The sequence below is a fragment of the Trinickia sp. genome, from assembly GCF_051954495.1.
Lineage (GTDB): Bacteria > Pseudomonadota > Gammaproteobacteria > Burkholderiales > Burkholderiaceae > Trinickia.
This window is the reverse complement of record NZ_JBQCHR010000162.1, coordinates 57,672-105,516: the sequence shown is the minus strand read 5'-3', so window position 1 is coordinate 105,516 and position 47,845 is coordinate 57,672. Positions and strand designations below refer to the sequence as shown.

Below are 47,845 nucleotides of genomic sequence, written 5' to 3'. Positions count from 1 at the left end.
CCCGATCGTATGACGTGCGGCCACGCGGACCGGATGTGTCCCAGGACGCAGTCAACGGCGTCGACATCGTCTATACAGATACTTTGACGCTGGCAGTCCAAGGCCATGGCGACAGCCCAGCCGTATCGCCCACTCGTCTCGCGGGGCGCGCCCATCACCGCAGGAGGAATCGAAAGATGCGTATCGTGATCGCGTTGGCGGACGACGCCATGCAGAAGCGGGGTGCAGACGCAGGTACGAGCAAGGAAGCGGAGATCTTGCGAGCCGCGGCGGAGCAGTTGGCGCGGGTGGCGGACGGCAACGATCTCGTCGTCGTGCAAGCACAAGGACATTCATTGTGGCCGGCGCCTGAGTACGATCACGGCGCCTATGCGATGAACGGCTTTGCCCACGACTTGCTGGCGATCGACGCCGGTCAGACGATTGCGTGCCGGCTGGATCTGGAGTTGCGTCATCGTCTGCCGAGCACGCGCGCGTGTTCGACGTTGTTCAGCATGGTCGAGGTCGACATGGCCGACCCTGCGTTCGACCACCCCGACATGCCCATCGGTGCGGTCTTTACCGGTCCGCGCGCATTGGCCCGCGCGCAGCAGAAGCAATGGCATATTGCGCACGACGGTGTGGGATACCGACGAGTCGTACCGAGTCCTAGGCCCAAGCGGCTGCTGCAGCTGGCCGCGTTGCGTGGGCTCGTCGATGAAGGGGCGGTCGTCATGTGCACCGTTGGCTCGATTCCTGTCGTTTCATCGGCGGCCGATGGGGGATGGCATGGCGTGGAAGCTGTCATCGATCCGTACGTCGGGGCGGCGTTCGTTGCGCAAGAGATCGGCGCCGACCGGTTCGTGATCGCGACCGATGTAGCCGGTGTCTTCCTCGACTGGGGGACGGCCAATTCGAAGTTGCTGCGCCACGGTCATCCCAGCGCGGTGCGCGAGTTCGCGGCCGAAACCGGCTCGATGGGGCCTAAGCTGCAAGCGGCTTCCGGGTTCGCGGAGCGCACGGGCGCTCGCGCCGCGATCGGCGCGCTGGCGGACGTGGCGCGGCTCGTCGACGGCACGGCCGGCACGACAATTTCTTGCGAACGCGTCGACCCGCGCCGCTTCGCGGGCGGCGCGGTCGCTCGTTGAACGGGGCCGCGAACGCCCTTGGGTCAACGCGTCAGCTTGCGGTCAACACGATGCGTCCGTCGACTTCGCCGTTTTTCAATGCGGCGAAGATCGCATTGATGTTCTCCAGCCGGTCGCGATGAATATGCGCACGCACCTTGCCCTGCACCGCGAAATCGAGCGATTCCTGCAGATCGCGCCGCGTGCCGACGATCGAGCCGCGCACCGTAATACCGTTGAGCACGGTCGAGAAAATCGGCAGCGGAAAATCGCCGGGCGGCAGGCCGTTCAGCGAAATCGTGCCGCCGCGTCGCACCATGCCGAGCGCTTGAGCGAAGGCGCTGCGCGAGACGGCCGTAACGAGTACGCCGTGCGCGCCGCCGGTTTCCTTCTGAATCACGTCGGCGGGATCTTGTGCCGTCGCATTGACGGTCAGCGCCGCGCCAAGCTTGCGGGCGAGATCGAGTTTGGCCTCGGAGATATCGACGGCCACGACGTGCAGGCCCATTGCGACGGCGTATTGCACGGCCACGTGACCGAGCCCGCCGATGCCCGAAATGGCGATCCATTGCCCGGGGCGCGTATCCGTGACGCGAATGCCCTTATAGACGGTCACGCCGGCGCAAAGAATCGGCGCAATTTCGTCGAACGCCACGCTATCGGGTAGACGCCCGACGTAGTTCGGATCGGCCACGACATATTCGGCGTAGCTGCCGTTGATCGAATAGCCGGTGTTCTGCTGCTCGTGGCACAGCGTTTCCCAACCGGTTTGGCAGTACTCGCAGTGGCCGCAGGCGGTGTAGAGCCAAGGCACGCCGACCCGGTCGCCTTCCTTGACGTGCTTCACGCGCGAACCCACCGCGGCGACATACCCCACGCCTTCATGGCCCGGAATGAACGGTAGCGAGGGCTTGACGGGCCAATCGCCGTCGGCCGCGTGCAAATCCGTATGACACACGCCTGATGCCTCGATTTTCACGAGAATCCGATCAGGGTCCGGCACGGGCACGGGCACTTCCTCGATGCGCAGCGGCTCGCCGAATGCGTGGACCACGGCGGCCTTCATGAATGTCGCCATCGATGGCTCCTATTCGCTTGACGGAAGGACCCAGTATCGATGCGACGCGCAGGGTGGCGATTGAGGTAAATCAACGGAGGCGGCGGAACCGGACTGCCGCGCCCGTTTCAACTCGCATTCGAGCCGCGCACACCGATTGTGCTCCAGCGCGCGTGCTTGTCGGATGTCGTCGGCGCACGTGCGCCGTTGCGCGTAAGCCGCGCCAACACCTCGGCGCCCTGCGGCGTCACGCGAAGTTCGATGCGTTCGCCGCCGCGGGCGACACATCGCACGAGATCCTGTTCGACCAGCGCTTCGGTCTCGGGGCTCACGACAGCCTCTGCATGGGGCGTGTGGACGATGACGAAGAGTCGAGCGAGTTCGTGCGGTGTCAACATGGGGAGTGTCTCCTGATAGCTAAGGGCCGCGAGGTGTCGGCGAATAGAAACCTTGCAAAACGCCTTCGTTCAAGTGTGATTGCAGTGTCTCCGAAAGGTGGACGCCGGGCCATCGGTTAGGCGACCGACTTTGCGTCGGCAAACGCTGGCTTGCCGTAGGAATCATTCGAGTTCTCATACGATTGGACGCGAGTCGCGCCGCACGACAAAATGTCGCGCCTAGGCTCGCCAATCTCGCTGCTGCCTTCCACGAAAACTAAAATGAAGCCGACAGCCGAGCGGCGTTTGACAGGAATGCTCAGATGATTCGCGTGCTTTTAGCCGATGACCATGCCCTGATGCGCGAGTGCCTGCTGCATATCCTCGAAGCCGCGGGGTGTTTCACCGTGGAGGGGCAAGCTCACGATGGCGCATCGACGCTCTCGCTCGTGCGCAGCACCGACGCTGACGTGCTGGTGATGGACCTGACGATGCCGGCGGGCGGCGGCATCGGGCTGATCGAGCGCGTTCGCGCGGCTAACGAGCAACTTCGCGTGCTCGTCTTGAGTATGCACACCGAGGCGCACGTCATGGAGCGCGCATTCAAGGCCGGTGCGTCCGGCTATTTGACGAAAGAGAGCGCCGGTACGGAACTCGTAAACGCGGTAGGCAAGGTGGCGCACGGTGAGTTGTACGCGGGGCTCGGCGAAGCGGAGCGACAGCCGGCTCGCTTGGCCCGACTGACGGAGCCACGCCCGCACGAGGCGCTCACGAATCGGGAGCGGGAGGTGTTCCTGCGCCTCGCAGCCGGCGAAACGAGCCGGCGCATCGCGGACGAGCTGGACCTGACGCCGCAGACGGTCAGTACGCACAAAAAGAATATTTTGGAGAAACTCGCGCTGGACAACGATGCCGCGCTGATTCGCTATGCGTTGCGCCACGGGCTGTTGGATGCCGGCGATGCGGACACGGGCTGGCAACCCTCGGCGCGCAGATAGGTATTTCCCCGCACTTAAAGTAAAAGGGCCTGACGCCGTAAACCCATGAAGCGATGGTGTCGCCTGCCTGCAGTTACGCCATCGCGCCAACGTTTGCGAGACCGACGCGTGCTCCGCTTTCGGAGGTGCATCGATGCCGATCGTCGTCGTGGTGCGCTGGGCCTTCGTGTTCACGATGGCCGCCTTTATCGGCTGGCTGTTCGTGAACTATTGGTGACATCCGGGCCAGTCCGTCTCAATCCGTCTCATCTACGCGCTTCTCGTGCATTTCGCGACTTCGTCTATGCAATCGACTCCGACTGATCGGGACGTGGCTGTCGCCGCGCACACACGCTCGGCTTTCAAGGAGCTCTATCTCGTATCGGGGGCGGCCGCGCAACTGGGCGCCTACGGCCTTCAGGTGCAAGAGGTTCAGTGGCAGGCGCTCGCGCGCGCGTCGAACAACGCGAGCGCAGTGCTCGGCGCTCGCCATGAACACGAGAGCGAGACTGCCGCGGCGTTTCGGCAACTTGCTGCGCTATGCGACGATTTGCTCGATCGCCGTGCGCTGGGGCATGCTTGCCCGTCGGCGATATGGCGCGATCTTGCCCGAGCGGGACGCGACGCTTACGAGCGAATGGACACGTGACGCACGAGGGCTGGCCGTCGAGATCAGAGCCCGGCGTTGAACGCCCGTTGACGCAGTAGGCCCAGCACCGCATCGCAAAAGGGCGTCGGCACGTCGAAACGGCGCCCCAGTTCCGGGAACACGCCCAGGATCGGATCGATCTCGAGCGCGCGTCCCGCTTCCATATCCTGCAGCATGGAAGTCTTGAACGCGCCCAATTGGCGCGTGACGGCCACGCGCTCCGGCGGCGACATGCCTGTCGAGAGCCCTAGCCGGCGGCCGATCGCATCGGCTTCTTCCATCATCCGAAGCACGAGGGCATGCGTTAGCGGATCGTCGAGCAGGCGGTCCGCCGTCGAACCCGTCAGCGCGCTGAGCGGATTCATGTTCATGTTGCCCCAAAGCTTGGCCCAGATATCCGTTCGGATGTCGTCGGTCGATTCGACATCGAAGCCCCCAGCATTCAGTGCATCGGCCAGTGTCTGCGCAGCGGCGGCGCAATCGGCTCGCGCAGGGCCGACGATGAGGCGATTGCCGCGCCCGCGTTTGACTACGCCGGGGGCCTGCGTAGCCGACGACAAATGCACGACGCACCCGATCGCACGCTCAGCCGGCAGCACCGCCGATACGCGGCCTCCGGGGTCGATGGCGTCAAGCGGCGCACAGTGCTCGGGCGCTGCGAGGCCATGCAGAAACCACCACGGTAGGCCGTTCATGGCGCTCACGACGAGCGTCGCGGGCCCGATCATCGGGCGCAGCGATTCTGCGAGCGCGGGCAGCGCCTGCGCCTTCAGCGCGAGCACGACGACGTCTTGCTCGCCAAGCGCCGCGGCATCGTCGCTGGCGGCTACGCGCACGGCGCCGGCCGAGGCGTCGTCCGCGAGGATGCGAATGCCGTTGTCTCGGATGGCGGCAAGCGTCGCGCCGCGTGCGAGAACGGATACGCGCTGGCCGCCGCGGGCGAGGGCGGCGGCGATCAGGCCGCCGATGGCGCCGGCGCCGACCACCGTGGCCCGCATGCCTTTGTCATCGCGTCGAGCTTCGATATTCATCAGGTCACGCTCCCGGTTCCATTCAACATTACGTCTTGTACGACGGATCGATCTTATCGACTTGACGCAACAGCGCGTCGAGCACGTCCTGCCCCGCGCCAAACGCAGGATCGAATTGCAGCGCATCGCGCGTGCAACGCGCAGCGACCTCGGACGAAACAAGGCGCGCGGGGCCGAGCGCAGCCGTCGCCACTTGGATCTCGCAAGCGCGATTGAGCGTCCACAAGCGCGCGAATGCTTGAGCGATCGTCGAACCGACCGACAGCAGGCCATGATTGCGCAGGATCAAGAGCCGCTTTTCGCCCAAATCGGCCACGAGCCTCGGCCCTTCGTCGGCGTGCACGGTGATCCCTTCGAAGTCGTGATAGGCGACCATGCCGTCGATCTGCGCGGAATAGAAATTCGAGTTTTCGAGGCCGACCTGCGAGCAGGCGACCGCGAGACCGGCGCTCGTGTGCGTGTGCATCACGCAGTGCGCATCCGGCACGGCGCGATGGAGCGCGGCATGGACCACGAAGCCGGCCGGGTTGACGCGATGTTCGGTCGGCTCCACCGCGCGGCCGTCCAAATCGACCTTGACGAGATTGGACGCCGTGACCTCGGAGTAGTGCAGGCCGAACGGATTGATGAGGAAATGCGTGTGCGGACCGGGCACCCGCAACGTGATGTGGTTGTAGATGAGCTCGGTCCAGCCGAGCATTGCGAACACGCGATAGGTGCCCGCCAATTGCACGCGCAGTGCGCGTTCGATCTCGTGCATCACTGTCTCCCGACGCCTCTTGGGCACTCGTCGATGCGAGTCAGCATAGTGCAAACTAGTTGTGTGCACAACCAATTTTACGGGCGTGTGGGCGCGCGCATGCATCCGATTGAAGTGCGCGATGTCGAGGAATAAATCTGTGGGGACGAATGGAGAGCGCGCTGCTTTTCAGCAGCGCGCGACTCGAATCGATACCATGAAACCATGGAATAGATTGTGCGAGGAGCGGGACTCGAACCCGCACACCATTGCTGGCGTCAGGACCTAAACCTGGTGCGTCTACCAATTTCGCCATCCTCGCGCCGAAGTCGCGCTGGCCGCGCGCTTCGATGTCTGGCTCGCTTTCCCGGCGCCGGGGCGTGGCGCGCGATCGTGGTGCGATCAAAAGCGTAAGCGCGAGATTCTAACCTATTCGCTTGCCGTTGTGTCGACGATCGTAGGGACTGGTGCGGTAATGAGGCCGACGGTACGCGCGTACGCGCTCGGGGCGGCAAATTCGCGGGGCTGGCTACGCGCGCCCGCACGGCTCGCTAGTCCCCAGCGAGCGCGTTGGCGATGACTTTGTCGAGGGCGCGCCCGAGCGCTTCCCGCTCCGCTTCGTCGAGACAATCGAATAGATCGGCGTTCCACTTGCGCGCGATCGGCATCACCTTGCGAAAGAGCGCGCGGCCCTCCTGCGTCAGCGAAATCAACACGACGCGCCCGTCGTCGCTGCTGGGCGCGCGCTCGATCAGCCCGCGTTTGATCAAGGCTTCGGCGGCGCGGCTCGCCTGACTCTTGTCGAGGTTCGCGTGCTTGGCCAAGTCCATGATCGAAAAGGGGCCGAACGAACCGACCACGGCGATGACGCGCGCCTCGGGCAGCGTGATCTCCAGCTTGGTTTGATAGCGCTCGCTGATCCCGCGATCCGAGAGCTTGTTCAGCACGTGCATGCGGTAGGTCAGGAATTGCTCGAGCCCGGCTTTGGCTGCGGCCTTCATGGGGTATGGTCGTTCCTGTCGAGAGAGGGCGGGAAAGAAGCACTCGCCGATTGTTGCCGCAACCGGCGCGTTGGTCAACGCGGTATTTCGCGCGTGTCCACCCGCCGGTCGGCGCTCCCTCACGCGCCGAATTTCAGCCGCGCGAGTTGTTCGGCTTCGTTGGTCAAGAGCCGAGCGGCGTCGCGAATCGCCACGTCGAGCGTGATCGGGCCGGGCGCCGGCGAAAAGCATCCGGTGAAATGCGCGCCGAGCCGGGCGAGCGCGCTCGAATCGATGCCGCCCGAGAGCAGGGTGGCCGGCACGCCGGCGGCCCGCGCGTGCCGGCATGCGATGAAGGGCGCCTTGCCGTGCAGCGTCTGCGCGTCGGAGCGGCCTTCGCCCGTGATAAGCCAATCGGCGCCCGCGAGCGCCGCGTCGAGCTCCACCTGCGACGCCACCACTTCCGCGCCCGCCTCGAATCGCGCACCGAGCAGATGCAGTGCGAACCCGAGCCCGCCGGCGGCCCCCGCGCCAGGTAGGTCGCGCGCGCGCCGCCCGAGCGCCGCCTCGGCGAGTTCGGCGAAATGCGCGAGCACTGCATCGATTGCATCGATGCGATCGGCGCTCACGCCTTTTTGCGGCCCGAAGACGGCCGTCGCGCCATGTTCGCCCGTGAGCGGATTGTCGACATCGGACATGGCGACGAACGAGGCCTGCGCGACACGCGGATCGAGGCCAAGGACGTCGACGCGCGCGAGCGCGCCCAGTGCTTCCGGCGTCGGATCGAGTTCGCGCCCGGACGCGTCGTACAATTTCGCGCCGAGCCCGACGAGCAGCCCCGCGCCGCCATCGTTCGTGCTGCTGCCGCCGAGGGCGACGAAGAATCGCCGCGCCCCGGCATCCAGCAGCATGCGCACGGCCTCGCCCATGCCGCGCGTGTCGCGCGCCTCGACATCCGAGCTCATCGCGACGGCATCGGTGATACCGACGATCTCCGCCGTTTCGATCACCGCGCTGCCGTCGGGCAACAGGCCCACGGCTGCCTCGCGCTGCGCTTGCGCCGCGCCGCGTACGCGCAAGACGCGCCGCTCGCCGCCGCGCGCGAGCATCGCGTCGAGCGTGCCTTCGCCGCCGTCGGCCATCGGACACAGGCGCACCGTTGCGTCGGGCAGCGCACGCCGCACGCCGTCGGCTATGGCTTGCGCGACTGCCTGCGCGCTGAGCGAGCCTTTGAATGAATCGGGAGCGATGACGACGATGGGCGTGCTGCCTGGCATGGTGTCTCCGTATTGGCATGCGCCGGGCGACGGAAAGTCGCGCCGCGGCGCCGGGTGAGTCGTGTGTTCGACCTCGGTTCGGAATGCGAGCTTATCAGTGTGCGCATGCGGTTGGATACGGGTCGCGGCATGACGAGGATCGCTCGGAATCGATGCGGCGAAGCGGGGCGCTCGAAACGGGGGCGAATAGTTTGCTAGAATAATTGATTCTTCCGATCCAACCCGTGCCGTCGGCGGCAAGACGTACGCAGCCTTGGGCGGTGATTGCGGCACCGTCGAGGCAAGGCGCAACACGTGGGCACGGAGAAGATAACCCGATTCGCTTGAACAATTTAGGACGATTGAAAGCCATGGCTAACGTTGTTGAAAACCTCGGCAAGCTCGAACGCCGCGTGACGATCTCCCTGCCGAAGGACAGCGTGCAGAAGGAGATCGATTCGCGTATCCGCCAACTCGCGAAGAACGTCCGCATGCCGGGCTTCCGTCCGGGCAAGGTGCCGCTCAAGATGGTGACGCAGCAGTACGCGGGGCAGGTCGAGGCCGAAGTGCTGAGCGACAAGGTCGGCAAGCAATTCTTCGACATCAGCCGCGCTGAAAATCTGCGCGTCGCGGGTCAGCCCAGCTTCAGCCCGAAGGAAGGCGCCGGTGAAGACACGTATGCGTTCGACGCCACGTTCGAGGTCTACCCGGAAGTGAAGCTCGGCGATCTGGCGAGCGCCGAAGTCGAGCGCGCGGTGACGCAAATCTCCGAAGGCGAAGTCGACCGCACGCTCGACATCCTGCGCAAGCAGCGCGTGCACTACCACGCACGCGGTGAAGCCGGCGAGCATGGCGACGGCGGCGCGGATGCGTCGGCCAAGAGCGGCGACCGCGTCACGGTCGATTTCGTCGGCAAGCTCGACGGCGTGGCGTTCGAAGGCGGCAGCGCCGAAGATTTCGCATTCGTGCTCGGCGAAGGCCGCATGCTGCCCGAATTCGAGCAGGCCGCGACGGGCCTTACGGTCGGCGAGGCGCGCGAGTTCGACCTCAAGTTCCCCGACGATTACCACGGCAAGGAAGTCGCCGGCAAGACGGCCCAGTTCACGATCACGATGAAGAAGATCGAATGGCCGCACCTGCCCGAAGTCGACGCCGAATTCGCGAAGTCGCTTGGCATCGCCGACGGCGATTTGGCTAAGATGCGCGCGGAGATCAAGGAAAACCTCGAGCGCGAAGCCAAGCGCCGCACGCAGTCGCTGGTGAAGAACCAAGTGATGGACGCGCTGCTCAAGGTCGCCGAACTCGAAGTGCCGAACGCGCTGATCGAACAAGATCAACAGCGCCTCGTCGAAATGGCGCGCCAAGATCTCGTGCAACGCGGTGTGCCGAACGCGGCCAACGCGCCGATCCCCGCCGAGATGTTCAAGGAGCAGGCGGAACGTCGCGTGAAGCTGGGTCTCGTGCTGGCCGAAGTCGTGAAGGAACACGGTCTCGAGGCGAAGCCCGAGCAAATTCGCGCGGAAGTCGAGGAATTCGCTAAGAGCTACGAAGACCCGAAGGAAGTGATCCGCTGGTATTATTCGAACAAGCAACGCCTGTCGGAAATGGAAGCGTACGTCGTTGAAAGCAACGTCGTCGAATTCGTCCTCGGCAAGGCGAAGGTGACGGACAAGGAAGTCAGCTTCGAAGCATTGGCGAGCGCCTCGGCGCAAGCGTAAGGCATCGCGTCGAACGGCGTGCGGGCTGTCGAGCGACGGCCGCACGCCGTTTTTTATGCACGAACCGTATTGCTGCGTCGCAGCGGCTCGCGAAGTGCATGGAAGCGGCATGCGTAGGGCGTCTTCCTGCCGTTTCAAGACCCATTCCGAACAAGGATCCATTGCATGATCTCTCGCGCTCAACTGTTGGACACGTTGGCCTCCCATGCACCGCGCGATTTCGAAACGCAGGCGCTGGGGCTCGTTCCGATCGTCGTCGAAACGAGCGGCCGCGGCGAGCGTTCGTACGATATCTATTCGCGCCTGCTCAAAGAGCGGGTCGTGTTCATGGTCGGCGAAGTCAACGACCAGACGGCCAACCTCGTAGTGGCGCAGATGCTGTTCCTAGAGAGTGAGAATCCCGACAAGGACATCAGCCTCTACATCAACAGCCCTGGCGGTTCGGTCTCGGCGGGCATGGCGATCTACGACACCATGCAGTTCATCAAGCCCGACGTCTCCACGCTGTGCATGGGTCTTGCGGCCAGCATGGGCGCGTTCCTGCTCGCGTCCGGCGCGAAGGGCAAGCGCTTCGCGTTGCCCAACGCCCGGGTGATGATTCACCAGCCGCTCGGCGGAGCGCGCGGCCAGGCATCTGACATCGAGATCCAAGCACGCGAAATCCTGTATCTGAAGGAGCGGCTCAACAACCTGCTCGCGCACCATACCGGTCAGCCGGTCGAGCGCATCGCGCGCGACACCGACCGCGACAACTTCATGTCGGGCGAGGATGCGCAGGCGTACGGCCTCATCGATCAGGTCCTACATAAGCGTCCGTAACGCGTCGAAAAGGGCGGCGTTTCGCGCCATGCGTGCGACGGCCGCCTCAAGCGATGCTATAAATGGTCGATAATAGTTCTGAGCGCCGACGGCGGACACGCCACGATACGTTTCCCGTCGCGCCGGCCAGCCGGTTCGATCCGACCCTGCGTTAGGGCGGCGGACGGCGCGCCTGTCATTCGAGTGTCCGGAGGCTCGTATATCCATGGCGGACAAAAAAGGTTCGAACAGCGAAAAGCTGTTGTATTGCTCGTTTTGCGGCAAGAGTCAGCATGAGGTGAAGAAGCTGATTGCCGGCCCGTCGGTGTTCATCTGCGATGAATGCATCGACTTGTGCAACGAGATCATTCGCGACGAAGCCGCGGGAGCCGGCACGGACGTAGGCCTGTCGAAATCCGACCTGCCGAGCCCGCAGGAGATCCGCGACATCCTCGATCAGTACGTGATCGGGCAGGAGCGCGCGAAGAAGATTCTCGCGGTCGCCGTATACAACCACTACAAGCGTCTCAAGCACCTCGACAAGAAAGACGAAGTCGAGCTGTCCAAGAGCAATATTCTGCTGATCGGCCCGACCGGTTCGGGCAAAACATTGCTTGCGCAGACGCTTGCCCGGCTTTTGAACGTTCCGTTCGTGATCGCCGACGCAACGACGTTAACCGAGGCCGGCTACGTCGGCGAGGACGTCGAGAACATTATTCAAAAGCTGCTGCAAAACTGTAACTACGAAGTCGAAAAGGCGCAGCGCGGCATCGTCTACATCGACGAAATCGACAAGATCAGCCGTAAGTCGGACAACCCGTCGATCACGCGCGACGTGTCCGGCGAGGGCGTCCAACAGGCGCTGCTCAAGCTCGTGGAAGGCACGATGGCGTCGGTGCCTCCGCAGGGCGGCCGCAAGCACCCCAACCAGGATTTCATCCAGGTCGACACGACGAACATCCTGTTCATCTGCGGCGGCGCGTTCGACGGGCTGGAAAAGGTCATTACCGATCGTACGGAAAAGACCGGCATCGGCTTTGGCGCGAGCGTGAAGAGCAAGCAGGAGCGCGACGCGGGCGAGGTGCTGCGCGAAGTCGAACCCGAAGATCTGATCAAATTCGGGTTGATCCCCGAATTGATCGGTCGTCTGCCCGTCGTGGCCACGCTCGGCAAACTCGACGAAGCTGCTCTGATGAAAATCCTCGTCGAGCCGAAGAACGCGCTCGTGAAGCAGTACAACAAGCTGTTCGCGATGGAGCGCGTCGAGCTCGAGATCCGTCCCACCGCGCTGCAGGCCGTGGCGCGCAAGGCCATCCGCCGCAAGACCGGCGCGCGCGGCCTGCGCTCGATCTTGGAACAGGCGTTGCTCGACGTCATGTACGAATTGCCTGCGATGAAAGGGGTCAGCAAAGTCATCATTGACGATAACGTAATCGATGGCGACGGCAAGCCTCTGCTCATCTATGAGGAAGCGCCGAAGGTCTCGGGATCGAATTGATTGGCCCCGAAGCCTAAAGCTTTCGCAGGAACGGCCGTTCATGGAGACGTGAACGGCTTTTTTCGTTTATCTTGTGGGTAACACTGACCGCTTCTCTGAATACATCGAACTTTTCCCACACGCGCAGGCTTGCAATTCGTACCGCGGGCCTCAACTACCGAACGAACTGATTCCACTCATGGGGAAATGAAATGTCAGGAACCCAACTCCTCCCTCAAGAGCGCACCACGCTCCCGCTGCTGCCGTTGCGAGACGTCGTCGTTTTCCCGCATATGGTTATCCCGCTGTTCGTGGGGCGGCCCAAATCGATCAAGGCGCTCGAAGTCGCGATGGAGGGCGGCAAGCACATCATGCTGGTCGCGCAAAAGACCGCGGCCAAGGATGAGCCGACCGATAAAGACATGTATGAAGTAGGGTGTATCGCCAACATCCTGCAAATGCTGAAACTGCCCGACGGCACGGTGAAGGTGCTCGTCGAAGGCCTGCAGCGCGCGAAAACGCTAACGATCGAAGAGCAAGAAACGCAATTCTCGTGCGAAGTCATGCCGCTCGAGCCCGATCATGCCGACAGCGCCGAAACGGAAGCCCTGCGTCGCGCGATCGTGTCGCAGTTCGATCAGTACGTGAAGCTGAACAAGAAGATCCCGCCCGAGATCCTCACCTCGCTCGCCGGTATCGACGAAGCAGGGCGTTTGGCCGACACGATCGCCGCGCATCTGCCGCTCAAGCTCGATCAGAAGCAGCACATCCTCGAGATGTTCCCGGTCGTGGAGCGGCTCGAGCACCTGCTCGCCCAGCTCGAAGCCGAGATCGACATCCTTCAGGTCGAAAAGCGCATCCGCGGGCGCGTGAAGCGCCAGATGGAAAAGAGCCAGCGCGAGTACTACCTGAACGAGCAAGTCAAGGCGATCCAGAAGGAACTTGGCGAAGGCGAAGAGGGCGCCGATCTCGAAGAACTCGAGAAGCGCATCGAAGCTGCTCGCATGCCGAAGGAAGCCAAAAAGAAGGCCGATTCGGAACTGAAGAAGCTCAAGCTGATGTCGCCGATGTCGGCCGAAGCCACCGTCGTGCGCAACTATATCGACACGCTGATCGCGTTGCCGTGGCGCAAGAAGAGCAAGGTCAACAACGACCTCTCGAACGCGGAGCGCGTGCTCGACGAAGACCACTTCGGCCTCGAAAAGGTCAAGGAACGCATTCTCGAGTATCTCGCGGTCCAACAGCGCGTGGACAAGGTCAAGGCGCCGATCCTGTGCCTCGTCGGGCCTCCGGGCGTCGGTAAGACGTCGCTGGGGCAGTCGATCGCGCGTGCGACGAACCGCAAGTTCGTGCGGATGGCGTTGGGCGGCGTGCGTGACGAGGCCGAGATTCGCGGTCACCGTCGGACGTACATCGGCTCTATGCCGGGCAAGATCTTGCAAAGCTTGACGAAGGTCGGCGTGCGCAATCCGCTCTTCTTGCTCGACGAGGTCGACAAGATGGGGATGGATTTCCGTGGCGATCCGTCGTCTGCGCTGCTCGAAGTGCTCGATCCGGAACAGAACCACACGTTCGCCGATCACTACGTCGAGGTCGATTTCGACCTGTCGGACGTGATGTTCGTGGCCACGTCGAATTCGCTGAACATTCCGCCGCCGCTGCTCGACCGGATGGAAGTCATCCGCTTGTCGGGCTATACGGAAGACGAGAAGGTCAGCATCGCGCAACGTTATCTGCTGCCTAAGCAGAAGAAGAACAACGGCCTGCGCGAGGGCGAAGTGGACGTGGCTGAATCGGCGATCCGCGACATCATTCGCTACTACACGCGTGAGGCGGGCGTGCGTTCGCTCGAGCGCGAGGTGTCGAAGATTTGCCGCAAGGTCGTGAAGATGCTGCTGCTGAAGAAGGCCGAAGGCGCCATCAAGGTCGAAGGCGGCAATCTCGACACGTTCCTCGGCGTGCGCAAGTACGACTTCGGTCTTGCCGCGAAGGAAAACCAGATCGGTCAGGTCACGGGCCTTGCATGGACGGAAGTTGGCGGCGATCTGCTGACGATCGAAGCGGCAGTGATGCCGGGCAAGGGCAACGTCATTCGCACGGGTTCGCTTGGCGATGTGATGAAGGAATCCGTGGAAGCGGCGCGCTCGGTCGTGCGTTCGCGCTCGCGTCGTCTTGGCATCAAGGACGAGGCGTTCGAGAAGCAAGACATCCATATCCACGTGCCCGAGGGTGCGACGCCGAAGGACGGCCCGTCCGCAGGCGGTGCGATGACGACGGCGCTCGTGTCGGTGTTGACGGGTATTCCCGTGCGCGCCGATGTGGCGATGACCGGCGAAATCACGCTGCGCGGCGAAGTGCTGCCGATCGGCGGGCTCAAGGAAAAGCTGTTGGCGGCGCATCGCGGCGGCATCAAGCTCGTATTGATCCCCGAGGAGAACGTGAAGGACTTGGCGGATATCCCCGACAACGTGAAGAACGCCATCGAGATCGTGCCGGTTCGCTGGATCGACAAGGTGCTCGAACTCGCGCTCGAACGTATGCCGGAGCCGTTGGTGGAGGAAGAACCGAAGGCTGCGCCGGTCGGCGCCGAGGCGGGCAAGGATGCCGCGACGGAAGTCGTGAAGCACTAACCGAGCAGTCGTGGCCGAACGCAGCGTTCGGCCAATCCATCAAACCGCGAGCGGCGCGACGAGCGTCTCTCGCGGTTTTTTTTCATGCGCGTGCCGCTGGCGGCCTGTGTTCCCAGATGGACTCGCGCGCATCCGGCGCAACCCCTGTTGACACTGCTCTTTCGGCTACTTTTAATGAGCGGGCTCAGCATGGGGCTGCGCTTTTCTTTTTACTTTCGGGCGCTTAGCGGCGCTCGCGCGATTGTCCACAATAGTCATCATCGGGGATACGGATGAACAAGACGGAACTGATCGACCACATCGCACAACAAGCCGATCTATCGAAGGCGGCAGCGGGACGCGCGCTCGACGCCGTGATCGGCGGCGTCAAAGGCGCGCTCAAGAAGGGCGGCACCGTGACGCTCGTCGGCTTCGGCACGTTCGCCGTGGGCAAGCGCACGGCGCGCACCGGCCGCAATCCGCGCACGGGCGCGGCGATCAAGATCAAGGCGGCAAAGGTGCCGAAATTTAAGCCTGGCAAAGCGCTGAAAGATGCGCTAAACTAGCGGGCTCGCTGGTTGAGGAATGTCGAATCTCCTGATTTTCCAAAGCGGCGAGCGCAGCGAGTTGCTGTGATGCAAAGCTTCGCGAACGGGTGCTTAGCTCAGTTGGTAGAGCGGCGCCCTTACAAGGCGTAGGTCGGGAGTTCGAGCCTCTCAGCACCCACCAGTCGATCTGGTGATCCGTTTACGAAGCAATTCGCAGCAAACGACGAAGTACGCAAAACCCGCACAGCGCTTGGCTCTGCGGGTTTTTTGTTCTCTGCGAAGAAGACGCACTACGTTTGGGAAGCACTACGTTTGCTGCAAATTTCGAAGACGGCGGAAATGCCTCCTATCGGCCGTACGATCGCGTAAACGGGGCATGCTCACGCCGCCTTCGCGGTGACGCTCGCCTTCTCGCTGCTCTGCGGTTGCATCAGCGGCTCCCTCGCGAACAGTTCCGCCACCCAATCTGCGAACACCCGCACCTTGCGCGGAAGGTGTCGATTGCGCGCGTACATGATCGATATCGGCCGTTCGGACGAACTGTAGTCCTTCAAGACCTCGCGTAATTCACCGCTCTCGAGATACGGTGCGACCGGATACAGCGCGCTCTTGAGCAGGCCCAGGCCGTGCAAGCCGCAGCACAAGTACGCGTCGACATCGTTCACTGCAATGAGCCCGCGCATATCGACCGTTTGAACGGCGCCGTTCACGACATAGTCCCAGGCGCGCAAGCGGCCCGTATTGCTCGATACGTAATTGACGCCGATGTGGTCGCGCAAGTCTTCGATCGTCTTGGGTTCGCCGTACTTCTCGAGATAGGCCGGCGACGCGCATGTCACGCGCCGCATGCTCCCGATGCGTCTGGCGACGAGCCCCGAATCCTCGAGTTCGCCGGTGCGTATCACGCAGTCCACGCCTTCTTCGACGATGTCCACTTGTCGATCGCTCAAGCCCATTTCGATCTCGATGTCGGGATACCGCTCGAAGAAGTCCGGCAGCGCCGGGATGATCAACATCTTGGCGATCAACGCCGGCAGATTCACTTTTAGCCGGCCCTTCGGATTGAGCTTGGCGTGCGTGAGCTCCGCCTCCATCTCGTCGACCTCGGCCAGCACGCGAATGCATCGCTGGTAATAAGCCTCGCCGTCGTCGGTGACGCTGATGCTGCGCGTCGTGCGATTGAGCAGCCGGGCGCCCAGATGCGCCTCCAGTGCCTGAACGATGCGCGAAACCTGCGGGGCCGCCATCTGCAGCGATTCCGCCGCCTTCACGAAACTATGGGATTCCACGACGCGCGCGAATACCCGCATTGCAACGAAGCGGTCCATGGGACGCCTCCTCCGAATCGTTTTGTCATGTGCACCGCAATTGTCCGCGAACTGGCCTTTGCGTGCTCGCCAGCTGCACGCCGATGGGTCGCGCGTGCCAGCGATTGTTATTCCCAGGGCACCAATGAATTCCGAAATCCCATATTTATCAGGGAAGACCCTAGGCCTACACTGCCTTCACCTGCTGCACACAACCGTGTTCGCAGCTCCTTAAAACTAGGTTTCGGAGGTTGTCATCATGAACGCTCTCATCAAGCAAATCGCTGTCGCCGTTGCACTCGTTGCGCCCGTCGCGTCGTTTGCCCAATCGAATCAGCCGTTGACGCGCGAGCAAGTCCGCGCGGAATTGGTGCGCGTCGAACGCGCGGGCTACAACCCGCGCGACTGGCAGCACTACCCGGACAATATTCAAGCCGCGGAGCGCCGCGCCAGCGCGCAAGAAGCGCTCGCGCAAGGCGATACGAGCGGCTACGGGTCGAATGGCGCAACCGCAACGCAAGCCGGCAGCCGCACCAGCGACGGCGCGGTGAGCACATACTCGCCGCCGGTCTATCAGCACAACTAATGATTCGATATCAAGCGGCAACCGTGTTCGGCGATGCGCATCGAGCGCATCGCCGAATCGGTATTTGAGCGAGGCGAGGGGATGCACGCGAGCACGGCGAAAACCTAGCGCTTGCAGTGAGGGAGGGTGCGATCGGAGTGATCCGCCTACCGGGGGAAGCTCCCTTGCACGTGCGCAATCGCGCCCGCCCGCTCCGCTGCACGTCTCCGAGCCGCTGGGGTTCCCGGTGGTGTTTGCCCAGGCCGTTGAATCAGGCCTGGGCTTTTTTTCGTGCGCTTAAACGAGCGTGAGCGTCACGTCGATGTTGCCGCGCGTCGCGTTCGAATACGGGCAGACTTGGTGCGCCTTGTCGACCAGCGCTTGGGCTGCGGCGCGGTCCATGCCGGGCAAGGAGATCTTCAGTTCGACCTCGATCCCGAACCCATTGGGGATCTGGCCGATGCCGACGCTGCCTTCGATGGACACGTCTTGCGGCAACGACACCTTGTCGCGCGCCGCGACGAACTTCATCGCGCCGATGAAGCAGGCGCTGTAGCCGGCGGCGAACAACTGCTCGGGGTTGGCCCCGTCTCCGCCCGCACCGCCCAGTTCGCGCGGCGTGGTCAAGCGCAGATCCAAGCCGCTGTCGGGGACGACTGCACGGCCGTCGCGGCCGCCCGTGGCGCGAGCATGGGCACGGTAGAGAACTTTTTCGATCGACATAATGTGACTCCTATTTCTTCAGTGAGTGAATGAAGCTTCGCCTTGCATCGACCTACCCGGTAGAAGATAGGTCATTCGAACAAAACTGCCGGCCGCCATCGTCGCATTCTATCTACTAGAAGATAGAGCGATGAGCCATTTAATAGGGGCGGCTACCGCGCGCCCCGGGTACTGCTTTAACCGCTTCGACTGCGTCTACTTCGACTTCTACTTCGACAACTTGAACGACGCTTCGACTTCGTCGAGCCGGCTCTTCGTTCGGAACAGCCGACTCGCCAATCCCGCCCCTTGCAACGCGGCGAAGAAAGCTCGAGCCGCTTGCTCGGGCGCTGCCGCGGTTGCCAGCGTACCGTCGTGCGCGCCTTCGGCGAAAACCGTGGCGAGCCACGCTTCGTTCGCCTTGAAGAACGCTTGGACCGCCAGCCTGACAGGCTCGGGCAACGTTTCGATGTCGGCCGCCAGCATGCCGCACAGGCAGATATGATCGCCGTCGCCCAACGTGCGGCCGAACATCTTCGCGAATGTCGCGAGCTTGGCTTGCGCCGGCAAGGCCGTGTCGATCGTCCGCACAGCGGCCTGCACTTCCTGCGTGTACGCGTGTACGGCTTCGAGCACCAAATCGTCTTTCGACGGGAAGTAGTAATGAATGCTCGATGTCTTCACACCGACGAGTTCCGACAAATCTCGGTAGCTAAACCCGTTGTACCCCCGCAGCATCATCAACGTAATGGCGTGGTCTAGGATCTGCTCCCGTACCGGTTTCGTCGTCGTGTCCATGGGGGGTACTTTATCTACTGGTAGATAGATTGTCAAGCCCTGCATGCGAGGAATTCCAATCAGCCCTCGCTCGTCGCGTCCGCGGCGTGATGGCGGCGCTTGTCCTCATACATCGCCACGTCGGCTTCGCGCAGCATGTCTTCGATGCGCTCGCCCCGATCGCAGGTGGCGCACCCCATCGAAAAGCTCAGCGCCGGCCCGGAGTAGAACTGATTGTTCAGCTCGACGATTTGCCGGATGCTTTCCGCGACGACCTCCGTCTCGCGCTCGCTCGCGCCCGGAAGCAGCACGGCGAATTCGTCGCCGCCGATGCGAGCCGCGTGATAAGGCTTGTGAATCGCCTTCGCGAGCACTTCGCCCGCGCGCCGAAGCAAAGCATCGCCCGCCGCGTGGCCGAGCTGGTCGTTGACGGTTTTCAGATCGTTCAGGTCGACGATGATCGCGCTGACAGGGAACGGGCCTTTGCGCTCGAGGCGGTTCAGTTCGTCGACATAGAACGAACGGTTCTTCAGCTTCGTCAGCACGTCGTGCTTGCCGAGGTATTCCAGATATGCCTCTGCCTTCTTGCGGGCCGTGATGTCGGTCAGTGCGAGCAGCACGAGGTCCCACTCGTCTTCATGCCCCGGAAACACGGAGAACTGCAGGTGCAAATGCACCTCGGCGCCGTCGAGCGAATAGTTCAATACCTCGCGCTGTTGAAAGAGCCGGCCTTCCCACAGGTCGATCAATTGTTCCCGAAAGTGCTGGCGCATGTCGTCGCGGAACACTTCGGGCAGGCGAGCGAGCAGCGACGCTTTGTCTTCGGCTTTGAATAGGTCGATCGTGTAGCGATTGACGTCTAGCACGACGATCTCGGCCATACAGCGTTCGACGAACTCGGGGTGCACGTCCGTGAACGTGCGAAAGTCGACGATCCCTTGCTCGCGCACCTCATCGATCAAACGCTTGATGCGGCGGAAGTCCTCGATCCATAGCGAAACGGGCGCATGCTCGAACAGACCTTGTGCGTATCGATGGCTCGCCGCCGCGCGCCGGCGAGCGTCTTCGAGCGCGGTGATGTCGTCGATGGCGACGAGCACGCGGTCCCACGACGCTTCGTGGCCCGGCAGCATGACGCCTTTGAGCAGGATGTCCATCCGTCGGCCGTCGAGCGTGTAGTTCACACTTTTGCTTTCGAAGCTGCCGTTGCCGGACCACATTTGCACGAGTTCGTCGACGTGCGCTTCTAGCATGTCGTCGCGCAGCACGTCGTCCAAGCGCGCGGAAAGCTCATCGAAGTCGCGGGCGCCATACATTTGGAGCGTACGGCGATTGACCTTCAGCACGCGGATGCAAGCCGAGCACTGCGCGACGCGACGCGTGTCCGCTTCCAAAAAGGCGCGCAGATCGGTCACGCCTTGCTCGCGCCATGTGTCGAACAGCGCGCGCAGACGGCTGTAATCCTCGAGCCACAGTGAGGTCGGGGTGAGTTCGAATAGGTCGGTCGAGCCTACGCCCGCTGCGTCGAGGCCGGTGGGTTCGTTCGGTGTGCCTGGTTTCATGGATCGATATGAGCTTGCTTTGGCGAAAGGCGAGCGGGGCAATTCAGGGGCCGCTCGCCCATCTTCCTTGAATTAACGGCGGAATCGGGGCCAAGTTGAGCGCGGCCAGCGCGAACTTAGGCGGGCCGCCGCCGGCGCGGCGCCCCGAATCGTCTTGCTCAGCGCGTTTCGTGCATCGACAGCTCGTCCGCGGCCGCGCGCAGCATCGTCGTCACGTCCTCGAGCGATGGCGCGACGTAGTCGTCGATGCGCCGCATGTACGGCGTCGTGAGCGAGGCGATCGCGTGACCCGACGGCCCCAGAATCGGGAACGTCACGTCCGTCACGCCGAACGTCTGCGAGCTGTCCTTGCGCAAGTGCCCCTCGGCGCGGATCGCCGCCAACAGCGAGGCGAGGGCGGCATCGCCAAGCGCGATTTCGCCTTTGACTTTCGTGTGTTCGGCCAGCATGCGTGCACGCTCGGCTTCGCTCTGATACGCCAGCATGACTTGTCCCGACGCGGTATCGATCAACCCGACGCGTGAGCCCAGGCGAATCGACAATCCCCATGTGCCCGGCCCGTCGACCTGAGCGATCACGAGCAGGTTGCCGCGATCGTAGACGGTCAGATGACACGACTGCTCGGCCTGCTCGGCGAACGTTTGCATGACGGGGAGCGCCTCGGCGATGAACCGGTTGATCGGCGGGTGACGGTGAGCGAGCGCGAACAACTTGAGGCTCAACGAATAGCGGTCGCCGGCCGGCGAGCGCACCACGTATTGCCGCGCAACGAGGCGCTCGAGCATCCGGTAGATCTCGCTCGCGTTGCGCCCGAGCGCCTTCATGATCTCGGCCCGGGTGAGCCCTTCCTTTTGCTCGGACAGCAATTCGATGATGTCCAGGCCTTTGTCGAGCGCAGGGGCGCGGTAGCGGTCCGCTTCGTCGGTCGTCACCGTCGACACGGTCTCTTTCTCGGCGGTCTGTTTGTCTGATTTCACTAGCGTCGCGGCCTCACGGCGTGAAGGTAAGGGAAAACACCGGCAATCGTCGCGCTTGACGGACGATCATCCGTATATGAATAATATGTTCATCCATGAATAAACAGAGCGATCGGGCGAGGAAAGAGACGTCCGAACGCTCGACATGGCCGATATAGCGAAAACACGCAGCATAGCGAAGCCGCCGCAGTGCGGACCATCAGAATCGGGCCCCACGGGCCCGTACCGTTGCGTCATACCGACGCACCACTGGAGACGGAGACGACTATGACGTTCAGCAGCGAGCCGGCGAACGCCGGATTTGGCGCAATTCGGGCAATGGATTTCGTGTCGCCGCCTTCGCGCGGGCGATCCTGGGCGCGCCGCGGCGCTGCGCTGGCGGCGGCGCTTAGCGTGCTGCTCGCCGTCTCGCCCGCCGCTCGCGCCGCGAGCGACGCCGTCGGGGCGAACCTGCCGTTGCTGACTTCGCCCTTCTGGCAGGCATACAACAACTATCTGCCGCAATACGCCAAGACGCTCGGCATCGACATGCTCGCTCCGGTGAATTCGAACGGCGATCCGGCGCAGCAGATCACCGACATCAACAATCTGCTCAATCAAGGCGTCAAGGGCATCGTGACGGGGCCGCTCGATTCAGCCGCGATCAGCCGCGCACTCGATGCCGCGGCGGCCAAGCATGTTCCCGTCGTGGCCGTCGACGTAGCGCCGACGCAAGGCAAGGTCGCCATGGTCGTGCGCGCGGATAATCGCGCCTACGGCGAAAAAGCCTGCAAATACATTGGCGATCACGTGAAGGCCGGCAAGGTCGTGCAGATCATGGGCGACCTCGCCTCGGTCAACGGCCGCGATCGGTCCGAAGCGTTCCGCAGCTGCATCAAGACCCACTACCCGAAGCTTCAAGTGCTTGAAATTCCCGCCGCTTGGAAAGGCGACGTGGCCGCGTCCGCGCTCGACAGCCTCTTGACCGCGAACCCGGACCTCAAGGGCATCTACATGCAGGCGGGCGGCGTCTACTTGTCGCCGACGCTGCAGACGCTCAAGCGCAAGCAAATGCTGTTTCCGGTGGGCGACCCGAAACACATCGTCATCGTGAGCAACGACGGCATCCCGCAAGAGTTCGACGCGATTCGCAAGGGCGAAATCGACGCAACCGTCTCGCAGCCGGCCGACAGCTACGCGAAGTACGGGCTCTGGTACATGAAAGAGGCGCTGGCCGGCAAGACGTTCAAGCCGGGTCCGACCGATCACGACAGCACGATCATTCAGCTCGCGCCCGGCATTCTCGAAGATCAACTGCCCGCGCCGCTCGTGACCAAGGCGAACGTCGACGACAAGAACCTTTGGGGCAATACGCTCAAGTGAGCGTATCCGACGATCGAATCATGGAATTGCCGTGCAACCGAGCGAGCCGACATGAGTGCCGTTCCATTTTCCGTTGAAGCGGCGGGGCCCGAGACCTTGCCCGTCGTCGACGTCCGCGGCGCGACCAAGCGCTTCGGCTCGACGACGGCGCTGGCCGACGTCTGTCTGCGCGTGATGCCGGGCGAATCGCATGCGCTCGTTGGGCGCAACGGCGCGGGCAAATCGACGCTCGTCTCGCTGCTGACGGGTTTGCGCAAACCCGATCAGGGCGAGATTCGCTTCGGCGGCGACATCGCGCCGCCGCTCGCCGATCGCGACGCCTGGCGCGAGCGCGTGGCCTGCGTTTATCAGCATTCGACCGTCATTGCCGAACTCAGCGTGGCCGAGAACCTGTTCGTGAATCGTCAGCCCGTGCGGCGCGGGATCATCGATTGGCGAGCAATGCGTCGCCAAGCGCGCGCATTGCTCGATCACTGGCGTATCGACGTGCGCGAAGACGCGCGTTGCGGCGATCTGGGCGTCGAGGCGCGTCAGCTCGTGGAAATCGCCAGGGCGCTGTCGCACGGGGCGCGCTTCATCATTCTCGACGAGCCTACCGCGCAGCTCGACGGCGACGAGATCAAGCGGCTCTTTCGCCGAATCGAGGAGCTTCAGCGCGAGGGCGTCACGTTCCTGTTCATCTCGCACCATCTGCAAGAGGTGTATGAGATCTGCCAAGCCGTCACGGTACTGCGCGACGCGCGCCGCATCTTGACCTCGAGCGTCGAGCGGCTGCCGCGCGAGGCGCTGATCGAAGCGATGACGGGCGAGTCCGGCGCGCTAGCCGGCGCCGATGCGTCGAGGCGCGAGCCGTTGGGCGACGCGCCGTGCGCACTGGAAGTCGTCTCGCTGTGCGGCGCGGACTACGACGATGTCTCCCTGCGGGTGCGGCGCGGCGAGGTGGTCGGGTTGACCGGGGCGACGAGCAGCGGACGAACGAGCGTCGCCGAAGCGATCGCGGGCTTGCGTTCGCCTCGCGCCGGAGCGGTCCGTGTGTTCGCGGCGGATAGCGGAGCGAGCGTCACGCTGCCGTACGGCGACGTGCCCGCGGCGCTCGATGCCGGCGTAGGGTGCGTACCCAAGGATCGCCATAAGGAAGGCTTGGTGCTGACGCAGTCGATCGCGGAGAACGCGACGATGACGTTGGCGCGGCGGCTCGCGGCATTCGGGTTCGCGCCGCCTTCGGTCAAGGCAAGACTCGCCCGCGAAGCGATCCATGCGCTCGGGATCGTCGCGCCGGGCCCGCTCGCACCGGTTTCAGGATTGTCGGGCGGTAATCAGCAAAAGGTCGTAATGGCCCGGGCGCTGGCGACCGACCCGCGCGTACTCGTCCTTATCGATCCGACGGCCGGCGTGGACGTCAGATCGAAGGAGGCGCTGCTCGGTATCGCCGAACGTGCGCGCGAAGCAGGGCGCGCGGTCATCGTCGCGAGCGGCGAGCTCGACGACTTGCGCGGCTGCGACCGCGTGCTCGTCATGTTTCGCGGGCGCATCGTCGCGCAGTTCGAGGCGGGATGGGCCGATCACGAATTGATCGCATCGATCGAAGGAGTGGACCTCAATGAAGCCTAGTTTGTCGAGCCCCGGGACGCAGGGCCAAGCGGCCGGTTTCGCACTCGCCCGCGCGGCGCGCGAGCGCGGCCTGCGTATCGATCTGGCGCGCTGGCGCGACCTTGCGCTATTGCCCGCGCTGGCCTTGCTGATCGCCGTGGGCGCTTGGGTCAGCCCGAGCTTTCTGACGCGCGCCAACCTCGTCAGCGTGCTCGGCGCGTCGGCCGCGCTCGCGCTCGTCGTCCTGGCCGAGTCGCTGATCGTCATCGTCGGGAAGTTCGATCTTTCGCTGGAATCGACCGTGGGGTTTGCACCGGCGCTCGGGGCCATGCTCGTCATGCCCGCCACGTCGGCCGGCTTCGGCTGGCAATGGTCTCCACTCGCTGGACTCGTCGTCATCGTCGCCGTGGGGGCGCTGATCGGCTGGATCAACGGGTTGCTCGTCGTGCGGATGCGTTTGAACGCCTTCATCGTCACGCTGGCCATGCTGATCGTGCTGCGCGGCATGCTCGTCGGCGCGACGAAGGGCGGAACGCTGTTCGACATGCCGCCGTCGTTCTTCGCACTCGCCACGGTCACGGTGCTCGGACTACCGTTGTCGGTTTGGCTCGCGGCCGCGGCGTTCGCCGTTGCCGCCTTCGTGTTGCGCTATCACCGCATCGGACGTGCGCTTTATGCGATCGGCGGCAATGCGCAGGCCGCGCGCGCGGCCGGCATTCGCGTCGAGCGCGTCGTGTGGGGCGTGTTCGTGCTCGGCAGCATGCTCGCATCGATCGGCGGGCTCATCGTGACGGGGTATGTCGGCGCCATCAACGCGAATCAAGGCAATGGGATGATTTTCACCGTCTTCGCGGCGGCGGTTATCGGCGGCATCTCGCTCGACGGAGGGAAGGGCACGATGTTCGGTGCGCTCACGGGTGTGTTGCTGCTCGGCGTCGTGCAGAACCTGCTGACGCTGGCGCAAGTCCCTTCGTTTTGGATTCAGGCGATCTATGGGGCGATCATCCTCGGCTCGTTGATGATCGCCCGCGTGGCCGGCAGCCAGGAGTAAGCCATCATGACGTTCGACACTCGGCTCTTGCTGCTTGCTCCCGACGACAACTGCCTCATCGCCGCGACGACGCTGGAGGCGGGCGTCCCGCTCGAAATCGACGGCGAGACGGTGGTGCTCCCCGTCACCGTCGCGCTCGGCCACAAGGTGGCCCGTCGCTCATTGGCGGCCGGCGACAAGGTTTTGCGCTACGGTGCGCCGATCGGGCATGTCACCCGCGCCGTCGCCAAGGGCGAGCACTTGCACACGCACAACCTCGAAAGCGACTATTTGCCCACCTATACGCTCGACGCGGGGCATGCCTTCGTCGAGCACGACGAATGAATATTTAGCGGAAACGTCCATGAACGAGCATCACACCGATTCCGCACCGCTTCTCGGCTATGCGCGCAGCGACGGACGAAAAGGCATCCGCAACGTCGTGGCGGTCGCGTATCTCGTCGAGTGCGCGCATCACGTCGCGCGCGAGATCGTCACGCAGTTCACGCCACGCTTGACTGACGCGGACTTCGACGGCGACGCCTCGGCCGATGCCGATGCCGATGCCGTGTTCGAGGCGGTGAACGCGCACGACGCGCCGCCCGACGTGCATCTGATCGGCTTTCCGGGTTGCTATCCCAATGCATATGCGCAAAAGATGCTGGCGCGGATCGCGACGCATCCGAACGTGGGCGCGGTGCTGTTCGTCTCGCTCGGCTGCGAGAGTATGAACAAGCATCATTTGGTCGATGTGGTGCGCGAGAGCGGACGGCCCGTCGAGGTGCTGACGATTCAGGAAACGGGCGGCACGCGCAGCACGATAGCCCGCGGCGTAGAGTGGGTGCGGGGTGCGCGGCGTGCGCTCGCGCAGATGCGCCCCGTGCCGATGCGGCTCGACGAACTCATCGTCGGCACCGTGTGCGGCGGCTCCGACAGCACGAGCGGCCTTACCGCCAACCCGGCCGTCGGCCGCGCCTTCGATGCGATGATCGCGCGCGGCGCTTCGTGCGTCTTCGAGGAGACGGGCGAACTCGTCGGCTGCGAATATCACATGAAGGCGCGCGCGGCCCGGCCGGAACTGGGCGACGCCATCGTCGCCTGCGTCGAGAAGGCGGCTCGCTACTACACCGTCATGGGGCACGGCAGTTTTGCCGTCGGCAACGCCGACGGCGGCCTCACGACGCAGGAGGAGAAATCGCTCGGCGCCTATGCGAAAAGCGGGGCGTCGCCGATCGTCGGCATCGTCAAACCCGGCGACATTCCGCCGACGGGCGGCCTTTATCTGCTCGACGTCGTGCCCGACGGCGAGCCGCGCTTCGGCTTTCCCAACATCAGCGACAACGCCGAAATCGGCGAGCTGATCGCCTGCGGGTGCCACGTGATCCTGTTCACGACGGGGCGGGGCTCCGTCGTTGGCTCGGCCATTTCCCCGGTCGTCAAGATTTGCGCGAATCCGGCGACGTATCGTAATCTCGCAGGTGACATGGACGTCGATGCGGGACGGATTCTCGAGGGGCGCGCATCGCTCGACGAAGTGGGGCAAGAAATCTTCGACGCGACACGGGCCGTGGGGCGCGGCGAACGCTCGAAATCGGAAATGCTCGGCCATCAGGAGTTCATCTTGACGTACAAAGCGTTCGAACCGATCGGCCCCGGGTGCTTGCCGATCGTACCGGCTACGGCCATCCCCGCACGGATGGGCGCATGAACGCCGGCGCACAGCAGGCCGTCGGCGTGCGGCGCCGCGTGGGACGCACCTCGCTTGCGGTGACCGCGCTCGGACTCGGGAGCGCAGGGCTAGGCGGGTTGTATCGCGACGTGAGCGAAGCCGATGCACGCGCGACGATCGACGCAGCCTGGGAAGCGGGCGTTCGGTTGTTCGATACCGCGCCTTACTACGGCTATACGAAAGCCGAACATTACGTCGGCGCCGCGTTGCGCGAGCGCGAGCGGGACGCTTACGTGCTGTCGACGAAGGCAGGGCGGCTCATGGCGCCCAACCGCGGCGACGGCGCGCGCGCGCCGCGCGACGGCTGGGCGCATCCGTTGCCGTTCGAGCCGGTCTACGACTACACGTACGACGGCATTCTGCGCTCGTTCGACGATAGCTTGCAGCGGCTCGGCGTAGCGCGCATCGACATTTTGCTCGTGCATGACATCGGCGCACTGACGCATGGCGAGCAGAGCGCCCATTATTGGCGCCAATTGAGCGAGGGCGGCTTCAAGGCGCTCGACGAATTGCGCTCGTCGGGTGCGGTGCGCGCCGTGGGCCTCGGCGTCAACGAGGCCGCCGCCGTGCTCGACGCCATGCGCGAGTGCGAGATCGACTGCGCGCTGCTTGCCGGTCGCTACACGCTGCTCGAACAGCAGACGCTCGACGCACTGCTGCCCGAATGCGAGCGGCGCAGCGTTTCGATTTTCGTCGGCGGGGCGTTCAATTCGGGCATTCTTGCGCGGGGCGTACGGCATTTGCGCGAATCGCCGGCCGCGGCGTCGAGCGCCCTGAAATTCAACTACGGGCAGGCGCCCGAGGCGGTCGTCGAGCGCGTCGCACGCATCGAAGCGGTGTGCGAGGCGCACGGCGTGGCGTTGCCCAGCGCGGCGTTGCAATTTCCGTATGCTCACTGCGCGGTGTCGAGCGTCTTGACGGGGGCGAGCAGCGCAAGCGAGTTCGAGCAGAACCTGCGTGCCTTCACGGCGCCCATCCCGGGCGCGCTCTGGGAAACGCTGCGCGCCGAGGGTTTGCTCGATCCGCGCGCGCCGGTGCCGAGCGCTTGAGCACGCGGCCCCGCGCTTGCGCGCCGATGCGCCGTGCCGATGCGGGCGGCGCGCCGGCGCATTCGGTCTTTGAACGTCTTCTTTCAATGGAGTGCCGCACACGATGACCGCTATTGCTACGACTTTTCCCGCGCCGCAGTCGGCCCGTCTGGCCGGCAAGACCGCGCTCGTCACGGCCGCCGCGCAGGGGATCGGCCGCGCGTGCGCCGAACGCCTGGCCGCCGAGGGCGCGCGCGTGGTCGCCACCGACATCCGCCTCGATCTGCTTGCCGATGCGCCGTTCGAGACGCGGGCCCTGGACGTGCGGGACGCCGCGGCGATCGCCGAGCTGGCGCGGGCAATCGGCGGCATCGACGTACTCGTCAACTGCGCGGGCTTCGTCCATGCGGGCACGATCCTCGAATGCGATGAAAAAGACTGGGATTTGTCATTTGATCTGAACGTTCGGTCGATGTATCGCACAATACGAACGTTTCTGCCTACCATGCTGGAGCGCGGCGGCGGCTCGATCGTCAATCTCGCGTCGGCGGCCTCCAGCGTCAAGGGCGTACCCAACCGCTTCGTCTATGGCACGACGAAAGCGGCTGTGATCGGCCTCACGAAGGCCGTGGCGGCCGATTTCGTCACGCGCGGCATCCGCTGCAACGCGATTTGCCCCGGCACCGTGGCATCGCCGTCGCTGTCGGCGCGCATTGCCGAGCAGGCGCAAGCCCAGGGCAAGAGCGTCGCCGAAGTCGAGGCGGCATTCGTCGCGCGACAGCCGATGGGCCGGATCGGTCGGCCGGAGGAGATCGCGGCGCTGGCCGCCTACCTCGCATCGGACGAGGCGGCGTTTACGACCGGGCAGATTCATTTGATCGACGGCGGCTGGTCGAACTGAGCGGCGGCCGTCGATGTGACCTATTTCGTTTTCTCAACCGAGACCTAAATGAAACTTCTTCGCTACGGCCCCAAGGGCCAGGAAAAGCCGGCGCTCATCGACGCGGACGGCGTCATGCGCGATCTGTCGTCGGTCGTCGACGACATCGCGGGCGAGGTGCTGTCCGACGGCGCTCTGGCGCGGCTGCGCGCACTCGATGCCTCGTCGTTGCCGCGCGTGCCTGACGGCGCGCGCATCGGCCCCTGCGTCGCGCGTGTGGGCAAGATGGTCTGCATCGGGCTGAACTACGCCGACCACGCGGCCGAGTCGAATTTGCCCGTCCCGACCGAGCCCGTCGTATTCAACAAGTGGACGAGCGCGATCGTCGGGCCGAACGACGACGTGGAAATCCCGCGCGGGTCGACGAAGACCGATTGGGAAGTCGAACTGGGCGTCGTCATCGGCAAGCATTGCAAAAACGTCGAGGCAGGCAACGCGCTCGACTACGTCGCCGGCTATTGCGTGGTCAACGACGTCTCCGAACGCGAGTGGCAAATCGAGCGCGGCGGCCAGTGGGACAAGGGCAAGGGCTTCGACACGTTCGGCCCGATCGGCCCGTGGCTCGTGACGCGCGACGAAGTGCCCGATCCACAGAAGCTCGACTTGTGGCTGGAGGTGGACGGCCATCGCTATCAGAACGGCAATACGCGGACGATGATTTTTGGTGTCGCGCAACTCGTCGCCTATCTAAGCCGCTGCATGAGCCTGCAGCCCGGCGACGTCATCTCCACGGGCACGCCGCCCGGCGTGGGGCTCGGGATCAAGCCGGCTCCGATCTATCTCAAGGCGGGACAGACAATGCGGCTCGGCATCGCCGGACTGGGCGAGCAGCGTCAGCGCACCGTGGCCGCGGAGTAAAAGAGGCGCGTGTCGGCGGGGGCCGCAGGCGTAGGCTTCCGACATACCCCGCCGCACCTCGGCTCGCCGTCAGATTCCTTCGTCGTCGGCGAACAGGCCGTGCTCCGGTATGGCGAGATCTTCGTCGATACATTGCACGTGCCAGTGGCCGCGCGCTTTCGTTCTGTACAAGTGCGCGCCGCCGGTCTCTCCCTCGAATGGGCCGGTATCCTCGACCACATCGAGTCCGTCCAGCTCGCAAAGCGGCGCGCCGTCGTGCGGCCCGTTCAGCAGCGTCGTGCCCGGCAGCGCGCGGACGACGCCCCACTCAGGCAGGTCGAGGCCGAAGTGGCTTTCGCGCGACCACCGCAATGTATCGCGATCGATCCACAGGATCGCGTAGGCGCACGGGTTGGTTTCATCGAACGTGCTGAGATGAACGGTGATACGCATTGTCGAGTCCTCGTCGTGTCGCGTGTTTCGCCGGTTGCCCTCACTGACTCAATACCCATTGCACAAGCGTGTGCGCGTCCTTGGCGGACAGCGGCCCGCCGCGTTCGGGCGGGGGCGGCATCGGCATGTCGCCCCAATGCGCCTTGCCGCCGTGCATGAGCTTCGATTCGAGCATCGTGCTGGCCTGCGGCTTGTCGCGATAGCGGTCGGCTATCTGGCGAAACGACGGCGCAAGAAACGGCTGATCCACCGTGTGGCAGAACATGCAATGCTGCTGGTCGATGAGCGCGGTGGGTTCGGGCGGTTGAGCCAAAGCGTCGCCGGCCGCCGCCCATTCCGTCACCGCGACGAGCGCCGCGATGGCGGCTCGTGCCGCTGCCGCCCGGCGTGTGTGCGCTGTCATGGTCGATTCCTCCGCCCATCGTTTCTCGTCTAGCTGAATACGAGTCTAGAGGCACGGCGCGTCGAGATGGTTGACTCAGGTCAAGCCGCCCCGCGCGCGGCTTCGACTATGCTGAACGCAACGGCGGCGCCCGTGCCGAGCCGGGTTTTTCGAGGTGGCAGTCATGCAGATCACTTTTCCGCAAGAACCGGCCGAATACTGCGGCCGAGATCTGGTCTTGGCATTTCCGGCGCTCGTCGACGGCGAGCGCGTGCAGTGCGCGATCACAGCCGAGGCGTTGGAAGATCATTTCGGCGCCGCCTCGCTACGAGAGGACGATATGGTCCACGCATTCGAGCGGCATCGGCGCGAGATCGAGAAGGCCGCGCGCGACCTGTTGGCCGAAATCGGCAACAAGCCCGTCCTGCTGCATAGCGGCTATTTTCGCTTCTACAACGCCTAGCGGAGCGGTGTCAGGAGACGACGTCCTCGATCGGACGTCGCGGCGCGTGGGGGACCCGCGGACCGTGCCCCATCCGCAGCAGCAGCTGGGGCTCGCCGTCGATCTTGATCGTGGCGCGCAACCGTTCGCGCAGCGCCTCGACCTCGATCGGCTGGTTCAGATACGAGGCCGTCAAGCCTTCAGCTACGCCCGTTAGCAGCAATCGCTCGAGCGCTTGCCCGGCGGCAAGCCACGCCGGCGCATCGTCGGCGTTCGTCGCGATGCACACGAGCAGCGGCGAGCCCGACGCGAGCGCCTGATGCGCGGCGGCCACGCCATGGCCGATGTCGAACGTGCGAATGGCGAGCGTGACGAGCGGCGTGGCAAAATCGAGCAGAGCACTGACGCCTTCGGCATACGCGGGCATCCCGTCGTCGCGCCGGCTCGAGTGAATCCAGCCTGCCAGTTCGCGTCTGAAGCGCGGATCGTCGAATTGCCTGCGATCGGCCTCGGCGATCCACTCGGCAAGACGGGCCCGGTCGTCGTCGGCATGCACGCAAGCGATTTCAACGCCTTCCGCCTGCACGGCGCAGGCGAGCCGTTCGCGTACGTCGGCGGCAATCGGCACGCCGGAGAACGGCAGCCGGGTCGTCACGCGTTCGACGATTGCATGGAACAGAGGCGAGAGGCTCGTGTCGACATGGCCGCCGGGCACGATCCGAAGCTGCGCGAGCATGTCGGGGTCCGCGGACGACGGAAACAACGTAATGGCATAAGCTAAGCCGAAATGGCTGAGCGCGACCCGTAGATTGAACAACGCCGCGCCGCAGCTCATGATGAGTTCGCGATCGTAGGGGTCGGCGACGGGCAGCGCGCGCAGTCGGTCCGCGTTCAGCGTGACCGTTTCGCCGTCCAGGATGAATCGCCAGGGTTGCGTATTGTGGCTCGACGGGGCGAGCACGGCGTAGCGCAGCGCAAAACGCAGCTTGTCGGCCGCGCTTGCCTGAGCGCCGAGCGCGCGTTCGTCGAGGCGCCATGCCACGTCGTGTGCGGGGGTGTCCATCGCTTGGCCTCCTTCGGGGTGGGCACGGCGAATTCGTTGCGAATCGGTCCGGTCGGAAACCGCCGCGCCGCACGGTATCGGCCGTTGCTTCGATCATCCTGCCAAGACGGTCGGCGTGCTTTGCGCTGGGTCAAGACAGGACAGACGAAATGCGTTGGAATGCGTTCAATTGCGTGAAAACGAACCGCGAATGCGAACCAGGCGCCAGCGGATAGGCGTGCCGGCAAGGAGCGGACGGACACACTTGGAGACGGCGAAATGCGAGCGATGGTTTTCGACGGGCACTCCCCGCTACTGCAACTGCGCGAACTCCCCGATCCGCAACCCGGTCCGGGGGAACTGTTGATCGACGTCCATGCCTGCGGCGTCTGCCGTACCGACCTGCACGTCGTCGATTCCGAGTTGACTCAACCTAAAACGCCGCTCGTGCCGGGACACGAAATCGTCGGCGTCGTCTCGGGATTGGGTGAAGGCGTGGCGGATTTCTCGATCGGCGAGCGCGTCGGCGTGCCGTGGCTGGGTCATACGTGCGGTCACTGCTCGTATTGCGTGCGCGGAAAGGAAAACCTATGCGATACGCCGCGCTTCACGGGCTACACGATCGACGGCGGCTACGCGCAGCGCACGCTAGCCGATAGTCGCTACTGCTTTCGTTTGCCGGATCGGTACTCGGATGTCGAAGCGGCGCCGCTGCTTTGCGCGGGGTTGATCGGGCATCGAACGTTGTCGATGGCGGGCGAGGCCAAGCGCATCGGCATTTATGGATTCGGCGCGGCGGCGCATATCGTCGCCCAGGTCGCGCGCCACGAGGGGCGGGAAGTCTATGCGTTCACGCGTCCGGGCGATACGGCCGCGCAGGCGCTCGCGCGGCGGCTCGGGGCGCAATGGGCCGGTGCGAGCGATGAGCCGTCGCCGCGCGAACTCGACGCCGCGCTCATTTTCGCGCCCGTGGGGGCGCTGGTGCCCATCGCATTGCGGGCGGTAGCGAAAGGAGGGGTCGTCGTATGCGGCGGTATCCACATGAGCGACATCCCTTCGTTTCCGTATGACATTTTGTGGGGCGAGCGCCGCCTCGTCTCGGTCGCGAACCTGACGCGCGAGGACGGTCACGCTTTCATGAAAGTCGCGGGCGAATGCGCGCTCGACATCGAGACCACGGTCTACCCGCTGACGCAGGCGAATCGAGCATTGGCCGACCTGAGAGCGGGGCGACTAGCGGGGGCGGCGGTACTCGACGTGCGCGCTTGACGGCGTCGACGCGCGTGGCGGGCCGGTCGCAGCTCATACGCGGCCCAGCGCGTCGAGATTGACGATACGGATCTGCTTGCCGTGCGTTTGGACCAGCCCGTCGCGTTGAAACTTGGAAAACATGCGGCTCACGGTTTCGAGTTTCATCCCGAGAAAATTGCCCATTTCCTCGCGCGTCATGCGCAGGTTGAACTCAGCCGCGGAATAGCCGCGCGCCTTCATCCGGCTCGACAGATTGAGCAAGAAGGCCGCGACGCGCTGCTCGGCGCTCATCGTGCCGAGCAGCATCATCAGCGACGATTCGCGCACGATCTCGCCGCTCATCATGCGCAGTACCTGTTGTTGCAGACCCTTCGATTCAGCGCACAGCGATTCGAGCAAAGCGTAGGGAATGATGCAAACGCTGCTGTCTTCGATGGCGATGGCGTCGCTGCTGTGATGTTCGGTGCACACGCCGTCGAGCCCCAGTACTTCGCCTGCCAGATGGAAACCGGTGACCTGCTCGCGGCCGTCGCGGTGCATGACGACCGTCTTGAACGAACCGGCGCGAATCGCGTAGATGCTTTGAAACGGGTCATTCGCGCGATAAAGCGAATCGCCGCGCTTGATGAGACGCGTCGCGCTGACGATCGAATCGAACCGCGTCAGATCCTGGGCCGTCAGCCCCTGTGGCACGCACGCCGAGCGCATGGAGCAGCTGGCGCACTGCTGCGCGGGGCGGTTGGACGCGGATGTGCGGGGGGCGCATGCCTGGGCGCGGGCTACCGTTGCCGGCGCGATGTCGTCGGCGAAAGGTATTTCGTTGAACATACGACCTCCGTCTGAAGATAGCGTCGCCGGGCGGCGCAGCGGGTCAATTTCCTGATTAGCAGTATTGGAGGTCGAGGGTCGAAATAAAATCGGCGCAGTATGAAAGTGCGGTAAGTCTTTTTGAAGCTTTGTAAGGTTTGTCCTACATCAACGCGTGGAAAAGTTAGGGGTAGGGCGCTTTCCGGGCGATTGATCCCTGTCAAGGCGCGCGACGCTGGACGCTCGCACACTGGGTGCGAACCAGCCTTTAACCGCGGGCTCGAGCCCCAGGAGGACACTCATGTACAAACGGATTTTGGCTGCCGTCGACGGCAGCCGGGGCGCGCGGCTCGCGCTCGATGAAGCGCTGAAGATCGCCAAGGCCTCCGGAGCCGAAATCGTCGCACTTTTCGTGGTCGAGCACGCACCGCAGCTTGCCGACGTGGGCGCCGTTTACGTGCCCGAACAAGGTGCGGACGCAGCGCAGGTCGACGCGGCGACGTCCGCGCTCGACGAAGCACGCGAACTATTGCGCGAGCAGGGCATAGCGGGCGTGGCGCGAGCGATCGACGCTTACGGCGATGGCGTAGCGCAGGTAATTGCCCGCACCGCGGAGGAATGCGAAGCCGATCTGATCGTGATGGGCACACAGGGTCGGCACGGCGTGCGGCGCATGCTGCTCGGCAGTGTCGCCGAGTCGTTGCTGCGCACGGCGCACATGCCCGTGCTGCTCGTTCGACATGACCCACGCACCGAAGGCGAAGCTCGCCGAGCACTGTAAAGGGAGGCCGGGCTCGACGCCGCGTCAGTAGCGTCGAGCCGCCGAACCAAACTCGGCAGCTCGAATGGCGCGTTCGTCGGCGCCTTCGTCGCCCCTCGTTCCTTTAAGCGGTCAAGGTTTCAGGCGGCCTTTCTTGGCCTCGTGCGCCGACGTCAGCGGGCTGCAGTTTGCCCAGTCGTATCGCCGGCCGGGATGAGCAGGACGGGGCACGATGCGATGCGCAGGAATCGCTCGGCCACGCTTCCGAGCATTAGGCGACGAAATCCGCGGCGGCCATGCGTGCCCATCACGACCAGATCGGCGGACCATTCGTTGGCGACGCGCAGAATCGAGTGCGCGATGTCATCGCCGAGCGGGCTGGTTTCGACGACGCGCGGCGCGCCGGACACGCCGTCGCGCTGCATCTTGGCGAGCGCATCGGCATTCACATGGGCCCCTTCCTCGAATAGCGCATCGCGCACGATGGATGGATCGTAGCCGGGCGCATCTGCGCCGACGAGCGGCACGTCGACGACATAGAGCGGCACGAGCTGCGCACCGAATTCGCGCGCGATGCGCAGGGCCGTCTCGAAGGCGCGGGCGGATGTTTCGCTGCCGTCGATCGGCGCAAGTATGCGTTGATACATGTTCACTTCCCCTTCGATTGATAAGAGGTGACGGCACCATCATCGACGGCCGAGCCGGCGGCCGTGCTGATCCATGTCAAGGAAGCCTTCGTGCTAGGCGATCGAAGCCTGCCCGCCGACCAGTCGCCAGGCGGCGCGTGCGGCAATCCATGCCTCGTTCGTGGGCTCGACCACCACTTTGACGCGGCTCGTCGCGCGCGAGATCACGTGCGCGTTGCAACGGTTGGCTTCGTCATCGAGTTCGATGCCGAAAAGTCCCAGCGCGCGGCAGACGCGCGCGCGTATCGGCGCGCTGTGTTCACCGATGCCGGCCGTGAACACGAGCATGTCGAGCCCACCCAAGAGCGCCGCCAGCGCACCCGTTTCGCGCACGATGCGGTGGACGTACAGCTCGAGTGCATCGCGCGCACGTTCGTTTTCGCGCTCGTGCTCGAGCAGCACGCGCGGATCGCCCGATAGGCCGGAAACGCCCAGCAGGCCGGAGTGGTGATAGAGGAGCGACCCCAACGCTTCGTGCGACAAGCCGCGCACGTCCGTCAAATGGAGCAGGACGCCCGGATCGATCGAGCCGCAGCGCGTGCTCATCATCAAGCCGTCAAGCGCCGAAAAACCCATCGTCGTTCCGACGCTCTGCAGACCCCGCAGCGCGCAAAGGCTGGCGCCGCTACCCAGGTGCGCGGCTACGACACGGCCGCGCGCCGCGTCGCCGAAGGCATCGGCCAGCGCGATCGCCAAATATTCATACGACAACCCATGGAATCCGTAGCGGCGCACACCGTCGTCGAACCACGCATGCGGCAATGGCAGCAGTTGCTCGACACGCGGCAGCGTCCGGTGGAACGCGGTGTCGAAGACGGCGACCTGCGGCACCGCCGGAAATGCGGCGCGCAACGTGTCGATCGCATCGATGTTGTGCGGTTGATGCAGCGGCGCGAGGGGGATCAGCGTGCGCAGCGCCCGCAGCGTTTTCTCATCGGCGACGACCGGCGCCGCGTAGTGCTGGCCGCCGTGCACGACGCGATGAGCGACCGCGGTCAATTGCAGGTTTGCCCCCCGTATATGTAGCCATTCGACGATGGGCGTCAATGCAGCGCGATAGGGATCGCCGCCGTTGCATGCGATCGTATGGGACGCCTCGCCATCGACGGAAAACGTCATGCCGTTTTCGATGCCGTTCGCTTCGCCAATACCCGCGACTTCCCCCGCGGCGACGGCGCGCCTCGTCGGTTCCCCGGACGAGCAACCGAATAAGCCGAATTTGATGCTCGACGACCCGGCATTGAGAACGAGGACGGCTTGCTGGCGGGACATCTCGTGGGCTCCTCGTCGTATTCGTGTTGTCCCCGACTGTAGCGGCGTGGGTAATCGTTCCGGTTGACGCGGATCAACCCGGGCCGCACGTACCGCATCTAGAGTGAAGCGCATGTCGGTTCGTCCGGTTCCGCGCGCGACGCCCCGCGAAAATCTCATGCGTCGCGCGCTTCTTGTCTTCGTCTATCGAGGAGCAGCCATGTCCGCTCAAGCAGGGCGCATTGCATTCGTGACGGGTGGAATGGGCGGCCTTGGCGCCGCCATCAGCCGCCGGCTGCACGACGACGGGATGACCGTCGCCATGTCGCATTCCGAACATAACGATCATGTCTCGACCTGGCTGATGCGAGAGCGCGAGGCGGGCCGGCATTTCCGCGCGTACGCGCTGGACGTCGCCGATTTCGGCTCCTGCCAGCGGTGCGCGCAGCACGTGCAGGCCGAATTGGGACCTGTCGACGTGCTCGTCAACAACGCGGGGATCGTGCGCGACGCGGCGTTTTCGAAGATGACCAAGCGCGAGTGGGACGAGGTGATGCACACCGACCTCGACGCGCTGTTCAACGTGACGAAGCAATACTTCGCCGGCATGCTCGAGCGCCGCTTCGGCCGCATCGTCAACATCGGCTCGGTGAACGGATCGCGCGGCGCCTATGGACAAGCGAACTACGCATCGGCCAAGGCCGGCATTCACGGCTTCACGCGCACGCTCGCACTCGAAAGCGCACGCCACGGCGTGACGGTGAACACGGTGTCGCCGGGCTATCTCGACACGGCCATGCTGGCCGCCGTGCCGCTGGAGGTCATGGAGAAAAAGATTCTTCCGCAGATTCCCGTCGGGCGTCTGGGCCAGCCCGACGAGGTGGCCGCATTGGTGGCGTTTCTTTGTACCGATGCAGCCGCGTTCATCACCGGCGCCGACCTTGCCATCAACGGCGGGATGCACATGCAATGACCGAATCGACCGACGGACAATTGGAGCGGGCCCATGTGCCGGCGACCCGGCCCGCACGCAGTCGCGGCCGGATTGCGCACGCCAACGGCGACGAAGGCTCGGCTGAACGGGTGGAAGCGCGACTGCGCGAGCGCGCAGGCGTCGACTCCATGCGCCGGGCGCCGGTCGTGGCGCCGGCAGCGCAGACGGCCGGATGCGGACGCCCGCAAACCGAGCCCGCCGATATGCTCGATCGAGCCGCTCATGCTGTGATCGCGGCGACCACGAGCGGGCTTTCGCCAGCTTCCGCGATGCTGGCATGGCTCGACTGGGCCGTGCACCTGGCTGTCTCGCCCGGCAAGAACATTGCGCTGGCGGCGCAGGCCGCGCAAGATTGGCTGAAAACCGCACCCGAGTGCTTGCCGGGGTACGTCGGCTCGCCGAAAGATTCAGGAGACGCTGACAATTCGATCGATCCGCGCTTCGCCGATCCTCTTTGGCAAGTCTGGCCGTTCAGCGCTTACCGCGACGCCTTCCGGCGTACCCAATCGTGGTGGGACCAAGCGAGCTCCGGCGTGCGCGGCGTCGAATCGCATCACGAGCAGCTGGTGCAGTTTTTCGCGCGGCAGTGGCTCGATGCGTTCGCGCCCAGCAACTTCGCGGCCACCAATCCCGTCGTACTCGACAGCGCGCTACGCACGGGCGGGGCGAATTTTGCTTTCGGCGCCCACCATTGGCTCGAGGACTTCGCCCAATGGCGCGCGAAGATGCTAGGCCTTCAAAGCAAGCCCAAACCGTCGTGCGTGCCAGGGCGGGATGTGGCGGCGACGCCCGGAAAGGTCGTTTGGCAAGGTCCGCTTTGCGAACTTCTTCAATACGCGCCCACTACCCCTGACGTACACCGCGAGCCTGTTTTCATCGTGCCCGCGTGGATCATGAAGTACTACATCCTCGACTTGACCCCGCGCGATTCGCTCGTGCGGCATCTGGTCGATGCCGGCTATACCGTGTTCATCCTCTCCTGGCGCAATCCGAGCAGTGCGGCGCGCGATCTCGGTCTGAACGACTACTTGGAACAGGGGCTGCTGGCGGCGCTCGATGCGGCGCGAGCCCGGGTCGCAGGCGAGCGTGTGCATGCGGTGGGCTATTGCCTGGGCGGCACGCTCCTCTCGATCGCCGCCGCTGCGCTTGCCCGCGACGCGCACCGGGCGGCCGGTGCAGCCGCATCCGGGACGTCGGACGTTCCGTTCGCATCGCTGACGTTGCTGGCCGCGCAAACCGATTTCAGCGAACCGGGGGAGCTCGGCAATTTCATCGACGCGAGCGAACTCGCCGCGCTCGATGCGCTGATGTGGGAGCAAGGGTATCTCGACGGCGCTCAGATGGCCGCTGCCTTTCAATTGCTCAACGCGCGCGATTTGATCTGGTCGCGGATGATGAGCGAGTATCTGCTCGGCCGGCGTTCGAAGGCGAGCGATCTCATGTCGTGGAACGAAGACACGACGCGCATGCCGTACCGGATGCACAGCGAGTATTTGACGCATCTGTTTCAGCACAACGATTTGGCTGAGGGCCGATATTGCGTCGGCGGCCGACCAGTTGCGCTGACCGATATCGAAACGCCAATGTTCGTCGTCGGCACCGAGCGCGACCATGTATCTCCGTGGCGTTCAGTCTATAAACTGCATCTACTGACGCATCATGCGCTGACGTTTCTGTTGACCGCGGGCGGTCACAACGCCGGCATCGTATCGGAGCCGGGGCACCCTGGGCGTCATTACCGCGTGGCGACGCGCGACGCCGACGACTCTTTCCGCAGCGCCGATGTATTCCTCGCGGAGAACGCGCAAATCGAAGGATCGTGGTGGCCGTGCTGGACGCAGTGGCTGTCGAAACGTTCGAGCGGAAGGGTGCAAAGTAGGGCGCTCGAAGCCGATTTGCCCGACGCGCCGGGGGCGTATGTGTCAGAGCCTTGAACGTCGACGGCTGTCCTGGCCACGCGATAGCCAAAATGCGCGCAGCGCCGGATGGATGACCTCGTGCCAGCGCGGTCCTGTGAAAAGATCGTAGTGATCGCAATCGTCGACGGTCATTCGCAGCCGCTTCGTGGCGGGAATGGCCGAGCAGACGCTGTGCGCCGCGTGGGTCTGCTCCGCGCCGGTGATGTCGTCGCGGTCGCCTTCGACCGTGCACAGCGCCGTGGTCGTCAGCGTCGCCGGATCGACGCGGCGTGCGCCGATGGACCAGGTGCCGCGCGCAAGGCGGTGCTCTTGAAAGATCACGCGCAATGTGTCGAGGAAATAGTCTTCGTCCATGTCGAGTACGGCCGAATACTCCTTTAGCGCGCGCAAACTCGCAGCGACGGCGTTGGCGTCGCCCGACATGCGCGTTGCCCAGTAGCGCGATTCGAGCGCGACTTGACGATGTGGATGAGCCGCAACGATCGCGGCGTGCTGCACGTAGCCCGGGTAGATGCGCCGACCCGCGCCGGCGTAGCGAGGCGGAACGACGTCGATCACCGTGCGGCGAAACCAGTCGATGTCGTGCGTGGCGGCCAGCCGGTCGATCATCGTCGGATGCAGGCGCGGATCGATGGGCCCGCCCATTAGGGTCACGCTCAGCGGCGCGCGCGTGTCAGCCGTTGCGGCCACCAGCGCCGACGCCGCGAGCGCGGGCGGAGCGGCCTGGCAAACCGCGAGCACGTGCACGCCACGTTCGGCGAGCAGGCGAAGAAAGCGTTCGACGGTGAGCACGTAATCGTCCAGGCCGAATTTGCCTTCGGCGAGCGGCACGTCGCGCGCATTGGCCCAGTCGGTGACGAAAACGTCGGCGTCCTCCAGCAGCGTTTCGACCGTCTCTCGCAGCATCACGGCATGGTGGCCGGCGAGCGGCGTGACGAGCAACACGCACGCGCGCCCCATCGCGCCTGTCGATTCGAACTCACGAGCGAATCGGCGCAGCGTGCAAAAAGGCACGCGATCGGCGACGGTTTCGCTCACGCTCACCACGTCCCGCCCGATCCGCACCGAGTCGATGCCGAAAGGCGGCGGCTCCGGCGTGGCCTGCATCAGCCGATAGAGCCAGTCGAAGCCTGGCACGGCGACGCTCGCCAAGCGGGCGTCGCCCTCGTAGGGTGCTCCGGCTTGCTCGTTGCGGGGTGCAAGCGGTGCGGCGCCCCAGGGTGAGGCTGCGAGGGAGGCCCACGCATCGATCGAGCGCATGAGCGCTCGCTGCGTTTCGAGCCATTGGTAGAACATGGACGCCTCCGGCCGAGAGCGACGCCGCGGCGGGCGCCGGATCGGAAGGTGCGCCGCCGTCGCGACGCGCCGCGGCAGAAAAGCCGCGCGGCTATTGTGCTAAGCGCGGGTATCGGCTGGCAAGCCCACCGTTTGGGCGAGTATCGGGGTCTCGTCCTCGTTCAGGCTGAGCGCATCGGCAAGCAGCCGATGGTTGATCCAGCCGCGCACCACGGTGGCGAGCCCGGCTGACGCGCAGTAGAGCGAAACGTTCTGCGAAATCGCGCCGGCCGTGACAGCCGAAAACGTGTCGCGCTGGGCGGCGGGCATGTCGAGCAGCTTCGAGCCTCGCACGACATAGACGAGATCGAGCGGCGCCGTGCCCACGAAATCCTGATAGCCGGTCAGATTGCGCGCGTCGACGGCGTGCTTGAGCACGAGCTGGTGTGTTGGGCAATCGTAGCGATACACGCCCCCCGGCATGGCAACGTAGATATCGATCTCCTGCGCCCCGTGCGGCGAGGGCGCTGTGCGGCCGCCCGAGAGGGGGCGGTTGATGCCGTCGGCGGCCCATAGCAAGTCGCCTAGCGTCGCGAGCGAGAGTTCGCGCTCGGAGAACTCTCGCGTGCTGGCGCGAAACGAAAGGGCCGTCATGAGCGGCACGCCGGCGCGCAGGTCCGGCCGCGGCAGATCGATGACGGTGGGCGCCGCGCCGACGGCCGGATGAGCACGCGTGCCGCGCGAGGGCATGTAGGTGAGCCAGGGTGTTTCGTTCATGGTGGACGCTCCTGCGGGCGGGGCGCGCGATCCGCGCCGGCGATGGGGCCCGACGTTTCGACGATAACGCCTAGGGGCGAAATGCGGATTGATTTCGGTCAAGGTGGGGCTTGACGGCGCTCACTCGGCCGAATTTGCCGCTCCGCTTTGCACCTGTTGTACTATTGTGCGTTTTTGTCCAACGTAACCAGTCACGCATGCTCGATTTCTTCCGCAACCACAAGCGCCTGATGATGCTCATGCTCGTCCTCGTCATCGTGCCGGGGCTGGGTTTCGTCGGTATTCAAGGTTTCCGTAATTTCTTTGACGAAAGCGCGAACGTCGCCAGCGTCAACGGACACAAAATCACCCGCGCCGAGTTCGACGGCGCCATGCGTCAGCAGCTCGACCAGGCCCGGCAGTTCCTGGGGGCGCAGTTCGATGCGAAGATGCTTGACACGCCCGCGCGTCGTCGCGAGCTGCTCGACAACCTGATTCAGCAACGCGCGCTGGCCGACGAAGCTCAGCGCGAGCACCTGACGGCGTCGGACGACGCCGTGCGCCGCGCGCTGCTGGCCGATCCCGTGATTTCTTCGCTGCGCAAGCCTGACGGCTCCATCGACGTCGAGCGCTACAAGCAGCTGCTCGCCATGCAGGGCATGACGCCCGAGCAGTACGACGAGCGCGTCCGCTACGGGCTCGCGATGCAGCAGATTCCGGAAAGCATCGAGGCGAGTGCCTTCACGCCCAAGTCGCTGGCCGAGCGTATCGGGCAGCTGGCCGAGGCCCAGCGCACGGTGCAAGCGCTCGTGCTGCACGCGAGCGATTACGCCGCGAAGGTGCAGCCCACCGATGCGCAGCTGTCGAGCTATTACGATGCGCATCGCGCCGATTTCGCCACGCCGGCCACGGCCACCATCGACTACCTCGTGCTGTCCCCGGCCGCGCTCGCGGCGGGCATGTCGCCCACCGATGCCGATGCGAAGAAATACTACGACGACAACGTCGCGCACTACACCACCCCGCGCGAAGTTCGCGTGAGCCAAATCCTGATCGCCTCGCCCAAGACGGCCAGCCCGGCGGACGACGCCAAGGCCAAAGCGAAAGCCGATGCGGTCCTGGCCGAGGTCAAGGCGCACCCCGATCAATTCGCGCAGATCGCGCAGAAGGAATCGGAGGATCCGGGCTCGGCGGCCAAAGGCGGCGATCTCGGGTGGTCCACGAGCGGCGTGCTGACCGGAGAAAAGGCGTTCGATTCGGCGGCGATGGCGTTGAACAAGGACGAGGTGAGCGCGGTTATTCATTCCTCGTTCGGCTATCACATCATCAAGGCGACGGACGTCAAGCCGGCTGCGACCAAAGCCTTCGCCGACGTGAAGGACGCGATCCTCAAGGATCTGAAAACGCAACTCGCCACGAAGGCGTACAGCGACGACGCCGACGGCTTCACGTCGACGGTATACGAGCAGGCCAAGAGCCTCAAACCCGCGGCCGACAAGTACAAGTTGACGGTTCAGACGGCCACGGTCACGCCCAAGCCGAACCCGACGTTGCCGCCCGATAGTCCGCTGAACAATCCGAAATTCCTCGCGGCCGTGTTCGCGGACGATTCCGTAAAGAATCACAACAACACGCAGGCCATCGACGTCGGCAACAACACGCTCATTGCGGCGCATGTGACCGACTTCAAGAGCGCGGCCACGCCGCCGCTGGCTTCGATCAAGGATGCGGTGCGGGCGAAGTACGTGGCTGAGCAGTCGGCCGATCTGGCGCGCAAGGATGGTGCGGCCAAGCTCGCCGATCTGCAAAAGTCGAAGTCGACGGCGGGTTTCGGCGCCGAGCAGAAGGTCTCGCGCGCGGATGCACAAGGCATGTCGCCGCTCGCCCTGAGCGCCATCTTCAAGGCCGACGATACGAAACTGCCGGCCTACGTGGGTGTCGACCTCGGAAACGACGGCTACGCAATCTACCGCGTCAACGCCGTGGCGCCCGCCGCGCCGATCGACGCGACTCGCCTCGCCGCCGCGCAGCGCCAGCTCGCGCAAGTGGATGCGCAGACCCAGATGGAAGCCTATGCCGCCTCGCTGCGCCAGCGCTCCAAGGTCAAGCTCTACGGCTCGCTCGACGCGTCACAGGCGGATTCGCAGTAAGCCGCCCATCACCTTCTCGCGCTGCCGCGCGGCAGGGCCTTCAACGGCCGTGCTGGCGCAGCAGCGGAGCCAGCACGGGCCAGACGTTGTCCAGCAGCACGGGCTGCGCCTGCTGCGTCGGGTGCATCTGGTCCGACTGAAACATATCCGGCCGGTTTTCTATCCCGGCCAGCAAGAACGGCACGAGCCGCACGTTCATCTTCCGAGCCAGCGAGCCGTACAGCCCGTGAAATCGCTGCGTATAGGCCTGCCCGTAGTTCGACGGCACATACATGCCCACCAGCACCACCTTCGCATGGCCTTGCTGCGCCTGCTCGACGATCGTGCGCAGGTTGTCTTCCGTCGTCGAAAGCGGTACGCCGCGCAGCGCGTCGTTCGCGCCTAATTCGACGATGACGATCGAAGGCTTCAGGCGCGCCATCAGCTCGGGCATGCGGGCACGCCCGCCGCTCGTGGTGTCGCCGCTGATGCTCGCGTTCGCGACGCTATAATCGATTTGCTTGTCCGCGAGCCGTTTGCGCAACAGCGAAACCCATCCCGTGTCGCGAGGCAGGCCATATTCGGCCGAGATGCTGTCGCCGAGCACGACGATCACGGGCCGCGCGGTCTCCGCGCTGTGCGCAGGCGCCGCGGCGAGCGGCGAGAACGCAATAAAAAGGCCCGAGGCGGCTAACGTAGCCGCGGCGGCCGTACCGACAATCCAGCGACGCTTGTTCATGCCAGAAAACACCAATGCAATTATCGAAGTGCGCAGTTTATGCAAGCGAGTCAAGGATGCAACCGGCGAGCTGACGATCCTCGAAGACATCGATCTCGACGTCGTGGGCGGCACGAGCGTGGCGATCGTCGGCGCGTCGGGCTCGGGGAAGTCGACCTTGCTCGGCTTGCTCGCGGGCTTGGACAACGCCACCTCGGGTTCGGTTCGATTGCTCGGGCACGAGCTTACGACGCTGTCGGAAGACGAACGGGCGCGCCTGAGGAACGGTTCGATCGGCTTCGTATTCCAATCGTTTCAATTGATGCCGCAGTTGACTGCGCTGGAAAACGTTCGCTTGCCGCTCGAACTGCAGGGCGGCGTGGACGCGCAGGAGGCCACGGCGCGGTCCAAGGCGCTGCTCGAGCAAGTGGGCCTCGGGGCGCGCATGCAACACTACCCGAAGCTGCTCTCGGGCGGCGAGCAGCAACGCGTGGCATTGGCGCGCGCCTTCGTGACGCGCCCCGCCATTCTGTTCGCCGACGAGCCCACGGGCAGCCTCGACGCCGCCACGGGCCATGCCGTCATCGATCTCATGTTCGAACTGAATGCCGCGCAAGGCGCGACGCTCGTGCTGGTCACGCACGACATCGAACTCGCGCGCCGCTGCGCGCACACCGTCACGATCGAAGCGGGCCGCGTCGTGCGCAGCGGCCCGCTCGACGCCTGAGCTCACGTGCGGCGCAATGCCTTGCGCGCGCGCTCGATCAGCGCGGACGTGGACGAGTCGTGCTTATGCTCGTCGAACGAGGCCGCCGTGATATCGGCCTCGACCACCTTCCCCAAAATCTTGCCGAGTTCGACGCCCCATTGGTCGAACGGATTGATGTTCCAGATGGCCGCTTGCACGAGCACCTTGTGTTCGTAGAGCGCGATCAGCGCGCCGAGCGAGCGGGGCGTCAGCGCGTCGAGCATCAGTGTCGTGGAGGGGCGATTGCCTGGGAACACCAGATGCGGCACGAGTTCGGGTTTGTCGGGCCCGGCCACTTTGCGCGCTTCGTCCTCCGTGCGGCCCAGCATCAGCGCTTCGCTCTGAGCGAAGCAGTTGGCGAGCAGCTTCGGATGATGGCTGACGAGCGGGTGCTCGGGCGTGAGCACGGCGATGAAATCGATCGGGACGATCGTCGGCCCCTGATGCAGCATTTGGAAGAAAGCGTGCTGCCCATTCGTGCCGGGCTCGCCCCACGTGACGGCCGACGTGGCGTAGTCGACGTAAGCACCGTCAAGCCGCGCCGACTTCCCGTTGCTTTCCATTTCGAGCTGCTGCAGATACGACGGCATGAAGTGCAGCGCTTCGGAATAAGGCGCGACGAGGTAGCTTTGCAGCCCGAAGAAGTTGCGGTACCAGATGCCGATGAGGCCGAGCAGTACGGGCAGATTGCGCGCGAGCGGCGCCTCGCAAAAGTGCGTATCCATCTCGTGCGCGCCGGCGAGCAGCTGATCGAAGTTCGCCGCGCCCACCGCGATCATGATGGATAGGCCCACGGCCGACCAAAGCGAGTAGCGTCCGCCAACCCAGTCCCACATCTCGAAGACGTTCTCCCGCGCGATGCCGAACTTGACGACTTCGGCGGGATTCGCCGATACGCCGACGAAGTGCTGCGCGAGCGAGCTTTCCGGGCAGCCGTTTTGGACGAACCAATCGCGCATCGAGCGCGCGTTGGTCATCGTTTCCAGCGTGGTAAATGTTTTGGAGACGACGATCGCGAGCGTTTCCTCGGGATCGATGCGAGCCAGCACGCGCGCGAGATCGGCGCCGTCTACGTTCGAAACGAAGTAGGTCGAGATATCGGGATGCGAAAGATGCTGGAGCGCGTGGACGACCATCTTTGGGCCGAGGTCGGAGCCGCCGATGCCGATATTGACGATATGGCGAATGCGCTTGCCGGTGTGGCCGAGCCACGTGCCGCCGCGCACGCGTTCGGCGAAGTCGGCCATTTTCGCGCGCTCGGCGGCGACCTGCGCGTGAAACGGCGCATCGGCCCGCGTCGAGCGCAGCGCCGTGTGAAGCGCCGCGCGGCCCTCGGTGGGATTGACCGCCTCGCCTGCGAACATGGCGTCTCGGCGCGCCGCCACGCCGGCCTCTTCGGCTAGCGCGACGAGCAAGCGCAGCGTTTCGTCGGTGATGCGGTTTTTCGAAAAGTCGGCCGCGAGCCCGCCGCCTTCGATCGTGAACCGTTCGGCGCGCGAGGGCTTGCCGGTGTCAACGGCAAACCAGTCACGCAACCGCTCGTCGCGGATCTGTTCGTAGTGCGCGGAGAGGGCGGACCAAGCGGGAAGCGAGTTGAGCGTCATAGGCGTCATCTAACGAAAGAAGCTCGGCGTGCGAGCCGGGGTCGGTCAGTATAGCGGCGTTGCGCGTCGCATCGAAGCATCGTTTCGCGGGCGGCCGGCCGATTCACGGCGCGCGCCGCGCACTCGCGCCAACATCGTATTGCGCTTTGCAAAAAACCGACCCGACGGTCGGCTGACAGCGACCCGACAGCCAGCCGACGCTGCCCATATTGGCGTGGCATGAGGCGCGCAGGGCGCGCTATCATCCGATTTTTCAAACCGCAGCAACTCCAGAAAAAATGAAAAAAATGGGCCCATTCGCCGTCGCCGCCTCGGCGGTACTTCTTGCATCCATCTCGACCAGCACGTTCGCTCAGAACGCGGACATCGATTGCGCAAAGCCGCATGCACCGGTCGAGCGCGCGATTTGTGCAAATGCCGCGCTGCGCTCGCTCGACGCACGTGCAAACGCCTATTACTCCATGCTGCTCGAGGCTAAACCCGCCGCCGACAACCTGCCGTACCGCGAATTCCGAGACGGCTTGCAGGCCGACGAGCAAAAGTGGCGACATGACACGCGCGACGCATGTGGGCCGCAGGTGTCCTGCCTCAGCGAGGCGTACCAGCATCGGATCGACGATCTACGCACCAGCGCGAGCGAGCACCTCGGGTTGGTTTCGGCGCCGGCTGGGCCGACCCATGATGCTGGCCCGGCCCAGCCGGCGATCGACTACAAGGACGCGATCTATCGCATCGGCGAGAGCGATGTGACGCTGCTCGGCGGCCAGCATGCGCAGCCGGCCGCACCGGATTCGTCGGCGCAAGAGGTCACGCGCGTGGTGGAGCCGCCCGAGCACGGCGCCGGCTCGCTCGGCGGTCGGCCAGCGGTTGCGCTCTTCCTGTCGCAGGACAGCGGGGGCA

General features: G+C 64.4%; 46 protein-coding genes and 2 tRNA genes (1 of these 48 running past the window's edge). 26 read left to right on the top strand and 22 right to left on the bottom strand.

Annotated features, from left to right (window positions below):
* On the top strand, positions 1 to 1,127 hold a 1,127-nt coding region (locus ACTHNR_RS22810; protein WP_440550462.1), incomplete at its 5' end, for an amino acid kinase family protein.
* A gap of 31 nt (positions 1,128 to 1,158) precedes the next feature.
* Here the strand turns inward: ACTHNR_RS22810 and adhP are convergent.
* A complete protein-coding gene (adhP, locus tag ACTHNR_RS22805; RefSeq protein WP_440550460.1) occupies positions 1,159 to 2,184 on the bottom strand; it encodes an alcohol dehydrogenase AdhP in 1,026 nt (341 codons plus the stop codon).
* Between the two features lie 107 nt (positions 2,185 to 2,291).
* Positions 2,292 to 2,561: a hypothetical protein gene (locus ACTHNR_RS22800; RefSeq protein ID WP_440550458.1), complete on the bottom strand. Its 270-nt coding sequence runs from the start codon at positions 2,559 to 2,561 to the stop codon at positions 2,292 to 2,294.
* Positions 2,562 to 2,863: 302 nt separating this feature from the next.
* On the opposite strand from ACTHNR_RS22800, the gene ACTHNR_RS22795 reads away from it, so the two are divergent.
* Complete coding sequence (locus ACTHNR_RS22795) at positions 2,864 to 3,538, top strand: response regulator (protein ID WP_440550456.1); 675 nt, start codon at positions 2,864 to 2,866, stop codon at positions 3,536 to 3,538.
* A 283-nt stretch (positions 3,539 to 3,821) separates the two neighbouring features.
* On the top strand, positions 3,822 to 4,166 hold the full coding sequence (locus ACTHNR_RS22790; RefSeq protein ID WP_440550454.1) for a hypothetical protein: 345 nt from the start codon (positions 3,822 to 3,824) through the stop codon (positions 4,164 to 4,166).
* A 23-nt stretch (positions 4,167 to 4,189) separates the two neighbouring features.
* Here ACTHNR_RS22790 and ACTHNR_RS22785 read toward each other — a convergent pair whose 3' ends face one another.
* The 5 genes from ACTHNR_RS22785 to ACTHNR_RS22765 form a co-directional block, all read right to left on the bottom strand.
* Positions 4,190 to 5,164, bottom strand: a complete 975-nt coding sequence (locus ACTHNR_RS22785) for a 2-dehydropantoate 2-reductase (RefSeq protein WP_440550474.1) — start codon at positions 5,162 to 5,164, stop codon at positions 4,190 to 4,192.
* Positions 5,165 to 5,225: 61 nt separating this feature from the next.
* A complete protein-coding gene (locus ACTHNR_RS22780; RefSeq protein ID WP_440550473.1) occupies positions 5,226 to 6,080 on the bottom strand; it encodes a class II aldolase/adducin family protein in 855 nt (284 codons plus the stop codon).
* A gap of 94 nt (positions 6,081 to 6,174) precedes the next feature.
* Positions 6,175 to 6,258: transfer RNA gene (locus tag ACTHNR_RS22775), tRNA-Leu, on the bottom strand.
* 229 nt (positions 6,259 to 6,487) lie between these two features.
* A complete protein-coding gene (locus ACTHNR_RS22770) occupies positions 6,488 to 6,937 on the bottom strand; it encodes a MarR family winged helix-turn-helix transcriptional regulator (protein ID WP_440550453.1) in 450 nt (149 codons plus the stop codon).
* Between the two features lie 119 nt (positions 6,938 to 7,056).
* Positions 7,057 to 8,193, bottom strand: a complete 1,137-nt coding sequence (locus ACTHNR_RS22765; protein ID WP_440550451.1) for a glycerate kinase — start codon at positions 8,191 to 8,193, stop codon at positions 7,057 to 7,059.
* Between the two features lie 350 nt (positions 8,194 to 8,543).
* On the opposite strand from ACTHNR_RS22765, the gene tig reads away from it, so the two are divergent.
* The 6 genes from tig to ACTHNR_RS22735 all read left to right on the top strand — a co-directional run bounded on the left by tig (position 8,544) and on the right by ACTHNR_RS22735 (position 15,503).
* Complete coding sequence (tig, locus tag ACTHNR_RS22760) at positions 8,544 to 9,890, top strand: trigger factor (RefSeq protein WP_440550449.1); 1,347 nt, start codon at positions 8,544 to 8,546, stop codon at positions 9,888 to 9,890.
* A 165-nt stretch (positions 9,891 to 10,055) separates the two neighbouring features.
* Entirely contained in the window at positions 10,056 to 10,709 is a 654-nt protein-coding gene (gene clpP / locus ACTHNR_RS22755; protein ID WP_440550447.1) for an ATP-dependent Clp endopeptidase proteolytic subunit ClpP, read from the top strand.
* Positions 10,710 to 10,914: 205 nt separating this feature from the next.
* Entirely contained in the window at positions 10,915 to 12,186 is a 1,272-nt protein-coding gene (gene clpX / locus ACTHNR_RS22750) for an ATP-dependent Clp protease ATP-binding subunit ClpX (protein WP_440550445.1), read from the top strand.
* A 191-nt stretch (positions 12,187 to 12,377) separates the two neighbouring features.
* On the top strand, positions 12,378 to 14,795 hold the full coding sequence (gene lon, locus ACTHNR_RS22745) for an endopeptidase La (protein WP_440550443.1): 2,418 nt from the start codon (positions 12,378 to 12,380) through the stop codon (positions 14,793 to 14,795).
* Positions 14,796 to 15,067: 272 nt separating this feature from the next.
* Entirely contained in the window at positions 15,068 to 15,340 is a 273-nt protein-coding gene (locus ACTHNR_RS22740; RefSeq protein WP_115533391.1) for an HU family DNA-binding protein, read from the top strand.
* A gap of 87 nt (positions 15,341 to 15,427) precedes the next feature.
* A tRNA-Val gene (locus ACTHNR_RS22735) sits at positions 15,428 to 15,503 on the top strand.
* A gap of 199 nt (positions 15,504 to 15,702) precedes the next feature.
* Here ACTHNR_RS22735 and ACTHNR_RS22730 read toward each other — a convergent pair.
* Positions 15,703 to 16,650, bottom strand: coding sequence for a LysR family transcriptional regulator (locus ACTHNR_RS22730; protein WP_440550442.1), 948 nt, complete (start codon positions 16,648 to 16,650; stop codon positions 15,703 to 15,705).
* 238 nt (positions 16,651 to 16,888) lie between these two features.
* On the opposite strand from ACTHNR_RS22730, the gene ACTHNR_RS22725 reads away from it, so the two are divergent.
* Entirely contained in the window at positions 16,889 to 17,215 is a 327-nt protein-coding gene (locus ACTHNR_RS22725; RefSeq protein ID WP_440550440.1) for a DUF4148 domain-containing protein, read from the top strand.
* Positions 17,216 to 17,491: 276 nt separating this feature from the next.
* Here ACTHNR_RS22725 and ACTHNR_RS22720 read toward each other — a convergent pair whose 3' ends face one another.
* The 4 genes from ACTHNR_RS22720 to ACTHNR_RS22705 all read right to left on the bottom strand — a co-directional run bounded on the left by ACTHNR_RS22720 (position 17,492) and on the right by ACTHNR_RS22705 (position 21,176).
* Positions 17,492 to 17,917 (bottom strand): organic hydroperoxide resistance protein, encoded by a 426-nt coding sequence (locus ACTHNR_RS22720; RefSeq protein WP_440550438.1) that lies wholly within the window; start codon positions 17,915 to 17,917, stop codon positions 17,492 to 17,494.
* Between the two features lie 207 nt (positions 17,918 to 18,124).
* On the bottom strand, positions 18,125 to 18,694 hold the full coding sequence (locus tag ACTHNR_RS22715; RefSeq protein WP_440550436.1) for a TetR/AcrR family transcriptional regulator: 570 nt from the start codon (positions 18,692 to 18,694) through the stop codon (positions 18,125 to 18,127).
* A gap of 59 nt (positions 18,695 to 18,753) precedes the next feature.
* Positions 18,754 to 20,235 (bottom strand): diguanylate cyclase domain-containing protein, encoded by a 1,482-nt coding sequence (locus tag ACTHNR_RS22710; protein ID WP_440550434.1) that lies wholly within the window; start codon positions 20,233 to 20,235, stop codon positions 18,754 to 18,756.
* Positions 20,236 to 20,393: 158 nt separating this feature from the next.
* Entirely contained in the window at positions 20,394 to 21,176 is a 783-nt protein-coding gene (locus ACTHNR_RS22705) for an IclR family transcriptional regulator (protein WP_440550471.1), read from the bottom strand.
* Between the two features lie 354 nt (positions 21,177 to 21,530).
* On the opposite strand from ACTHNR_RS22705, the gene ACTHNR_RS22700 reads away from it, so the two are divergent.
* From ACTHNR_RS22700 to ACTHNR_RS22665, 8 genes are all read left to right on the top strand, one after another.
* Positions 21,531 to 22,574 (top strand): sugar ABC transporter substrate-binding protein, encoded by a 1,044-nt coding sequence (locus ACTHNR_RS22700; protein WP_440550469.1) that lies wholly within the window; start codon positions 21,531 to 21,533, stop codon positions 22,572 to 22,574.
* 51 nt (positions 22,575 to 22,625) lie between these two features.
* On the top strand, positions 22,626 to 24,185 hold the full coding sequence (locus ACTHNR_RS22695; protein ID WP_440550432.1) for a sugar ABC transporter ATP-binding protein: 1,560 nt from the start codon (positions 22,626 to 22,628) through the stop codon (positions 24,183 to 24,185).
* Entirely contained in the window at positions 24,175 to 25,215 is a 1,041-nt protein-coding gene (locus tag ACTHNR_RS22690; protein ID WP_440550430.1) for an ABC transporter permease, read from the top strand. Before ACTHNR_RS22695 ends, ACTHNR_RS22690 begins: the two co-directional genes overlap by 11 nt.
* Positions 25,216 to 25,221: 6 nt before the next feature.
* On the top strand, positions 25,222 to 25,539 hold the full coding sequence (locus tag ACTHNR_RS22685; protein ID WP_440550428.1) for a UxaA family hydrolase: 318 nt from the start codon (positions 25,222 to 25,224) through the stop codon (positions 25,537 to 25,539).
* Positions 25,540 to 25,558: 19 nt separating this feature from the next.
* Entirely contained in the window at positions 25,559 to 26,902 is a 1,344-nt protein-coding gene (locus ACTHNR_RS22680) for a UxaA family hydrolase (protein ID WP_440550427.1), read from the top strand.
* Positions 26,899 to 27,972: an aldo/keto reductase gene (locus ACTHNR_RS22675; protein ID WP_440550425.1), complete on the top strand. Its 1,074-nt coding sequence runs from the start codon at positions 26,899 to 26,901 to the stop codon at positions 27,970 to 27,972. Before ACTHNR_RS22680 ends, ACTHNR_RS22675 begins: the two co-directional genes overlap by 4 nt.
* A gap of 103 nt (positions 27,973 to 28,075) precedes the next feature.
* Positions 28,076 to 28,852 carry an SDR family oxidoreductase gene (locus ACTHNR_RS22670; RefSeq protein ID WP_440550424.1) on the top strand — a complete coding sequence of 259 codons (777 nt, stop codon included), beginning with the start codon at positions 28,076 to 28,078 and terminating at the stop codon, positions 28,850 to 28,852.
* Between the two features lie 48 nt (positions 28,853 to 28,900).
* Positions 28,901 to 29,749: an ureidoglycolate lyase gene (locus ACTHNR_RS22665; protein ID WP_440550422.1), complete on the top strand. Its 849-nt coding sequence runs from the start codon at positions 28,901 to 28,903 to the stop codon at positions 29,747 to 29,749.
* Positions 29,750 to 29,818: 69 nt separating this feature from the next.
* On the opposite strand, the gene ACTHNR_RS22660 is transcribed toward ACTHNR_RS22665, so the two are convergent.
* Positions 29,819 to 30,181: a DUF3564 family protein gene (locus tag ACTHNR_RS22660; RefSeq protein WP_440550420.1), complete on the bottom strand. Its 363-nt coding sequence runs from the start codon at positions 30,179 to 30,181 to the stop codon at positions 29,819 to 29,821.
* A 40-nt stretch (positions 30,182 to 30,221) separates the two neighbouring features.
* Positions 30,222 to 30,584: a c-type cytochrome gene (locus ACTHNR_RS22655; RefSeq protein WP_440550418.1), complete on the bottom strand. Its 363-nt coding sequence runs from the start codon at positions 30,582 to 30,584 to the stop codon at positions 30,222 to 30,224.
* 163 nt (positions 30,585 to 30,747) lie between these two features.
* Between ACTHNR_RS22655 and ACTHNR_RS22650 the strand changes: the two genes are divergently transcribed.
* Positions 30,748 to 31,026 (top strand): DUF1488 domain-containing protein, encoded by a 279-nt coding sequence (locus tag ACTHNR_RS22650; RefSeq protein WP_440550416.1) that lies wholly within the window; start codon positions 30,748 to 30,750, stop codon positions 31,024 to 31,026.
* Between the two features lie 10 nt (positions 31,027 to 31,036).
* Here ACTHNR_RS22650 and ACTHNR_RS22645 read toward each other — a convergent pair whose 3' ends face one another.
* Positions 31,037 to 32,068, bottom strand: a complete 1,032-nt coding sequence (locus ACTHNR_RS22645; RefSeq protein WP_440550414.1) for an Acg family FMN-binding oxidoreductase — start codon at positions 32,066 to 32,068, stop codon at positions 31,037 to 31,039.
* 258 nt (positions 32,069 to 32,326) lie between these two features.
* On the opposite strand from ACTHNR_RS22645, the gene ACTHNR_RS22640 reads away from it, so the two are divergent.
* Positions 32,327 to 33,316 carry a zinc-dependent alcohol dehydrogenase family protein gene (locus ACTHNR_RS22640; RefSeq protein WP_440550412.1) on the top strand — a complete coding sequence of 330 codons (990 nt, stop codon included), beginning with the start codon at positions 32,327 to 32,329 and terminating at the stop codon, positions 33,314 to 33,316.
* Between the two features lie 33 nt (positions 33,317 to 33,349).
* Here ACTHNR_RS22640 and fnr read toward each other — a convergent pair whose 3' ends face one another.
* Positions 33,350 to 34,126 carry a fumarate/nitrate reduction transcriptional regulator Fnr gene (gene fnr, locus ACTHNR_RS22635; RefSeq protein WP_440550410.1) on the bottom strand — a complete coding sequence of 259 codons (777 nt, stop codon included), beginning with the start codon at positions 34,124 to 34,126 and terminating at the stop codon, positions 33,350 to 33,352.
* A gap of 280 nt (positions 34,127 to 34,406) precedes the next feature.
* Here fnr and ACTHNR_RS22630 point away from each other — a divergent pair, with 280 nt between their 5' ends.
* Complete coding sequence (locus tag ACTHNR_RS22630) at positions 34,407 to 34,886, top strand: universal stress protein (protein ID WP_440550409.1); 480 nt, start codon at positions 34,407 to 34,409, stop codon at positions 34,884 to 34,886.
* Positions 34,887 to 35,038: 152 nt separating this feature from the next.
* On the opposite strand, the gene ACTHNR_RS22625 is transcribed toward ACTHNR_RS22630, so the two are convergent.
* The gene (locus ACTHNR_RS22625; protein ID WP_440550408.1) at positions 35,039 to 35,512 is read right to left on the bottom strand and encodes a universal stress protein; all 474 of its coding nucleotides are present in this window, start codon (positions 35,510 to 35,512) and stop codon (positions 35,039 to 35,041) included.
* Positions 35,513 to 35,605: 93 nt separating this feature from the next.
* On the bottom strand, positions 35,606 to 36,823 hold the full coding sequence (locus tag ACTHNR_RS22620; RefSeq protein ID WP_440550406.1) for an acetate/propionate family kinase: 1,218 nt from the start codon (positions 36,821 to 36,823) through the stop codon (positions 35,606 to 35,608).
* A 199-nt stretch (positions 36,824 to 37,022) separates the two neighbouring features.
* On the opposite strand from ACTHNR_RS22620, the gene phbB reads away from it, so the two are divergent.
* The gene (gene phbB / locus ACTHNR_RS22615; protein ID WP_440550403.1) at positions 37,023 to 37,775 is read left to right on the top strand and encodes an acetoacetyl-CoA reductase; all 753 of its coding nucleotides are present in this window, start codon (positions 37,023 to 37,025) and stop codon (positions 37,773 to 37,775) included.
* 149 nt (positions 37,776 to 37,924) lie between these two features.
* Positions 37,925 to 39,730, top strand: a complete 1,806-nt coding sequence (locus tag ACTHNR_RS22610; protein ID WP_440550467.1) for a PHA/PHB synthase family protein — start codon at positions 37,925 to 37,927, stop codon at positions 39,728 to 39,730.
* Here the strand turns inward: ACTHNR_RS22610 and phaZ are convergent.
* Together phaZ and ACTHNR_RS22600 are read right to left on the bottom strand one after the other, a co-directional pair.
* Entirely contained in the window at positions 39,719 to 41,011 is a 1,293-nt protein-coding gene (gene phaZ, locus ACTHNR_RS22605) for a polyhydroxyalkanoate depolymerase (RefSeq protein WP_440550400.1), read from the bottom strand. The two genes, ACTHNR_RS22610 and phaZ, sit on opposite strands and share 12 nt — an antisense overlap.
* Positions 41,012 to 41,110: 99 nt before the next feature.
* The gene (locus tag ACTHNR_RS22600; protein ID WP_440550398.1) at positions 41,111 to 41,767 is read right to left on the bottom strand and encodes a nitroreductase family protein; all 657 of its coding nucleotides are present in this window, start codon (positions 41,765 to 41,767) and stop codon (positions 41,111 to 41,113) included.
* Positions 41,768 to 41,964: 197 nt separating this feature from the next.
* On the opposite strand from ACTHNR_RS22600, the gene ACTHNR_RS22595 reads away from it, so the two are divergent.
* The gene (locus ACTHNR_RS22595; RefSeq protein ID WP_440550395.1) at positions 41,965 to 43,896 is read left to right on the top strand and encodes a SurA N-terminal domain-containing protein; all 1,932 of its coding nucleotides are present in this window, start codon (positions 41,965 to 41,967) and stop codon (positions 43,894 to 43,896) included.
* A gap of 40 nt (positions 43,897 to 43,936) precedes the next feature.
* Here ACTHNR_RS22595 and ACTHNR_RS22590 read toward each other — a convergent pair whose 3' ends face one another.
* Positions 43,937 to 44,614, bottom strand: a complete 678-nt coding sequence (locus ACTHNR_RS22590) for an arylesterase (RefSeq protein WP_440550392.1) — start codon at positions 44,612 to 44,614, stop codon at positions 43,937 to 43,939.
* Between ACTHNR_RS22590 and ACTHNR_RS22585 the strand changes: the two genes are divergently transcribed.
* Positions 44,613 to 45,320 (top strand): ABC transporter ATP-binding protein, encoded by a 708-nt coding sequence (locus tag ACTHNR_RS22585; RefSeq protein ID WP_440550389.1) that lies wholly within the window; start codon positions 44,613 to 44,615, stop codon positions 45,318 to 45,320. The genes ACTHNR_RS22590 and ACTHNR_RS22585 overlap by 2 nt on opposite strands.
* A gap of 2 nt (positions 45,321 to 45,322) precedes the next feature.
* On the opposite strand, the gene pgi is transcribed toward ACTHNR_RS22585, so the two are convergent.
* Entirely contained in the window at positions 45,323 to 46,945 is a 1,623-nt protein-coding gene (gene pgi, locus ACTHNR_RS22580; protein ID WP_440550386.1) for a glucose-6-phosphate isomerase, read from the bottom strand.
* Positions 46,946 to 47,232: 287 nt separating this feature from the next.
* Between pgi and ACTHNR_RS22575 the strand changes: the two genes are divergently transcribed.
* A protein-coding gene (locus tag ACTHNR_RS22575; RefSeq protein ID WP_440550384.1) for a lysozyme inhibitor LprI family protein crosses the window boundary here: on the top strand, positions 47,233 to 47,845 show its 5' portion. 242 nt of this gene lie beyond the right edge of the window; only the first 613 of its 855 coding nucleotides appear in the window; it begins with the start codon at positions 47,233 to 47,235; its stop codon lies off the right edge, out of view.

Coding starts and splice junctions, on each gene's coding strand:
- adhP (WP_440550460.1), bottom strand. CDS start 2,184: ATGGCGACATTCATGAAGGCCGCCGTGGTCCACGCATTCGGCGAGCCG.
- ACTHNR_RS22800 (WP_440550458.1), bottom strand. CDS start 2,561: ATGTTGACACCGCACGAACTCGCTCGACTCTTCGTCATCGTCCACACG.
- ACTHNR_RS22795 (WP_440550456.1), top strand. CDS start 2,864: ATGATTCGCGTGCTTTTAGCCGATGACCATGCCCTGATGCGCGAGTGC.
- ACTHNR_RS22790 (WP_440550454.1), top strand. CDS start 3,822: ATGCAATCGACTCCGACTGATCGGGACGTGGCTGTCGCCGCGCACACA.
- ACTHNR_RS22785 (WP_440550474.1), bottom strand. CDS start 5,164: ATGCGGGCCACGGTGGTCGGCGCCGGCGCCATCGGCGGCCTGATCGCC.
- ACTHNR_RS22770 (WP_440550453.1), bottom strand. CDS start 6,937: ATGAAGGCCGCAGCCAAAGCCGGGCTCGAGCAATTCCTGACCTACCGC.
- ACTHNR_RS22765 (WP_440550451.1), bottom strand. CDS start 8,193: ATGCCAGGCAGCACGCCCATCGTCGTCATCGCTCCCGATTCATTCAAA.
- tig (WP_440550449.1), top strand. CDS start 8,544: ATGGCTAACGTTGTTGAAAACCTCGGCAAGCTCGAACGCCGCGTGACG.
- clpP (WP_440550447.1), top strand. CDS start 10,056: ATGATCTCTCGCGCTCAACTGTTGGACACGTTGGCCTCCCATGCACCG.
- clpX (WP_440550445.1), top strand. CDS start 10,915: ATGGCGGACAAAAAAGGTTCGAACAGCGAAAAGCTGTTGTATTGCTCG.
- lon (WP_440550443.1), top strand. CDS start 12,378: ATGTCAGGAACCCAACTCCTCCCTCAAGAGCGCACCACGCTCCCGCTG.
- ACTHNR_RS22740 (WP_115533391.1), top strand. CDS start 15,068: ATGAACAAGACGGAACTGATCGACCACATCGCACAACAAGCCGATCTA.
- ACTHNR_RS22730 (WP_440550442.1), bottom strand. CDS start 16,650: ATGGACCGCTTCGTTGCAATGCGGGTATTCGCGCGCGTCGTGGAATCC.
- ACTHNR_RS22725 (WP_440550440.1), top strand. CDS start 16,889: ATGAACGCTCTCATCAAGCAAATCGCTGTCGCCGTTGCACTCGTTGCG.
- ACTHNR_RS22720 (WP_440550438.1), bottom strand. CDS start 17,917: ATGTCGATCGAAAAAGTTCTCTACCGTGCCCATGCTCGCGCCACGGGC.
- ACTHNR_RS22715 (WP_440550436.1), bottom strand. CDS start 18,694: ATGGACACGACGACGAAACCGGTACGGGAGCAGATCCTAGACCACGCC.
- ACTHNR_RS22710 (WP_440550434.1), bottom strand. CDS start 20,235: ATGAAACCAGGCACACCGAACGAACCCACCGGCCTCGACGCAGCGGGC.
- ACTHNR_RS22700 (WP_440550469.1), top strand. CDS start 21,531: ATGGATTTCGTGTCGCCGCCTTCGCGCGGGCGATCCTGGGCGCGCCGC.
- ACTHNR_RS22695 (WP_440550432.1), top strand. CDS start 22,626: ATGAGTGCCGTTCCATTTTCCGTTGAAGCGGCGGGGCCCGAGACCTTG.
- ACTHNR_RS22690 (WP_440550430.1), top strand. CDS start 24,175: ATGAAGCCTAGTTTGTCGAGCCCCGGGACGCAGGGCCAAGCGGCCGGT.
- ACTHNR_RS22685 (WP_440550428.1), top strand. CDS start 25,222: ATGACGTTCGACACTCGGCTCTTGCTGCTTGCTCCCGACGACAACTGC.
- ACTHNR_RS22680 (WP_440550427.1), top strand. CDS start 25,559: ATGAACGAGCATCACACCGATTCCGCACCGCTTCTCGGCTATGCGCGC.
- ACTHNR_RS22675 (WP_440550425.1), top strand. CDS start 26,899: ATGAACGCCGGCGCACAGCAGGCCGTCGGCGTGCGGCGCCGCGTGGGA.
- ACTHNR_RS22670 (WP_440550424.1), top strand. CDS start 28,076: ATGACCGCTATTGCTACGACTTTTCCCGCGCCGCAGTCGGCCCGTCTG.
- ACTHNR_RS22665 (WP_440550422.1), top strand. CDS start 28,901: ATGAAACTTCTTCGCTACGGCCCCAAGGGCCAGGAAAAGCCGGCGCTC.
- ACTHNR_RS22660 (WP_440550420.1), bottom strand. CDS start 30,181: ATGCGTATCACCGTTCATCTCAGCACGTTCGATGAAACCAACCCGTGC.
- ACTHNR_RS22655 (WP_440550418.1), bottom strand. CDS start 30,584: ATGACAGCGCACACACGCCGGGCGGCAGCGGCACGAGCCGCCATCGCG.
- ACTHNR_RS22650 (WP_440550416.1), top strand. CDS start 30,748: ATGCAGATCACTTTTCCGCAAGAACCGGCCGAATACTGCGGCCGAGAT.
- ACTHNR_RS22645 (WP_440550414.1), bottom strand. CDS start 32,068: ATGGACACCCCCGCACACGACGTGGCATGGCGCCTCGACGAACGCGCG.
- ACTHNR_RS22640 (WP_440550412.1), top strand. CDS start 32,327: ATGCGAGCGATGGTTTTCGACGGGCACTCCCCGCTACTGCAACTGCGC.
- fnr (WP_440550410.1), bottom strand. CDS start 34,126: ATGTTCAACGAAATACCTTTCGCCGACGACATCGCGCCGGCAACGGTA.
- ACTHNR_RS22630 (WP_440550409.1), top strand. CDS start 34,407: ATGTACAAACGGATTTTGGCTGCCGTCGACGGCAGCCGGGGCGCGCGG.
- ACTHNR_RS22625 (WP_440550408.1), bottom strand. CDS start 35,512: ATGTATCAACGCATACTTGCGCCGATCGACGGCAGCGAAACATCCGCC.
- ACTHNR_RS22620 (WP_440550406.1), bottom strand. CDS start 36,823: ATGTCCCGCCAGCAAGCCGTCCTCGTTCTCAATGCCGGGTCGTCGAGC.
- phbB (WP_440550403.1), top strand. CDS start 37,023: ATGTCCGCTCAAGCAGGGCGCATTGCATTCGTGACGGGTGGAATGGGC.
- ACTHNR_RS22610 (WP_440550467.1), top strand. CDS start 37,925: ATGCGCCGGGCGCCGGTCGTGGCGCCGGCAGCGCAGACGGCCGGATGC.
- phaZ (WP_440550400.1), bottom strand. CDS start 41,011: ATGTTCTACCAATGGCTCGAAACGCAGCGAGCGCTCATGCGCTCGATC.
- ACTHNR_RS22600 (WP_440550398.1), bottom strand. CDS start 41,767: ATGAACGAAACACCCTGGCTCACCTACATGCCCTCGCGCGGCACGCGT.
- ACTHNR_RS22595 (WP_440550395.1), top strand. CDS start 41,965: ATGCTCGATTTCTTCCGCAACCACAAGCGCCTGATGATGCTCATGCTC.
- ACTHNR_RS22585 (WP_440550389.1), top strand. CDS start 44,613: ATGCCAGAAAACACCAATGCAATTATCGAAGTGCGCAGTTTATGCAAG.
- ACTHNR_RS22590 (WP_440550392.1), bottom strand. CDS start 44,614: ATGAACAAGCGTCGCTGGATTGTCGGTACGGCCGCCGCGGCTACGTTA.
- pgi (WP_440550386.1), bottom strand. CDS start 46,945: ATGACGCTCAACTCGCTTCCCGCTTGGTCCGCCCTCTCCGCGCACTAC.